Source organism: Streptomyces sp. Da 82-17 (assembly GCF_046098215.1).
In the GTDB taxonomy this organism is placed as follows: domain Bacteria; phylum Actinomycetota; class Actinomycetes; order Streptomycetales; family Streptomycetaceae; genus Streptomyces.
In genome coordinates this window covers 56,900-111,427 of the sequence record NZ_JBJURH010000022.1, presented here as the reverse complement: position 1 = coordinate 111,427, position 54,528 = coordinate 56,900, and the positions used below count along the sequence as shown (strand labels likewise).

Below are 54,528 nucleotides of genomic sequence, written 5' to 3'. Positions count from 1 at the left end.
TGCCGAGCACGAGGCGGTCGTACACGTCCATCCGCGAGCGGACCGAGGCAACCCCCTGGCGGGCACGCGACGTCCAACCGAGCGGAAGGTCCTCCTTGAGGCCGCCGACGCGGTTGAACATGTAGTGCATCCGGCCGCCGGAGACCTCCTCCATGACGTTCTGGAGCTCCTCCCGCTCCCGGAAGGCATGGAAGACGGGGGTGATTCCCCCCAGTTCGAGCGGGTACGAACCAAGGAACATCAGATGGTTGAGGACGCGGTTCAGCTCCGCGAGCAGCGTGCGCGTCCACACCGCGCGTTCGGGCACCTCCATGCCGAGCATCCGCTCGACGGCGAGGACCACGCCCAGCTCGTTGGAGAAGGCGGAGAGCCAGTCGTGGCGGTTGGCCAGCATCACGATCTGCCGGTAGTCCCGCGCCTCGAAGAGCTTCTCGGCGCCGCGGTGCATATAGCCGATGACCGGCTCCGCGTGCTGGATGCGCTCGCCGTCGAGCACCAGGCGCAGGCGCAGCACGCCGTGGGTGGAGGGGTGCTGGGGGCCGATGTTGAGCACCATGTCGGTGCTCTCCGCGGCTCCGCCGACACCGACCACGGTCTCCGTCTTGGGACTCATACGCACAGTCTGTCGTACGAGCGGGACCCCCATCGATACGGGGACCGGTGCGACCGGGAACGGGGACAAGGATGAGAGGGACGACGCCAGTGGTTTCAGGGACACCCGGGGACGGAGCGCAGGAGGGCGGATCCGCGGCCGACCGGGCCACGGACGGCAGGGACGGCCCGGTCGACGTGGCAGGCGCGGAGCCGGTCTGGCAGGGGCTGCCCCCGGCCGTGCTCACGCTGCGGCGACTGCTGCTCGTCCTGTCGATGGTGCCGCTGGCCGTGGCCGCCGGACTGCTCCTCGGACTGCTCGTCGGCCCGGCCTGGTCGGCCTTCGCGGCCCTGCCCGTGGGCCTGCTGCTGTGGGGCTGGCCGCTGCTCGGCCGCAACTGGCGGTCCTGGCGGTACGCGGAGCGCGCCGACGACCTGCTCATCCAGCGCGGGGTGCTGTGGCGCGAGGAGACGGTGGTCCCGTACGGGCGGATGCAGCTCGTCGAGGTCGAATCGGGGCCGCTGCAGCGGAAGTTCGGACTCGCGAGCCTGCAACTGCACACCGCGGCCGCCGCCACCGACGCGACCATCCCGGGCCTCGACCCACGCGAGGCGGAACGGCTACGAGACCGACTCACCGAGCTGGGCGAAGCACGATCGGCGGGCCTGTGAACCACACGGACGGTACGGGGCGGGAGGCGGAACGGCGGCGCGAGCCGGAACGGAAACCGCAGCCGGAGGCGGAGCCCGAGCGGGATCCGGAAGAGGATCCTCGGTCGGCGCCGGAGCGGGATGTCGGGGCGGATGCCGGCGTGGGGGAGCGGCGGCTGCATCCCGTCACGCCGCTGCGCCGCGCCTGGGCGCCGATCGCGGTCGGGGCGGGCTGGGCTGTGCACGATCCGGACGGCACGTACCGGCGGGTCACGGATCTGGCCGTGGAGACGCTGCTGCTCGGCGGCGCGGGGGTGGTCGTCGCGGCCGCCCTGTACGGCTTCCTCAGCTGGTGGTTCACGCACTTCGCGGTGACCGGGACCGAGCTGCGCATCCGTACCGGCCTGGTCTTCCGCCGCACCGCGCACATCCGCCTCGACCGGCTCCAGGCCGTCGACGTGAACCAGCCGCTGCTCGCCCGGATCGCCGGCGTCGCCAAGCTGAAGATGGACGTCATCGGCACGGACTCCAAGGACGAGCTGGCCTACCTCAGCGAGAGGGACGCCGCCGCCCTGCGTGCCGAACTCCTCGCGCGCGCCGCCGGGTTCGCGCCGGAGACGGCCCAGGAGGTCGGGGAGGCTCCGGTCGCGAACCTCGTGCACGTACCGCCGAAGCAGCTCGCCGTCTCGCTGCTCCTGACCGGCACGACCTGGGTGCTGGCCGTCGCCGCGCTGGCCGTGCCGCCGGTGCTGTGGCTGACGACGGAGAGCCTCGGCCTGGTGGTCGGCGTGGGCCTGCCGCTGCTCGGCGGTGCGGGCGCGAGCAGTGTGGGCAAGTTCGTGAAGGAGTACGACTGGCGGGTCGGCGAGTCCCCCGACGGGCTCCGGCTCGACCACGGTCTGCTCGACAAGGAGCACGAGACGGTGCCGCCGGGCCGCGTGCAGACCGTACGGATCGTGGAGCCGCTGCTGTGGCGGCGGCGCGGCTGGGTGCGGGTCGAGCTGGACGTGGCCGGGTCGTCGAACGGCGTGCTCGTGCCGGTCGCGCCGCGCGAGCTGGCGGTCGCGGTGATCGCCCGGGTGCTGCCGGGCGTCCGGGTGCCGGAGCCGGAGGAGCTGTCCCGGCCGCCCGCGCGCTCGAAGTGGTGCGTGCCGGTGTGGTGGCGCGGGCACGGACTGGCCGTGACGGACGCGGTGTTCGCGACCCGGCACGGGCTGCTGAGCCGCACGCTCACCCTCGTCCCGCACGCGAAGGTGCAGAGCGTACGGCTCACTCAGGGCCCCTGGGAGCGGCGCAACGGCGTGGCCGACGTCCATGTGGAGACCGGGGCGAACACGTCCGTCGCCGCCCGGCTGCGGGACACGGCCGAGGCCCGGCAACTGCTCCAGTCCCAGGCGGACCGCTCCCGCACGGGCCGCAGGACGGCCCGGCCGGATCGGTGGATGGCGGAGTAGGGCGGCAAAATGGGGCCACGGTCGTCCGACCGTGGCCCCACGTGCGTCAACTCCGGCTGTTTCAGCTCTGCTTGGCGCAACAGCCTTGGTGCGACCCCACGACCCGTTACGAGATCGCGCTCCGCAGGTCCGTCATGTCGAGCTGTTCCGTCTCGTCGTGCGCGGTGAGGTCGATGACCTCGCCGATGCCTCGCTCGTCCACCTCGGCTTCCGCTTCCGCTTCCGCTCCCGCGTCCGCGCCGGGTTCGGTGTCGGCTGCGGCGTTCGCTGCAGCTTCGGCTTCGGCTTCGGTATTCGCTGCGGCTTCGGCTGCGGCGTTCGCGTCGGCCTCGGCTGCGGCGTTCGCCTCGGCGCGGTGCAGGGCCATGGCCTCCTCGCCCACCACGTCCGCGAGGTCCTTGTTCTCGATCGCCCGGACCTGCTCCTGCACGCCCTTCGTACCGAAGAAGTCGAAGCCGCCGACGGTGCGTTCGGCCCGCCGTGCGCTCGGGGTGTACGGCACGACAGCGGCGGCGGCCGCGGCCGGGACGGGGTAGTGCCTCGGGGCCGGCGTCTGGGGCTCGGCGGCCGTACGCGGCTGCGCGTCGACCGCCCCGGGCTTCCCCTGGGCCGCCTCCGCCTCCTCCCGCACCGCGCCGTCGGCACCGGTGGCGTTACCGGTGCCGCGCTGCGCGGGCACGCCGGAGCCGTCGCCTGCCAGCCGGGCGAGCGCGGCGTTGGCCCGGCGGTACAGCGCGGGGCTCGGGGCGGGCGCGGCCGGGGCGGCACCGCCGACGGCTCCCGCGGGGCCCGCCGACTGCGCACTGCCGCTGCCGTTGCCGTTGCCGGCGGGCAGCGCCTTGGCCGGCGCGGACGCCTCGATCGCGAGCCGCCTGCGGCCTTCGAGCGCGCTGGCCCGCTCGGTCTCCGCGGTGGCGTACCGCCGCAGCAGCGCCGCGTGTTCGGAGCGCAGCGCGGCGAGTTCGGTGCGCTTGGAGCGGAGCTTGGCCTCCAGCTTGGCGCGCAGCTCGCGCGACTCCTCCAGGTCGGATTCCAGTTCGGCGGTGCGTTCCTCGTGCTTCCACTCGTCGCTCGCTCTGGCCCGGGTCAGTTCCGCGACGCGCTTGCCGGCGACCCGGTCCCAACGGCGCATGACGACCGAGCCGACGACGGCCGCCGCAGCGGCGACGCCGACCAGGCCGCGGAGCACCACGGGTTCCGCGACCAGCCAAGCTGCGGCGGCGCAGACCAGTGAGACACCGGCGACCGCCGAGGGGGGAAGCAGCCTGTGCAGGGGTGGGGAATGGCGGTGACGTCCACGTGGCATGGCCAGAAACTTACCGCGCGTGCACGACGGGCGAACCCCCGCCCGGGAATCTGTTCCCTTGTGGTTACTTACGCACCATTAGGTTCAAGCGACAACCAACTCCCGTCGTACGACAACAAGCCCGCGCGCCTTGCCACTTGAGTTCAAGATCATTTCTTGAGGAGGCCCTTCGACTCCAGGTACTCCTTCGCCGCGTCCGCCTCCTTCACGCGCTCCGCGTCGACCTTGCGGTTCAGTTCCACGAGGTCCTGTGTCGTGAGCGTCTCGGTGAGCTTCGCGAGCGCGTCGGCTATCGCCTTGTCGCCCGCCTCCTTGGCGTTCACCACGGGAAGGATGTTGTCGGCGTTCTGCAGCTTCTTGTCGTCCTCCAGCAGCACCAGGCCGAAGTTCTTCAGCGTGGCGTCCGTCGTCGTGGTGAGCACCAGCTGGTCCTCCCCGTCCTTGACGGCCTGCTTGGCCTGCGGCGTGCCGACGCCCTTCGGGTCGACGCCCGTCACGTCGATTCCGTACGTCTTCTTCAAACCGGGCGCGCAGAACGGCCGGACCTCGCATTCGTCACCCGCCGCGATCTTCACCTTCAACTTTGCGCGGCCCAGGTCGGAAAGCGACTTCAGCTTGTTCTTCTCCGCGTATTCCGCGCTGACCGCGAACGCGTTCTGGTCGACCGCCGCTCCGGCCGGAAGCACCTTGAGGCCGCGCGGTTCGGCGAGCTTCTCCAGTGCGGCCACGGTGTCTTCCACATCGCTCGACGCGACGGGCTTCGCCTTCGGGCCGTTCTTCTCGGTGTTGAGGAATTCCGCGAGCGTCGCCGCGTATTCGGGTACGACGTCGATGTCGCCCTTCTCCAGGGACGGTTCGTAAAGCTCGCGGTTCTCCACCGTCTTGATCGACGTGTTGTATCCGGCGTCCTTCAGGAGCTGTGCGTAGAGCTCGGCGAGGACCTTCGACTCGGTGAATCCGGCCGAACCCACCACCAGCGAGCCCTTCTTGCCGGAGCCCTCGGCCGCGCCCTTGTCCTCCTCCAGGCTCTTGCCGCCGCAGGCGGTGAGGCCGACGGCCAGGCCGACGACGGCGACCGCCGCGGCCGCCCTGCGGAAGCCCTGGGGGAAGTGCTTCTGCTCGACGTGGTTCATGCGGAATCACCCATCACTGTCGTCGTCTTGTCCGTTGCCGTTGCCGTTGCCGTTGCTGTGCCTGATGCCGTGGCTGTTGCCGATGCCTTGGTCGTCGCCGTCGCCGTCGCCGTGCCTGTCGCCGTGCTCGTCGCCCCGCGCGCCGTGCGAGACCTGCCCCGCATCGGGTCGAGCAGTCTGCCCAGCGCCACCAGCACGCCCTCCACGAGCAGCGCGAGCGCCGCCACGAGGACGGCGCCGGCGACGACCTGCGCGGTGTCCTGGAGGTTGAACCCCGCCGTGATGATCCGGCCGAGCCCGCCCTCCCCGGCCATCGCGGCGAGCGTCGCCGTGGCGACCACCTGCACCGCGGCCGAGCGGAGCCCGGTGGTGATCAGCGGGTACGCCAGCGGGAGTTCGACTCTCAGGAACAGCTGGCGCCCGCTCATCCCCATCCCGCGCGCGGCCTCCACCACGGCCCGGTCGACCTCGCGCATCCCGATGTACGCGTTGGTGAGCAGCGGCGGCACCGCGAACAGCACCAGCGCGATCAGCGTCGGCAGATCGCCGTACCGCCCGAGGGGTGTGAGCGTGAGCAGGACGAGCACCGCCAGCGTCGGCACCGCGCGGCCCACGTTGGAGAGGTTGACCGCGAGCGCGCCGCCCTTGCCGATGTGGCCGAGCCACAGGGCGAGGGGCAGGGCGATCAGGCAGGCGACGGCCAGGCAGGTGCCGCTGAAGTAGAGGTGCTCGCCGAGGCGGTGCCAAATGCCCTTCTCGCCCTGCCAGTTGGCGGGCGTGCCGAGCCAGGCGAAGGCGTCCGTCAGCGCGTTCATGCGGGCTCGACCACCTTCGCCGTACGAGTGCCGGAAGCGCTCCCCGACCGTATGCGCGTCCAGGGTGTGAGCCATCGCTGCAGGGCGAGCAGCAGCAGGTCGGCGGCGACGGCGAGCAGCACGCAGAGTACCGAGGCGGTGAGCACCTGCGCCTTGAAGTCGCTGCGCAGGCCGGACATGATCAGGCCGCCCAGGCCGCCGTAGTCCACGATGGCGCCGACCGTGGTCAGCGCGACCGTCGCCACCGTGGCGATGCGGACGCCGCCGAGCAACGCCGGGAGCGCCAGCGGGAGTTCGACCTCCCACAGCTGTCTCACCGGTCCGTACCCCATCCCGCGCGCGGCCTCGCGGGCCTCCTCGGGGACGGCTTCGAGGCCCGCGAGGATGTTCCGCACGAGGACCGTCAGCGAGTACAGCACCAGGCCCGTCACGACCAGGGCCGCCGACAGCCCGAACAGCGGCAGCAGCAGCGAGAACATGGCCAGCGACGGCACCGAGTACAGCGCCGTGGTGAGGCCGAGCACCGGGCCCGCGAACGCCCTGCTGCGGCGCGCGAGCAGCGCGAGCGGCAGCGCGACGGCGAGCCCGATGAGGATCGCGGCGGCCGTGATGCCCACGTGCTGCAGCGTCGCGTCGATCAACTCCTCGCTGCGTGTGCGGACATACTCCGCGCACACCCAGTCGTTCTCGACCAGGCAGTTCTGCCCGTCCATCCGGCACCACCTCCCCCGCAACGCCGCCGGAACCCCGCCCGGACCCCCTGGCCCCGGGCGCGTGAAGCCACGTGTGAATCCCCGAACAACTGTCTGTCGGCGACCCTAAACCCCAGGACTGACAATCGCCGAGAGACGTCGTCCTGCAGCAACATGAGGTTCACAGAACGCCCACCACAATGGGGAGCCATGATCCGGTTCGAGCACGTCACCAAGCGGTACGCGGACGGCACCACGGCCGTGGACGACCTGTCGTTCGAGGTCGCCGGCGGTGAACTCGTCACGCTGGTCGGCCCGTCGGGCTGCGGCAAGACCACGACGATGAAGATGGTGAACCGGCTCATCGAGCCCACGTCCGGGCGGATCCTCCTGGACGGCGAGGACATATCCGGCGTCGACCCGGTCGAGCTGCGCCGCCGCATCGGCTATGTCATCCAGCAGGTCGGCCTGTTCCCGCACAAGACGGTCCTCGACAACACGGCGACCGTCCCGCACCTTCTCGGCGTCAAGCGCTCCACGGCCCGCGCCCGCGCCGCCGAACTCCTCGAACTCGTCGGCCTGGACCCGTCGGTGCACGGCCAGCGCTACCCGGAGCAGCTCTCCGGCGGCCAGCGCCAGCGCGTCGGCGTGGCCCGCGCGCTCGCCGCCGACCCGCCCGTGCTGCTGATGGACGAGCCGTTCGGCGCGGTCGACCCGGTGGTCCGCGAGCACCTGCAGAACGAGTTCCTGAAACTGCAGGCCGCGGTCCGCAAGACGGTCCTGTTCGTCACGCACGACATCGAGGAGGCCGTCCGCCTCGGCGACCGCATCGCCGTCTACGGCTCCGGCCGCATCGAGCAGTACGACGCCCCGGCCACCGTCCTCGGCGCCCCCGCCACCCCGTACGTGGCCGAATTCGTGGGCGCCGACCGGGGGTTGAAGCGGCTGTCGGTCACGCCCATCGAGGAGGGCGACCTCCAGCAGCCCCCGGTCGTCCGCCTCGACGACCCGCTGGGCCGGGCCGCCGAGCAGCTGCGCGCGGAGGGCGCCCGGTGGGCCGTCGTCCTCGACGCGGAGGGCGATCTGCACGGCTGGATCTCCGCCGAGCACACCGGCAGCGAGGGCACGGTGCGGGACCGGGCGCGGCGGATGGAGGCCTGGCTGCCCGTCGGCGCCTCCCTGAAGCAGGCGTTCGCGACGATGCTGCAGCACGACGCCGGCTGGATCGCGGTGATCGACGAGGACTCCGCGGGCCGCTTCCTCGGCGTCCTGACCCCGGCGACCCTGCACGAGGCGTTGCGCCGCTCCACGACCGCGGACGCCCGCGCCGTCACCCGCGCGGAGGTCGATCTGGAAACGGTCCCGACCGCCCGCTGAGGCAGCCGTCACCGGCACGACAGAACCGATCCGGTCGCAGGAGGGCTCACTTCACCGAGAGCCGCGCGCCCAGCCACACCATCGCGGGCGGGATCTCCCGGCGCCAGGTGTTGAAGTTGTGGCCGCCGCTGTCGAGGACGATGGAGAACATCCGCGTGGGCGCCCTGCCCTTGTCGAGGAAGCGCAGGGTGTCCGCGTAGTTCCCCTCCCCCTCCTTGCTGCTGGTGGCGAGCAGCGCGACCTTCGGGGGCGGCCGGTGGTCGAGCAGCCACATCAGGTCGGACTCCCGCCGCACCCGCTCGTCGCCCTGGAACAGGTCGCCGGTGGCGTCGTCGAGGGGCGCACGGTAGTCGGCGGAGAGACCGGCTCCGGCGGCGAAGCGGTCCGGGTGCTTGAGAGCGATCTTCAACGCGCAGTAGCCGCCCGTGGAGTTGCCGATCACGCCCCAGGCACCGGGCTCGGTGCCCGTCCGGTAGTGGCCGGCCACGGCGTCGGGCAGGTCCTTCGCGAAGAACGTCTCGGTCTGCGGCCCGTGCGGCACGTCCACGCACTCGGTGTCGCGCGGCGGCGCCACCGTCGGCCGCAGCATGACCAGGATCATCGGCTGCATCTTCCCCCGCCTGGCCTGCTCGTGGACGGTCGCCGGGTAGCGCAGCCCGTTGAGCAGGTTCTCGGCCGTGCCCGGATAGCCGGTGATCACGACGGCCGTGGGGAACGTCCGCCGCGGCTCCTCGAAGTACTCCGGCGGCAGATAGACGTACGCGGGTGTGCGTATGCCGGACTTCGCGCCGGTGACCTCGATGCGCTGGATCTGGCCGCCCACGGTCCGGATCGAGCCTCCGGCGACGCCGGCCACCGGCTGCGTGCCGAGCACCTTCAGCGACCGGTTCGCGGCGCCCGTGTCGTGCTCCTCGACCACGCCCATGTCCTGTTCCTGGCCGAAGAGGTCGGCCCAGGACGCGTAGAACTCGAAGGACCGGTTGGCGGCCAGGCCGACCGTCGCGAAGAGCGTCAACTGCGTTGCCGCGAGCAGCAGTACGCGCCCGGCGACCGCGCGCCAGTCGCGTCCCGCCAGCCTCGGCCAGAGCCAGACCGTGCCGAAGAACAGCAGCACGGCCAGCAGGGCGGCCAGGGCCAGGACGAGGTTGCTCTTGAGACCCATGGGGTTGTTCCTGCCTGCGCTTTCCGCCGGGCGCGCGCCCGGACTCCGATCCGCCGTGGGAAGAACCGGCTCCCTTACGGGACGGTCCGATCCGGCCTGAGGTGCCGGTTTTCCGGCCTCCTGCACCGGTTTTCCGGACGGAGAGTGAACCCGTCTCCCGGAAGCGCCGTCCTAGAGGGCGCAATTTGTCCGGCACCACCGCAGACGCCGGACTCCAGCTCTCTCGCAGAACCACGGGATGCGATGTCAGTCAGGATAGATGGGGAAATGTCGGGTGGGGTTGCAACGGCGTCCGGGGTCGCAGCGGCGGCCCGCCGGGTACGGCGCGCGCTGCGCGGCCCGCGCCCCGAGCGGGTGCCGTCCCTGGTCGCCACCGCCTGCACGCTCGTCGGCCTCCTGGACATCGCGGCCGGCGTCTTCCCGCGCTTCCGGCACAGCCGCTTCCACGCCCTGGCCGAGGTCCTGCCCGGCGCGCTCGGCCCCTTCGCCGCCGCGCTCGCCCTCAGCGCGGGCGTGCTCCTGCTGCTCCTCGCGCACGGCCTGCGGCGCCGCAAGCGGCGGGCCTGGCGGGCGGCCGTGCTGCTGCTCCCGGCGGGCGCCGTCGCCCAGTTCGCGTACCGGCACTCGGTCGTCGGCGTGCTCATCGCCGGTCTGCTGCTCGCCCTGCTGCTGCGCCACCGCCGCGAGTTCTCCGCACTGCCCGACCCGCGCAGCCGCTGGCTGGCCCTGGCCAACTTCTTCCTGATGGGCACGTTCTCGCTGGGCCTCGGCACGGTGATCGTCGCCACCCACCCCCGCAAGGTCATCGGCGACCCGAGCCTCGCGGACTACCTCACGCACGTCGTGTACGGCCTGTTCGGCGTCGAGGGCCCGCTCGCGTACACCGGGCGCACCGGCTGGACCGTCGGCTACTCGCTCGGCGCCCTCGGCATGCTGACCGCCCTCACCACCGTCTACCTGGCCTTCCGCCCCGAGCACCCCGCCGCCCGGCTCACCGAGGACGACGAGCGCCGCCTTCGCGCCCTCCTGGAACGGCACGGCGCCCGCGACTCCCTCGGCCACTTCGCGCTCCGCCGCGACAAGGGCGTGGTCTTCTCGCCCAGCGGCAAGGCGGCCGTCACGTACCGCGTCGTCTCCGGTGTGATGCTCGCCAGCGGCGACCCGATCGGCGACGTGGAGGCCTGGCCCGGCGCCATCGAGCGGTTCATGGACGAGGCGAGCAAGCACTCCTGGACCCCGGCCGTCATGGGCTGCTCCGAGACCGGCGGCGAGGTCTGGACCCGCGAGACCGGCCTCGACGCCCTGGAACTCGGCGACGAGGCGGTGGTGGACGTCGTGGATTTCTCCCTCACCGGGCGCGCGATGCGGAACGTGCGCCAGATGGTCAAGCGCATCGAGCGGGGTGGCTACGAGACCCGGGTGCGGCGCGTACGTGACCTGAGCGAGGGCGAGTTGGAGCGGGTGCGCCGGGCCGCGGCGGACTGGCGCGGCACCGAGACCGAGCGCGGCTTCTCCATGGCCCTCGGCCGCATCGGGGACCCCACCGACGGCGACTGCCTCATAGCCACCGCCCACAGACCGGACCAAGAGCCGGGCCCCTACGGCGACTTGAAGGCGATCCTGCACTTCGTGCCCTGGGGCACGGACGGTGTCTCCCTCGACCTGATGCGCCGCGACCGCAGCGCCGACCCCGGCATGAACGAACTCCTCATCGTGGCCGCCCTGCAGGCCGCGCCGAAACTCGGCATCGCGCGTGTGTCGCTGAACTTCGCGATGTTCCGCTCCGCCCTGGCGCGCGGCGAGCGGCTCGGCGCGGGCCCGGTCCTGCGCACCTGGCGCGGGCTGCTCGTGTTCCTGTCCCGCTGGTTCCAGATCGAGTCCCTGTACAAGTTCAACGCCAAGTTCCGGCCACGTTGGGAGCCCCGGTTCGTGGTCTTCCGCAACAACCGGGACCTGCCGCGCATCGGCGTCGCCGCCATGCAGGCCGAGGGCTTCGTCACGCTGTCCCTGCCCCGCTTCCTGCGCCCGGCCCCGCGCCCGCCCCGCCCCTGCCCGCACACCGCCGCCCAGCCGCAGGAGCGCGACGCCCGCGCCGCCTGAGCCGCCCGGGACCGCTCCGTACAGGCCACTGCCCGTACGGGCCTACGCTGGAGGCATGAGTACGTTGCGCGGCCGAGGCTCGGTCGAAGGCCTTCCGGAGTGGGACCGCTGTGCGGTGATGGGAGTCGTCAACGTGACGCCCGACTCCTTCTCCGACGGTGGCCGCTGGTTCGACACGACGGCCGCCGTGAAGCACGGCCTCGACCTGGTCGCCCAGGGCGCCGACCTGGTCGACGTCGGCGGCGAGTCCACCCGCCCCGGCGCCACCCGGGTCGACGAGGACGAGGAGCTGCGCCGGGTCGTGCCCGTCGTGCGCGGCCTGGTCTCCGAGGGCGTCACCGTCTCCGTGGACACGATGCGCGCCACCGTCGCCGAGCAGGCCCTCGCCGCGGGCGCCGCGCTGGTCAACGACGTCAGCGGCGGCCTCGCCGACCCGGCGATGATCCCGGCCGTCGCCGCCGCCGGCGCCCCCTTCGTCGTCATGCACTGGCGCGGCTTCAGCGAGGACATGAACAGCCGCGCGGTCTACGACGACGTGGTCGCCGAGGTCGTCGGCGAGCTGCACGCACGCGTGGAGGCGGTCGTCGCGGGCGGTGTCGCCCCCGAGCGGATCGTCGTCGACCCCGGCCTCGGCTTCGCCAAGGGCGCCGAGCACGACCTCGCCCTGGTCGCCCACATGCAGGAGCTGCGCGCCCTCGGCCGGCCGGTCCTGGTCGCCGCCAGCCGGAAACGTTTCCTCGGCAGGGTCCTGGCCGCCGGCCCGGACTCCGCCCCTCCGCCCGCCCGTGAACGCGACGCCGCGACCGCCGCGGTCTCCGCCATCGCCGCCCACGAGGGCGCCTGGGCGGTCCGCGTCCACGAGGTCCGCGCCACCGCCGACGCCGTCCGCGTAGCCCGCGCCGTAGAAGGAGCCAAGTGACGCCCCGTACCGACATCGAAGCCGTCGAGACCGCCAACACGACCTTCTACGAGGCTCTGGAGCGCGGCGACTTCGAGGCGGTCTCGGACCTGTGGCTGCCCGACGACGGCGACGGCGAGGCGCCCGCGGTGTCCTGCGTCCACCCCGGCTGGCCCGCCCTCTCGGGCCGCGGCGAGGTCCTCAGGTCGTACGCCCTGATCATGGCGAACACCGACTACATCCAGTTCTTCCTGACCGACGTGAAGGTCTCGGTGCACGCCGACACCGCCCTCGTCAGCTGTACGGAGAACATCCTCAGCGGCGGGCCCGCCGAGGAGGGCGCCGACCTCGGGCCGCTCGTGGGCCAGCTGGTCGTCGCGACCAATGTGTTCCGGCGCACACCCGACGGCTGGAAGCTGTGGTCGCACCACGCCTCACCGGTGCTCGCGGAGACCGACGACGAAGAGGGCGGCGCGGGGCCCGAGGGCGGCGAGACACCCGCCTGAGTGGGTAGGGGCCCGGCAGGGATTGGATGCCCCGCGCCCGGGGTATGGGCGGCTACCAGCCGAGCGAGGGCCTGTCCGGAACCCCCGTGGGCAAGGACTGTCAGCACCCGCAGGTAGATTCGAATGGGTCTCGCGAGCCGACCGCACTCGGCGGGGACCACCGAACCGACGATTGCAGGAGTGATTCGCGTGGATCGTGTCGCGCTGCGCGGCCTCAAGGCCCGCGGGCACCACGGTGTCTTCGCCCATGAACGGGAAGAGGGCCAGACCTTCGTCGTGGACCTGGTGCTCGGCCTGGACACCAGGGCGGCCGCGGCCGACGACGACCTGGCGAAGACCGTGCACTACGGCATCGTCGCCGAGGAGGTCGTGGCCGTCGTGCAGGGCGAGCCCGTCGACCTCATCGAGACCCTGGCGGAGCGCATCGCCCAGCAGTGCCTCAAGCACGAGGCGGTCCAGGAGGTCGAGGTGGTGGTGCACAAGCCGAACGCCCCCATCACGGTCCCCTTCGACGACGTGACCATCACCATCACCCGGAGCCGCGCATGAACACGCAGCAGAGCGACCCGACCGTACAGCCGGTGCCCGCCTCCGTGGTGGAACAGGTCGACGCCGCGGACACCACCCTCAGCAACCCGAAGTTCGCCGTCATCAGCCTCGGCAGCAACCTCGGCAACCGCCTGGAGACCCTCCAGGGCGCCGTGGACGCCCTGGAGGACACCCCGGGCCTGCGCGTGAAAGCCGTCTCGCCGGTGTACGAGACGGAGCCCTGGGGCGTCGAGCCCGGCAGCCAGCCGTCGTACTTCAACGCGGTCGTCGTCATCAAGACCACGCTCCCCCCGTCCTCGCTCCTGGAGCGGGCGCACGCCGTGGAGGAGGCCTTCCACCGCGTACGGGACGAGCACTGGGGCCCGCGCACCATCGACGTCGACATCGTGACGTACCAGGACGTCGTCTCGGACGACCCGGTGCTCACGCTCCCGCACCCGCGGGCGCACGAGCGGGCCTTCGTCCTGGCGCCCTGGCACGACGTCGACGCGGAGGCGCAGATTCCGGGCCGTGGGCCGGTCTCCGAGCTGCTCGCCGGGGTCACCCGCGCGGGCGTCACGCCGCGTGCGGACCTGGAACTCCGGCTGCCCGAGTAGTCGTTAGGGTCAGGACGGGCCCCGCGCCGGGGCCCGCCGCCCGGCCCTGCCGGGCCCGACCGGCACGAGCACGAGCACGACGAAAGAGGCGACCGCCACCGTGAAGCAGCTGCGCATCCGGACGCTGATCGGCCTGTTCCTGGTGGCCGGGGTGCTGTCGTGGGCCGGCGCCCGGCTCTGGGACTCGCTCGCCGAGCTGCCGAGCGTGCCTCTGGCGGCGCCGATCGTGCTCGGCGTGATCGCCGCCGTACTGCTCGCGACGGCGCTCTCCATCCGCTCCCGGCTCCGCGCCCAGCGGGAGCGCCGCCCCGGCGCGAAGGGCGTCGACCCGATGATGGCCGCCCGCGCCCTGGTCTTCGGCCAGGCCAGCGCGCTCGTCGCGGCGCTCGTCACGGGCATGTACGGCGGGGCGGCCGTGTTCCTGCTCAGCCTCCTGGAGATCCCGGCCCGCCGCGACCAGGCCATCTACGCCGGCTTCGCCGTCCTCGCCGGGGCGGGCGTCATCGCGGCGGCCCTGTTCCTGGAGCGGGTCTGCAAGCTCCCGGAGAACGGCGACGAGGACGAGCCGGGCGCGGCAGCAGCGTGACGGCCTGACGAACCCCTCCGGGCTTCAGCCCTACGCCTTGGCAGGGTCCCGCCTTCCCCTGCGGGGCGGCTCCTTCCCCCTCCCCGCCCCTTCCCGAACCTGGGGCTCCGCCCCAGACCCCGCTCCTCAATCGCCGGAGGGGCTGGTTTTTCAGGGGCGGGAGCGGGCAGGCGGGGGGCTGGTTTTTCAGGGGCGCGGGGAACTGCGCGAGCAACCACGACGGCGGGCCGACCGAACGACGAGCGAACCACACCAGGGGCGCGGGGAACTGCGCAAAAGCCTCAGCCCCACGGCACGGGCAGCCGAACGACGAACCCGAGGGCCATGGGGGCCACGGGGGCCGAGCCCCGAGCCCCAACCCAAGCCCCGCCTACAACAACGTCCCGCCCACCACACTCACCGCCCCCAAAATCCCATCCAACCGCCCCAACACCTCATCCGGCAGAGCCACCCGCGCCGCCGCGAGGTTCTCCGCGATGTGGGCCGGCGTGCGGCTGCCCGGGATGGGGACCACGTGGGGATCCTGGTGCAGCAACCAGGCGAGAGCCAGCTGCGCGGGCGTCAGGCCGAGCTCCCCGGCGATCCCCCGCACCGGCGCGAACCGGTCGTGGTTCGCCTTCTGGTTGGCGGCGTCGAACCGCGGCATGTTCTGCCGGAAGTCGCCGTCCTTCACCTCGCCGACCTGCCCGGTCAGAAACCCCGCGCCGAGCGGCGACCAGGCCGCCACACCGACGCCCAACTCCCGCGCGGCAGCGATCAGTTCGGCGTCTATCGGCCGCCACATCGACCACTCCGCCTGCACGACGGCCACCGGATGCACCGCATGCGCTTCCCGCAGCTGCGCGGCCGTGACGTTGGACAGCCCGAGGTGCCGGACCAGCCCCGCCTCGATCAGCTCGGCGACCGCCCCCACCGTGTCCGCCAACGGAACCTGCGGGTCCGGGAAGTGCGGGTAGTACAGGTCGATCCGGTCCGTCCCCAGCTCCCGAAGGCTCGCCTCGGCATACCCGCGTACGTACTTGGGGTCCGCGTTGACCGCCAGCTCGCCGAACGCGAAGCCGACCGGGAAGGGGTGCGGCTCGGCGCCCTCGGGCAGCCGGAAGCCGAACTTGGTCGCGAGGACGACCTCGTCCCGGCGGGCGCGCAGGGCCCGGCCGACGAGGCGTTCGTTGTGGCCGTCGGCCCCGTAGCCGTCGGAGGTGTCGAAGAAGGTGGCGCCCGCGTCGGCCGCCGCGAGCAGCGCCCGCTCGGCACGCTCGTCGTCGATCTCGCCGTACACACCGGGAGAGAGCACCATCGCGCCGAAGCCGATCGCGGAGACCTCCAGGTCCCCGAGACGGCGGGCGGGCAGGGTGCCGTCGGTCGTGGTGTCGTCAGTCACGACCGGAAGATTTGCACAACTCCCCCTGCCCGCACAGGAGTTGTCCGGGGGAACGGACCCGGAACAACACGCTCCGGACCCGCCCCTCAACGCCTCACTCGGCGCGGCTCACTTCGCCATGATCAGGCTCATCGCCTCGGCCCGGGTCGCCGGGTCGCGCAGCTGCCCGCGCACGGCGGACGTCAGCGTCTTCGCGCCGGGCTTGCGCACCCCACGCATCGTCATGCACATGTGCTCGCACTCGACGACCACGATCACGCCCCGCGGCTCCAGGATCTGCATCAGGGAGTCCGCGATCTGCGTGGTGAGCCGCTCCTGCACCTGCGGCCGGCGCGCGTACACGTCGACGAGCCGGGCCAGCTTCGACAGACCGGTGATCTTGCCGTCCGTGGACGGGATGTACCCGACGTGGGCGACGCCGACGAACGGCACCAGGTGGTGCTCGCAGGAGCTCATCACCTCGATGTCCTTCACCAGGACCATCTCGTCGTGACCCAGGTCGAACGTCGTGGTGAGCACGTCCTCCGGCTGCTGCCAGAGCCCGGCGAATATCTCCCTGTACGCCCGCGCCACACGGCCCGGGGTCTCCCGCAGCCCCTCGCGGTCCGGGTCCTCGCCGACCGCGATGAGCAGTTCCCGTACGGCGTTCTCTGCCCGCTTCTCGTCGAACTCGCCGATCGAGCTCTCGCCGTCCAGCGTCACCGGGTCGGTCATCTGTGCCTCGTTCCTGTTACGACGGGCAGCGTTCCTCCACGACTGCCGTGTGCGCACACAAAAATGCCGCGCCCCCCAAGGCTAGAACCAGGGGGGCGCGGCATCCATTCCGGGCCTGCTGAGCGGCCGGGAGCCGGGATCAGCTCTCCGGTCGGTCCTCCGGGGCGGGCGACTTCGTCAGGTCCGCCGGAGTGGCCGTCTCCGAGGCCGCCGTCACCGCGGGGGTGCCGTTGGCTCCGTTGGTGAGCGACAGCTCCTTCGGCGAGAGCACTGGCGGCCGCGTCGACGGCGTACGCCGCGAGGAGCCGGTCCACGCCGGGCGGGCCGGGCGCTTCACGATCGGCGCGAAGATCTCGGCGATCTCCTCCTTGCCCAGCGTCTCCTTCTCCAGGAGCTGCAGGACCAGGTTGTCGAGGACGTCACGGTTCTCGACGAGGATCTCCCACGCCTCGTTGTGCGCGGTCTCGATGAGCTTCTTGACCTCTTCGTCGACCAGCGCGGCGACCTCTTCCGAGTAGTCCCGCTGGTGCGCCATCTCGCGGCCGAGGAACGGCTCGGTGTTGTCGCCGCCGAACTTGATGGCGCCGAGCCGCTCGGTCATGCCGTACTGCGTGACCATGGCGCGGGCCGTGGCGGTGGCCTTCTCGATGTCGTTCGCGGCGCCCGTGGTCGGGTCGTGGAAGACGAGCTCCTCGGCCGCGCGCCCGCCCAGCATGTACGCCAGCTGGTCGAGCATCTCGTTGCGCGTGGTCGAGTACTTGTCCTCGTCCGGGAGCACCATCGTGTACCCGAGGGCGCGGCCGCGGGACAGGATCGTGATCTTGTGGACCGGGTCGGAGTTCGGCGAGGCCGCCGCGACCAGGGCGTGACCGCCCTCGTGGTACGCGGTGATCTTCTTCTCCTTGTCCGACATGATCCGGGTCCGCTTCTGCGGGCCCGCGACCACACGGTCGATCGCCTCGTCCAGGAAGTGGTTGTCGATCAGCTTCTTGTCGCTGCGGGCCGTCAGGAGGGCGGCCTCGTTCAGGACGTTGGAGAGATCGGCACCGGTGAAGCCGGGGGTGCGGCGGGCGACGGCCGAGAGGTCGACGTCCGGGGCGACCGGCTTGCCCTTCTGGTGGACCTTGAGGATCTCCAGGCGGCCCTGCATGTCCGGGCGGTCGACGGCGATCTGCCGGTCGAAGCGGCCCGGGCGCAGGAGCGCCGGGTCGAGGATGTCGGGCCGGTTGGTGGCGGCGATCAGGATGACGCCGCCCTTCACGTCGAAGCCGTCCATCTCGACGAGCAGCTGGTTCAGGGTCTGCTCGCGCTCGTCGTGACCACCGCCGAGGCCGGCGCCGCGGTGGCGGCCGACCGCGTCGATCTCGTCGACGAAGACGATCGCCGGGGCGTTCGCCTTGGCCTGCTCGAAGAGGTCACGCACTCGGGAGGCGCCGACACCGACGAACATCTCGACGAAGTCGGAACCGGAGATCGAGTAGAACGGGACGCCCGCCTCGCCCGCGACGGCACGCGCGAGCAGGGTCTTGCCCGTACCGGGCGGGCCGTAGAGGAGCACGCCCTTGGGGATCTTGGCGCCGACGGCCTGGAACTTCGCCGGCTCCTGCAGGAACTCCTTGATCTCGTGGAGCTCCTCGACGGCCTCGTCCGAACCCGCGACGTCGGAGAACGTCGTCTTGGGGGTGTCCTTGGTGATCAGCTTGGCCTTGGACTTCCCGAAGTTCATGACTCGGGAGCCGCCGCCCTGCATCTGGTTCATCAGGAACAGGAAGACGACGACGATGAGGACGAAGGGAAGCAGCGAGAGCAGGATCCCGACGAACGGGTTCTGCTTGGACGGCGAGACGGTGTACCCGTCCTTGATGTCGCCGTTCTCGTAGTTCTGCTGCAGCTTGGTGGCCAGCTGGGCGCCCTGGTCGCCGATGTAGCTCGCCTGGATCTTGGCGCTGCCGCCGTACTTGCCCTTGTCGGCGCCTTCCTTCAGTTCGACCTTGATGGTCTGTTCGTCACCGGTGGTGAGCTTGGCGGTCTGCGCCTGCTTGTCGTCGATGGCCTTGATGACCTGCGCGGTGTCCACCGTCTTGAAGCCGCCGGACGAGCCGACGACCTGCATCAACACGACCACGGCGAGGACGGCCAGCACGATCCACATGACCGGCCCACGGAAGTATCGCTTCACGTCCATCCATACGGAGCGGAGTCGCCCCGTCCCTCCTGCCATAGTGAGTTTGATAAGGCGTTGAAAAGACTGTTCTTCGGACGGTACCCCAGCATTGTCACCCGAAGACGCAGGGGACGGCGGGCAAACCCGTCTTCCCCTGCTCCAACGGCGGGAACGCCCCGAGGGTTCCCGTGGGGGTCCGCGCCCTGCTCAGCCGCCGTAGACGTGCGGGGCGAGCGTGCCGACGAACGGCAGGTTGCGGTACTTCTCGGCGTAGTCCAGGCCGTACCCCACGACGAACTCGTTGGGGATGTCGAAGCCGACCCACTTCACGTCGATCGCGACCTTCGCGGCGTCCGGCTTGCGCAGCAGCGTGCAGACCTCGAGGGAGGCGGGCTCGCGGGAGCCGAGGTTGGAGAGCAGCCAGGACAGCGTCAGGCCGGAGTCGATGATGTCCTCGACGATCAGGACGTGCTTGCCCTTGATGTCGGTGTCGAGGTCCTTGAGGATCCGCACCACGCCGGAGGACTGGGTCCCGGCGCCGTACGAGGACACCGCCATCCAGTCCATCGTGACCGGGGTGGACAGCGCGCGCGCCAGGTCCGCCATCACCATCACGGCGCCCTTCAGGACACCGACGATGAGCAGGTCCTTGCCCGCGTACTCCGCGTCGACCTTGGCGGCCAGCTCGGCCAGCTTCGCGTCGATCTCTTCCTTGGTGATGAGCACCGACTCGAGGTCGGTGCCCATGTCTTTCGCGTCCACCCGCACATCACTTTCGGTTCGCCGTGTGTCAGCCCTGCCGGATGACAAGTCTGCCACCCTGCCGCCTGGCCTCCACTCGGCCGGGGAGGTTGATGGCTCCCTGGCCGCGCCAACCGGTGATCAGCCGGTCGACCTCCTCGATGTGCCGGGCGAACAGCGAACCGGCGGGTGAGCCCGCCGCGACGGCGGTGCGGCGCAGGACGCGGCGGCGCACGGCGGGCGGCAGGGCGTAGAGCTTCGCGCAGTCGAGCAGCCCGGACTCGTCGCGTACGGCGGCCTCGGCCTCGGCGGCCCAGGAGTCCAGGGCGTCGGCGTCGTCGCGGGAGAGCTGGGCCGTGCGGGCGAGGGCCTCGACGACTCCTTTGCCGAGCGCCTTCTCCAGGGCGGGCAGCCCCTCGTGGCGGAGCCGGGAGCGGGTGTACGCCGGGTCGGCGTTGTGCGGGTCGTCCCACACGGGCAGCGACTGGACCATGCAGGCCTTGCGGGCGGTCTGCCGGTCGAGCTGCAGGAAGGGGCGGCGGTAGCGGCCGCCGGCGCCGGGTCCGCCGGAGACGGCGGCCATGCCGGACAGGGAGCGGATGCCGGAGCCGCGGGCGAGGCCGAGGAGGACGGTCTCCGCCTGGTCGTCGCGGGTGTGGCCGAGGAGGATCGCGTCGGCGCCGCGGCGTTCGGCGACGGCGTCCAGGGCTGCGTACCGGGCGTCGCGGGCGGCTGCTTCGGGTCCGCCCTCGCGGCCGACGGAGACGGCGACGGACTCGACGGGTTCGAGGCCTAGGGCGGTCATCCGGGCGATGACCTCGGCGGCGCGCAGATCGGAGCCGGGCTGCAGACCGTGGTCGACGGTGACGCCGCCGGCGCGGATGCCGAGCTTCGGGGCCTCGAAGGCGAGGGCGGAGGCGAGGGCCATGGAGTCGGCGCCGCCGGAGCAGGCGACGAGGACGAGCGGCGAGCGGCCGGGCGCGACGGCAGCGGCGGAGGCGGCGGGTGCGGGGGCGCCGCTCGGGGCGGAGGCGTGCGCGACGCGGTCGCGGGCGGCGAGGTCGGTGAGTACGTCGTGGAGTACGCGGCGGACCGCCAGGCGTATCGCCGCGACCGCAGGATGGGGACCCATGGTCCGGTTCCCTTCGTGAAGTTCGGGGGGTGTGTCTCGGATCGAGTCACTTGGACCGTTCGCTCCGAGTTTCGGACTGCTTGCCGTCACTCAGAGTGTGTCGATGGTGACAGAGCCGAGCGGCTACCCGAGCATTGCACGCCTACCCATGACTCACGGTCCCTCGGAAGGGTGATTACGGGGGCCCGAATCTGCCACGGACGGCGCGGCAGTCACGACTCTGCCTTACGGTGCACCCTCGCCACCCAGTCGGCGGGGCTCGCGATCTCCGCCTTGGTGGGCAGGGTGTTCGGGGAGGTCCAGACGCGGTTGAAGCCGTCCATCCCGACCTGTTCGACCACGGCGCGCACGAACCGTTCGCCGTCCCGGTACTGCCGCAGCTTGGCGTCCAGGCCGAGCAGCTTGCGCAGGGCGAGATCCAGCCGCGAGGCGCCCTTGGCCCGGCGCTCCTTGAACTTCTCCCTGATCTCCGCGACGGACGGGACGACGGCGGGCCCGACGCCGTCCATCACGTAGTCCGCGTGCCCCTCCAACAGGGACATCACCGCGGTCAGACGGCCGAGGACCTCGCGCTGGGCGGGGGTCTGCACCAGCTCGACGATGGAGCGGCCGCCCTCGTCCTCCTCCGGCCGGCCGTTGCCCGCGAGGGAGGAGGCGGCCTCGCGCAGCCGCTCCAGGACGGTCATCGGGTCGACGTCGGTCTCGTCGAGGAACGACTGGATCTCGCCCTCCAGGTGGTCCCGCAGCCAGGGCACGGCGGTGAACTGCGTGCGGTGCGTCTCCTCGTGCAGGCAGACCCAGAGCCTGAAGTCGTGCGGGTCGACGTCGAGTTCGCGCTCCACGTGCACGATGTTCGGCGCGACGAGGAGGAGCCGGCCGCCGCCCTCGGCCGCGCCGGGGAGCTCACGGCTGGGCGGGGCGAACGTCTCGTACTGGCCGAGGACGCGGGAGGCGAGGAAGGAGAGGAGCATGCCGAGCTCGACTCCGGTGACCTTGCCGCCGACGGCGCCGAGCATCGCGTTGCCCGGTCCCGAGCCGCGGCGGTCCTGCATCTTGTCCAGGAGCGGCTTGAGGAGTTCCCGGAACCCGGCGACGTTGGCCCGCACCCAGCCGGCCCGGTCCACGACCAGGACGGGGGTGTCGTGCGCCGCGTCCGTCGCCATCCGCGTGAAGGAACGGACGTGTTCCTCCGACGACTTGGCGTGTCCGCGCAGCTCGGTGACGACGGCCCGCGCCTCGTCCCGGCTGACCTCGGGGCCCGGCCGTACGAGCCGGGTCGCGGTCGCCACCGCGAGATTCCAGTCGACCATCCCTGCAGATGCGGCACCACCGATGCTCGTCATGCGTCAACCGTACGTGCTCGAACCGGCGGATGAAGGGCCTCGGAACGTCACGGAAGGGGCGGCGTCAGCGGCAGCCGCAGTTGGCGACGGCCGAGGCGAGGCGGTCGAGGCCGGACTGGGCGGCATTGGGGTCGCCGGTGCCGGAGGCCGTGAAGGCGAACACGAGGAGCCGGCCGTCGGCGTCGACGACGCTGCCGGCGAGCGTGTTCACCCCCGTCAGCGTGCCGGTCTTGGCGCGGACCAGACCGACGCCGGGCGCGCTCGCTCCGCCGGAGTAACGATTGCGCAGGGTGCCGGTGAAGCCGGCGACGGGCAGCCCGGTGAGGACCGGGCGCAGCTCGGGGCGGTCGGGGTCGGCGGCGCGGGCGAGGAGGGCGGTGAGCAGTCCGGCGCTCACCCGGTCCTCCCGGTAGAGGCCGCTGCCGTCGGCGAACTTCGCCTTGCCCAGCGGGAGTTCGAGCTTCTTCAGCTCGCTCTTGACGGCCTTGGCGGCGCCGTCGAAGCTCGCCGGTTCGTCGGCGGCGATGGCGGTCTGGCGGGCGAGGTGCTCGGCGATGTCGTTGTCGCTGTGGGTCAGCATCCGCTCGACCAGCGCGGCCAGCGGCGCGGACCGCACCGTTCCGACCTCCTCCGCGTCCTTGCCCGCCGTCCGTGACTTCGGCTCGCCCTTGACCTTGACGTCCCGGTCCCGCAGCAGGTCGGCGAAGGTGCGGGCGGCGTCCCGCGCGGGTTCGGCGGTGCGTGGGGCCGGGCCGCTGGTGGAGTCGTCGAGGCGGCCCTCGTCGGCCATGAGGGCGCTGATGGGCGCGATGTTCTCGTTGGGCCCGATGGGGTGCTGCCCGGGCCCCGAGTACGCCGAGGTGTCGTACGACAGCTTCACCTCGGCCACGTCCCGGGTGCGCAGGGCGCGGGCGGTGGCGTCGGCGAGGGTGTGCAGGCTGGCGTTGCCCTGGTTTCCCTTGCGTGCGGTGAGCGTGGGGTCGCCGCCGCCGACCAGCGTGACGCGGTCCTTCTCCAGGACGGCGCGGGTCGCGATGCGGTGGTCGGGGCCGAGGGCGGAGAGGGCCGCGGCGGCGGTGGCGATCTTGATGGTCGAGGCGGGCGTGACGGGGTCGCCCGCCTTCGCCCCGTACACCTCCTTGCCCGTGGCGGCGTCGACGACGGAGGCGGTGCGGGCGGTGCCGAGGGCGGGGTCCTTGAGGAGGGGGTCGAGCACGTCGGCGAGGGCGCTCCCGGTGGGGGCGGGGGCGCCGCCCGCGGGGGCGCCGAGCCCGGTGAGCACGCCGGGGGCGCTCGGGGCGACGTTCGGCTCGCCGCCGCTGCCGTGATCTGCGCCACCGTCCCGGCCCGCGGAGTTGCTCAGGGCCCGCTCGGCCGTACGCTGACCGGAGTCCCAAGGGCCGGCCGCGGTCACCGCCACGGCCGAGATCGCGAGGCCGACCGTGGCCGCGCACGCCGTGAGCTGCCAGGTCGTGAGCTTCCGGAGCCGCGGGGCGCCGGACGGGCGGGCCGGCGGAGGGAGCTTCAGGGGAAGCTCCGGCCGTCGCAGCGCGGAAAGCCGGCGCACCTTGAGCTCGGGCACCACGACCAGCCCCTTTCGCGATCACACACCTGCGTGAGGGACACTTAATCACTGCGTCTTGCCGCGGGATCGCACCGCGGTGGGTCCGGCCACATAAAACGGTCGGAGTTGGTGCCCGCGGAGTAGCCGCTGTCCGCAGCGGCGTCCCACGGGAGGACGCAGCATCGTCCGTTGTTTGTGTTGATCATGGAGGAGCATCCGGTGGAGTTCGACGTCACGATCGAGATCCCGAAGGGTTCGCGGAACAAGTACGAGGTGGACCACGAGACCGGTCGTATCCGTCTGGACCGTCGCCTGTTCACCTCGACCAGCTACCCGGCCGACTACGGCTTCGTCGAGAACACCCTCGGCGAGGACGGCGACCCGCTGGACGCCCTGGTCATCCTGGACGAGCCGACCTTCCCCGGCTGCCTCATCAAGTGCCGCGCCATCGGCATGTTCCGGATGACGGACGAGGCCGGCGGCGACGACAAGCTGCTGTGCGTCCCCGCCTCGGACCCGCGCGTGGAGCACCTGCGGGACATCCACCACGTCTCCGAGTTCGACCGCCTGGAGATCCAGCACTTCTTCGAGGTCTACAAGGATCTGGAGCCCGGCAAGTCCGTCGAGGGCGCCAACTGGGTCGGCCGCACCGACGCCGAGGCCGAGATCGAGCGTTCGTACAAGCGCTTCGAGGAGCAGGGCGGTCACTGACCTTCCGCGCCCCGCGTCCACCGGAGAGGCCGCGCGTACCCCTTGAGGGGGTGCGCGCGGCCTCTTCGCGTGTCCATGCTCATACTGGCCATATCGGAGGTGCGTACGAGGGCCGCAAGGGCTGCCAGCACTCGTCGGCCCAGTCAATTCAGAAGGTGAGGAAGGTGGCTGACACAGCGGAGGAGGAAGACCGCAAACCGCAGTCGGACGAGGCGCACAGCGCGTTCGCACCTGTCGGTGGTGTGGAGACTCCCCCCGTGCCGGAGGACGAACATCCGACCTCCGAGTTCACCATCCCCGAGGGGCTGCGGATCCCGCCCGCCCCGGAGGACACGGAGACGTCGGCGTTCAAGCCGCCGCCCAACTACGAGGCGCGGAACCTGGTCGCGTTCACGCCTCCCTCGGGCGTCCCCATGGTCAAGCTGACCAAGGAGGCGCCCTGGCAGGACCGGATGCGCACGATGCTGCGCACCCCGGTGGCCGAGCGGCCGGCTCCCGAGGCGACGCAGCGGCACGACGAGGAGGCCGGCCCGCCGGTGCCGCGCGTGCTCGACCTGACCCTGCGTATCGGCGAACTGCTGCTCGCCGGCGGTGAGGGCGCCGAGGACGTGGAGGCGGCGATGTTCGCGGTGACCCGGGCGTACGGCCTGGACCGCTGCGAGCCGACCGTCACGTTCACGCTGCTGTCCATCTCGCACCAGCCGTCCCTGGTCGACGACCCGGTGACGGCCTCGCGCACGGTGCGCCGGCGCGGCACCGACTACACACGTCTGGCGGCGGTGTACCGGCTCGTCGACGACATCGGCTCCGAGGACATCGAGGTGTCCCTGGAGGAGGCCTACCGGCGCCTCGCGGAGATCCGCAGGAACCGGCACCCGTACCCCACGTGGGCGCTCACCGCGGCGGCCGGGCTGCTCGCGGGCTCGGCGGCGACGCTGGTGGGCGGCACGGTCGTGGTGTTCATCGCCGCGGCCGTCGGCGCGATGCTCGGCGACCGGCTCGCCTGGCTGTGCGCGGGCCGCGGGCTGCCGGAGTTCTACCAGTTCATCGCGGCCGCGATGCCGCCCGCCGCGATGGGCACCGCGATCAGCCTCCTGGACCTGCCGGACGTACGGGCCTCCGCGGTGATCACCGGTGGCCTGTTCGCGCTGATCCCCGGGCGGGCCCTGGTCGCGGGCGTGCAGGACGGCCTGACCGGCTACTACATCACCGCGGCCGCCCGCCTCCTGGAGGTCGGCTATCTGGTCGTCGGCATCGTGATCGGTGTGCTGACGGTGCTCTATCTGGGCGTGCGCCTGAACGCCGGGCTCAACCCGGAGACGACCATCCACAGCGTGAACCGGCCGGTGATCCAGACCCTCGCGGCGATGGCGCTGTCCGCGGCGTTCGCGGTGCTGCTGCAGCAGGAGCGGTCGACGGTGCTGCTCGTGACGCTCAACGGCGGCGTGGCCTGGGTGGTGTACGGGGCGATGGCGAACGCGGGCGAGCTGTCGCCGGTGGCCGCCACCGCGGTCGCAGCCGGCCTGGTCGGCCTCTTCGGCCAGCTGCTCTCCCGCTACCGCTTCGCTTCGGCGCTGCCGTACGTGACGGCCGCGATCGGGCCGCTGCTGCCCGGTAGTTCGACGTACTTCGGGCTGCTGAACATCGCGCAGAACGAGCTCAACAACGGCCTCGCGCAGCTCTCGAAGGCCGCCGCGCTCGCCCTCGCCATCGCGATCGGCGTGAACCTGGGCGGCGAGCTGGCCCGGCTGTTCCTGAAGGTGCCGGGCACCGAGGGCCCGGGCGCCCGCAAGTCGGCGAAGCGCACACGCGGCTTCTGAGCTTCCGGCGCACGGCTCGGACACACGAGGAAGGGCGGTCGTACGCGACGTACGACCGCCCCTCCTTCGGCTGTCGGCGGCTAGCGCCGTGCGTGCCCGCCGTAGTAGGGCGGCTGGTTCGGGTCCTGCGGGTCGTACGCCTGGTTCTGGCTCTGGCCGTACTGCTGGTGCTGCTGCTGGTACGGCTGCTCGTACGCCTGCTGGTTCGGGTCGTACTGCTGGGGCTGCTGCTCGTACGGCTGCTGGTTCTGGCCGTACGGCTGCTGCTGGTACGGCTGCTCGTACTGCTGCTGGTACGGGTAGTAGGCCTGCTGGTGGCCGTACTGCTGCTGGTGCTGCATCGCCTGCGGGGGCTGGGGGCGCTGCGGGTGCTGGTGCGGCTGGTGGGCGTGCAGCTGCTGGGTGGGGTGGTCGACGCCGGGGGCCTGGGCGGCCGGGTTCGCCGGGGGCGCCTGGGCGGGGGCCTCGGCGGCGGCCTTCTTGCTCTTCGAGCGGGCGCGCAGGAACTCGACGATGATCGGCAGGACCGAGATCAGGACGATCAGGATCAGGATCGCCTCGATGTTCTTGTGCACGAAGTCGATCTGGCCGAGCCAGGCCCCGAGGAGCGTGACACCCGCGCCCCACAGGATGCCGCCGAGGACGTTGTACGTGATGAAGGAGCGGTAGTTCATCCGGGAGACGCCGGCGATGATCGGCGTGAACGTCCGCACGATCGGCACGAAGCGGGCCAGGACCAGGGACTTCGGGCCGTGCTTCTCGAAGAACTCGTGCGCCTTCGTCACGTTCTCCTGCTTGAAGAAGCGGGAGTCCGGCCGGTTGAACAGCGCGGGGCCGACCTTGCGGCCGAAGAGGTAACCCGCCTGGTCGCCGAGGATCGCGGCGATGCACACCAGCGTGCACACCAGCCACAGCGGGGTGTCCAGCTTGTCGGTGGTCACCAGGAGGCCCGTGGTGAACAGCAGGGAGTCGCCCGGCAGAAAGAAGCCGATGAGGAGGCCGGACTCGGCGAACACGATGATCAGCAGGCCGACGAGTCCGAACTTGTTCAGCAGAAAGTCCGGATCGAGCCAGCTTGGTCCGAGCGCAAGCGTCGTCATCACGGGTCCGGGCTCCTGGGGGTGTCGGTGGAGAGGGAACAGCCGATGCGGCCGCCCAAAGCTATCAACGCAAGGAACCAGGGCCAGGTTCCACCGTGCTCCCCCAGGATGCACCCCTTCCGCACAGGGGCAAAGCTGGCAGCAGTCGAGCGGAAGCGACCCCACGGAGGTGGACGGAGATGGGCATCGAGGACTTCGGCGGCGGTCAGACGCCAGAGGCGGACGTGCTGGTCGTGACGACCAATGACGTGCCCGGGTTCCAGGTGCAGAAGGTGGTCGGCGAGGTCTTCGGGCTCACCGTCAGGTCCCGGCACATCGGCAGCCAGATCGGCGCGGGCCTGAAGTCGATGATCGGCGGCGAGCTCAAGGGGCTCACGAAGACCCTCGTCGAGACCCGCAACCAGGCCATGGAGCGCCTCGTCGACCAGGCACGCGCGCGTGGCGCCAACGCGGTCCTCATGTTCCGCTTCGACGTCACGGAGGCGATGGAGGGGGCGGCGGAGGTCTGCGCGTACGGCACGGCCGTGGTGATCACGCCGCACTCCTGAAAACCGCCGCCCCTCCCCCTCACGCGTGCCGGATCGCGTTGGCGAGGATCGCCTCGCGCTCGTACGCGGCGAGCCCCGGCTTGGCCTTGTCGATGTTGACGGTGAAGCGCTGGTCGGCGACGTACATCTCGCCGAGGCCGGTGTGGATCTCGTACGAGCAGTCGTAGTGGTTGCGGGAGATCCACTGGCGGTGGGCCTCGGCGGCGTCCATCGCCTCCTCGGACTCCGGGGCGGCGCCCGCCTCCATCAGGGCGACGAAGCGCTGCGTGATCTCGTCGCCCTCGCGCTGGATCCGCAGCCAGTCCTCCTTGGTGTACGAGGCCGCGCGGCGCTTCGACTGGGCGTAGGCGTCCGTGCCGCCCCAGCGCTGCTCGGCCTCCTCCTCGTACTGGTCGGGGTCGAAGTCGCCGAAGACCTCGAACTTCTCCTCGGGCGTGAGGTTGATGCCCATCTTCTTCGCCTCCATGGCGGTCTCGACGGCGGCGGCCATCTCCTGCAGCCGGCCGATCCGGTCGGTGAGCAGCCGGTGCTGCCGGCGCAGATGCTCCTGCGGGTCCGCGTCCGGGTCGTCCAGGAGTGCCGCCACCTCGTCGAGCGGGAAGCCCAGCTCCCGGTAGAACAGGATCTGCTGCAGCCGGTCCAGGTCCGTGTCGCCGTAGCGCCGGTGGCCGGCACGGCTGCGTTCGCCGGGGACCAGCAGGCCGATCTCGTCGTAGTGGTGCAGCGTGCGCACCGTGACGCCCGCGAACTCCGCGACCTGCCCCACGGAATAGCTCATCGCCGCCCGCTCCTTCCGGTGTCTTCTCGGTACGCCCCTCACCTTGAGGCCTCACGTCACGTGAGGTGCAAGCCCGGCCCGCTCGACAGGCTGATGCCCCATTTGCCCGGTTATCGTGACCGCGTACGGACCCCCGCGGGCCCCACCACCCCGCACGCGTACGAGAGAAGGGCGCCGCCATGCCCCTGCACAAGGGTGAGAGCCGGGAGCCGGAGGCGGACCCCGAGCTGCGCAGGCTCGCGCTCAACCCGTTCCTCGGGGAGGCCGATCCGGTCGGCGGCATGACCGAGGCCCCGCCCCGGCACCGGCTGCCGGACGGGCCGCTGCCGCCCTCGACCGCGTACCAGCTGGTGCACGACGAGCTGATGCTGGACGGGAACGCCCGCCTCAACCTCGCCACCTTCGTCACGACGTGGATGGAACCGCAGGCCGGTGTCCTGATGGCGGAGTGCCGGGACAAGAACATGATCGACAAGGACGAGTACCCGCGCACCGCCGAGCTGGAGCGCCGCTGCGTGGCGATGCTCGCCGACCTGTGGCACGCGCCCGGCCGGGGCGGGGCGGTGGGCTGCTCGACGACCGGGTCGAGCGAGGCGTGCATGCTCGCCGGGATGGCCCTCAAGCGGCGCTGGGCGCGGCGCAACGCCGACCGCTACCCCTCGCGGGAGGCCCGGCCGAACCTGGTGATGGGCGTCAACGTGCAGGTCTGCTGGGAGAAGTTCTGCAATTTCTGGGAGGTGGAGGCCCGGCAGGTGCCGATGGAGGGCGACCGCTTCCACCTCGACCCCGAGGCGGCGGCCGCGCTCTGCGACGAGAACACGATCGGCGTCGTCGCGGTCCTCGGCTCCACGTACGACGGCTCGTACGAGCCCGTGCCCCAACTGTGCGCCGCCCTGGACGAGTTGCAGGAGCGGACGGGGCTCGACGTGCCGGTGCACGTGGACGGGGCCTCGGGCGGGATGGTGGCGCCGTTCCTCGACCCGGACCTGGAGTGGGACTTCCGGCAGCCGCGGGTGGCCTCGATCAACACGTCCGGGCACAAGTACGGGCTCGTCTACCCGGGCGTCGGCTGGGCGCTGTGGCGGTCGGCCGCGGAACTCCCCGAGGAGCTGGTGTTCCGGGTGAACTACCTGGGCGGCGAGATGCCGACGTTCGCCCTGAACTTCTCCCGGCCCGGCGCCCAGGTCGTCGCGCAGTACTACACGTTCCTGCGGCTCGGCCGGGAGGGGTTCCGGGCCGTCCAGCAGGCCTCGCGGGACGTCGCGCGCGGGCTCGCGGAACGGATCGAGGCGCGCGGCGACTTCCACCTCCTCACCCGTGGCGACCAGTTGCCGGTCTTCGCCTGCACGACGGCGCCGGACGTGCGGGCGTACGACGTGTTCGACGTGTCGCGGCGGCTGCGGGAGCGGGGCTGGCTCGTCCCGGCGTACACGTTCCCGGCGAACCGGCAGGACCTCTCCGTGCTGCGGGTGGTGTGCCGCAACGGGTTCTCGGCGGATCTGGCGGGACTGCTCCTCGACGACCTGGACCGCCTGCTGCCGGAGCTGCGGCGGCAGTCGGGCCCTGCGGGCCGGGCGGCGCGGGAGGACACGGGGTTCCACCACTGAGAGTCGGCCGTTCTTGCGGACCGGAGCTGTCCGCAAGCCTCCGTACCTTCGTACTCAGGAAGTACCGGTGTCGATCCCGATCGAGAGGTGGCCGTCATGGTCATGCACGTTCCTGCGGAAGCTCACGGCGACGAGCGCGGCGCCCTGCTCGGCTTTCTCGACGAGGCCCGCGGCGGGCTCCGGCGGACAGTGCTCGGGCTGACCGACGAGCAGGCCTCGTCCCGGCCGAGCGCGAGCGAGCTGTCCCTTGCGGGCCTGGTCAAGCATGTGGCCGAGGTCGAGCAGGGCTGGGTGGCGCGGGCCAAGGGCGAGGAGCCGGAGGTGAAGCGGGACGAGTCCAACTGGCACGAGTGCTTCGTGCTCGTACGCGACGAGACCGTGGCCTCGCAGCTCGCGTACTGGGACGAAGTGGCCGCGCGGACCGAGGAGTTCATCCGCAGCGCGCCCGATCTGAACGCGACCTTCGCGCTGCCGGACCAGCCCTGGTTCCCGAAGGAGCGGGTGTCGCTGCGCTGGCTGCTGCTTCGCCTGATCAGCGAGGTCGACCGGCACGCCGGGCACGCCGACATCATCCGCGAGTCCCTGGACGGGAAGACCGCCTTCGAGCTCATCGAGGAAGCCGGCGCGGCATCCGCCTGACCGGAGGGGCGGGCGTGGTCCGGACGGCGCGCTCCAGGTAGCCTAGTCAAAGTTGATTAGGAAGGGAGGGCTGCCCATGTCCGTGATCCGACTCCTGGTTCTCGGCGCCGTCCGCATGCACGGCCGCGCCCACGGCTACCAGGTGCGGAACGACCTGGAGTACTGGGGCGCGCACGAGTGGTCGAATGCCAAGCCCGGCTCGATTTACCACGCCCTGAAGCAGATGGCGAAGCAGGGACTGCTCAAGGCCCACGAGATCGCCCCGTCCACCGCGGGCGGCCCGCCGCGCACCGAGTACGAGATCACCGAGCAGGGCAGCGAGGAGTATCTGAGGCTGCTGCGCGAGGCCCTCACGTCGTACGACCAGAAGCTGGACGTGCTCTCGGCCGGGATCGGGTTCATCGTGGACCTGCCGCGCGCGGAAGCCGTGGAGCTGCTGAAGAAGCGGGTCGAGGGCCTGAAGGAGTGGCGCAGGTCGGTCACCGAGTACTACACGCCCGAGGGCGGGCCCGAACAGCTGGGCCACATCGGGGAGATCATGAACTTCTGGGTGCACTCGGCGGACGCCGACGCCGCGTGGACGCGGGGCCTGATCGAGCGCATCGAGCAGGGGGCGTACGTCTTCTCCGGCGAGGGCGAGCCGTTCGTGGGCGTGCTCGCCGAGGGCGAGGACAACCCGTACGCGACCGGGGAGCGCCACCCGGGCGACGCGGACTGAACTCCCGCTCCCACAGCGGCCGTTACAGCGGGAAGCGGCTCCGGCCGTGCTGCACCGAGATCCACTTCTGGGTGGTGAACGCGTCCATCGTCGAGTCGCCGTTCAGCCGCCCGAGCCCGGACTGCTTCTCGCCGCCGAACGCCACGTACGGCTCGTCGTGCACCGTGCCGTCGTTGACGTGGATCATGCCGGTCTCGATCCGCCGGGCGAAGTTCACGCCCCGCTCCACGTCCGAGGTGTGCACGGCGCCGCTGAGGCCGTACGGGGTGTCGTTGGCGAGGCGGACCGCGTGGTCCTCGCCGTCGAACGGGACGAGCAGCGCGACCGGGCCGAAGATCTCCTGGCGCAGGATCGGGGAGTCGTCGGGCAGGCCGGTGAGGACGGTCGGCTCGACCAGGTTGCCGATCGTGCGCCCCCGCACCAGGGCCGTGGCGCCCTCGGCGAGGGCCTGGTCGACGAGCGTGGTGAGCGCGTCGGCCTGGAAGGCGTTGATGACGGGGCCGATCTGGGTGTCCGGGTCGCGCGGGTCGCCGGCCTTGAGCGCCTTGACCCGGGCCACGAACTTGGCGGTGAACTCGTCGAGCACGGCCCGGTCCACGAGGATCCGGTTGGCGGCCATGCAGACCTGGCCCTGGTAGACGTACCGGCTGAAGACGGCCGCGTCCACCGCGTAGTCCACGTCCGCGTCCTCCAGGACGACGAGCGCGCTGTTCCCGCTCAACTCCAGTACGGCGCGCTTGAAGTGACTGGCCGTCACCGCTCCGACGTGCCGGCCCACGCGGTCCGAGCCGGCGAACGAGATCACCTTCGGCACCGGGTGCTCTATGAGCGCGTCACCGATCTCGGCGATGTCCGTCACCACGACGTTCAGCAGGCCGGGCGGCAGTCCCGCGTCCTCGAAGATCTTCGCGATCAGGCCGCCGCCGACCACCGGGGTGTTCTGGTTCGGCTTGATCACGACGCCGTTGCCGAGCGCGAGGGCGGGCGCGACCGACTTGAGCGTCACGAGGAACGGGAAGTTGAAGGGGCTGATCACGCCGACGACGCCGACCGGCAGGCGGTAGACCCGGTTCTCCTTGCCGTCCGTGGTGGACGGGAAGATCCGGCCCTCGGGGCGCAGCGCCAACTCGCTCGCCTCGCGCAGGAATTCCTTGCCGAGGTGCACCTCGTACTCCGCCTTGAGGCGGGTGCCGCCGAGCTCGTCGATGATCGCCTCGACGATCTCGCCCTCCAGCTCCTCGGTGATCCGCAGCGCCCGCTCGATCACGGCCCGCCGGGCGTACGGGCTCTGCGCGGCCCAGGCCTTCTGCTCGCGCTCGGCGGCGCGGTAGGCCTCGTCGACCTCGAAGCGGGTGGCGACGGTCACGGCGGCCAGCTTCTCGCCGTTATACGGATTGAAGTCGATGATGTCCCACGAGCCGCTGCCGGTCCGCCACGCGCCGTCGATGTACTGCCGGCCAAGGTCGGTGAAGAAGGACATGCGACCCCTTACCGCGGGTTCGGGAACGTCATCGGCGCGCTCGGCGCCGCCTGATGACACGTCATCGTACTTGTGTTTTACGAGAGTTGGAGCAGACCACGGAGCAGATCCCGGGTCTCGTCCGGACTCGGGCTGTCCTCCTGGAGCCGCTCCATGACCTTTTCGTACTGACTGACCTCTTCGCGCTTGTCGAGGTACAGCGCGCTGGTGAGCTGCTCCAGATACGCGATGTCCGACAGGTCGGACTCGGGGAAGCGGAGCAGGGCGAAGGATCCGGACTCGCCCGCGTGGCCTCCAAAGCTGAACGGCATGACCTGGAGGGTGACGTTCGGCCGCTGCGAGACCTCGATCAGATGCTCCAACTGCCCCCGCATCACGGCCCGGTCGCCGTACGGGCGGCGCAGCGCGGCCTCGTCGAGGACGCAGTGGAAGCGGGTGGCGCGCTCGGAGACGAGGACCTTCTGCCGCTCCAGGCGCAGCGCGACCCGGCGCTCGGTCTCCGCCCTGCCGAGGCCGGGGGCGCCGCGCTCTATCACCGCGCGCGCGTAGTCCTCGGTCTGCAACAGGCCGTGGACGAACTGGACTTCGTAGACGCGGATGAGCGAAGCGGCGCCTTCCAACCCGACATAGGTCTGGAACCAACCGGGTAGGACGTCGGAGTAACTGTGCCACCAGCCCGCGACGTTGGCCTCTTTGGCGAGGTCGAGGAGCGGGCCGCGTTCGGCCTCGGCCGAGACGCCGTAGAGCGTGAGGAGATCCTCGACGTCCCTGGCCTTGAAGCTCACCCGTCCCAACTCCATGCGGCTGATCTTCGATTCGGACGCCCGGATCGAGTAGCCGGCCTGCTCGCGCGTTATGCCGCGGGCCTCACGCAGCCGCCGCAGCTGCGAGCCCAGCAGGATGCGTCGTACGACAGAGCCGCCACCGGGCCCGCCCGCCTGGGGGGACCCCCATGACTCTCCAGCGGTCACGTGGACAACCCTCCCCACTCTCCCCGTCTATTGAGAACGTCTGGCCAGAGGCCGAAGTCTGCCATTAAAACGCTCCGCCCCGTACTCGATCGATTACAGAAACAGGCCTCTCACAGAACAGCTACGAAACAAGTCACAGGAAGAAATGAGCAAGAACCGGTACGGGAACGTCCAACTCCGGCGCGTGCACGTGCATCTGCCCTTGCATCCGCCCTGCGCATTCGGAACGATGGGCCGCGCGCACCACCGCAACATCGCTACTGGCTGACTGGCCGCGAAACCGGGGAGTGCCTCGCATGGGGACGAATGGATCGACCATGCTCGAGCCGTTACGGCAGGGGCTTCCCCCCATCGACCCCTCAGCGGTGTCGAACGCGGCGACCTGCGCCCTGCCGGCCCGCTACGAAGCGGTGCGCGCGGCCCGGCAGTTCACCCGCCGTACGCTCGGCGACTGGCATCTGGACGACCGCTTCGACGACGTCGCGCTGATCGTCTCGGAGCTGGTCACCAACGCGCTGCGGCACGGCCTGCCGTCGGACACCCCGCGGGACGAGGACTCGCCGGTCCGGCTGCAGCTGATGCGCTGGACCTCGCGGCTCGTGTGCGCGGTGCGCGACCCCAGCCCCGAGTCGCCGGTGGCCCGGGACGACTCCGAACTGGCCGATTTCTCCGCCGAGTCGGGGCGCGGGCTGTTCCTGGTCGAGTCGTTCGCGGACGGCTGGGGCTGGCACCCGCTGTCCGGCGCGCTCGGCGGCAAGGTGGTGTGGGCGCTGTTCCGGCTGGCGCCGGAGGGGGCCTGAGGAGTCCGAGGGACCCGAGGGCCGCGGCTCCGCGGGCCCCGGACGCGTCGATCCGTCCGGCCCCGGGTGCGTCAACCCGTCAGGTCAACTCGCCCTGCGTGCGGTTCAGCCCGCTATCAGGTGGTCGAACTCCCCGTCCTTGACGCCGAGCAGCATCGCCTCTATCTCGGCGCGCGTGTAGACGAGCGCCGGACCGTCCGGATGGCGGGAGTTGCGCACCGCCACGCTGCCGTCGGCCAGCTTCGCGAACTCCACGCAGGAGCCCTGCGAATTGCTGTGCATGCTCTTCTGCCAGGCCACACCGTCAAGCTCCGTGGCCGCCATGCCGTTGTACACGTGGTGCACAGGTCGCTCCCCGGTGGTGCCGTGACTCGTGTTAGTCAAGCCGTCAACTGCCCCGGATCATAACCCTGTTCACATGCGGATGCATGGGCAGATGCACGTGCACGCGGGGTACTTGCCTGGTTACAGCGCTTCCCAGGCCGACACCCCCGTTCATTCACTGCGATACGCGTGCCCACTCACGCGGGATTCAGTGCACGTTCCCCGCTCGCTCGGAGCGAAGCGCCCGGAACCGGCCGACGCTGGCCGGAATGAGCGCTCAGAGCGAGGCGAGTACGCGCTCCAGGCCCTGCAGGACGACCGAGCGCCAGCCCTGACCCATGATCTTGTGCGCCATCAGCTGCGCCGGGTCGTCCGGGTCGAACCCCTCGTGCACGAGGAAGAGACGTGTGCCGCGCCCTTCCGGCTCCAGGGTCCAAGTGATCGTCCAGTCCGCGGAGTTGCCCGGCTCGGCGTCCCGCCAGCGCACGCGGAGCATCCGCCCGGTCTCGTACGCGAGGACCTCGGCGAGGACGGTGCCGGAGAAGCCGGTGTTGGGACGGGGCAGGGCGGCCAGCGTGTACCGGTGGCCGACCTCCAGGCGGAAGTCGCCCGGCATCAGCCACTGCGCGATCAGCTCGGGTTCGGTGAGGGCACGCCAGACCTTGGCGGGCGGGTGGGGGAGGAACTGGTCGACGCGCAGGGCGGTGAGGTCGTCCGCCCCGCCGCCGGGGTGGTGGTGGGGCTCGTCGCCGGGGTGGTCGTCGGACGCGTCGCCGGGGTGGGGCGTGGTCATGCCTCATCGTCCGGCATGCGGTCGAGGAGATCGCCGAGCCCCTTGAGCTTCTCCCGCCAGAACCGCTCGTACGGATGGAGCCAGTCCTGCACCTCGGCGAGCGGGGCGGCCTCCAGGCGGTAGATGCGCTGCCGGCCGTGGCGTTCCTCGGAGACGAGTCCGGCCTCCCGGAGCACCTTGAGGTGTTCCGAGAGGCTGGGGCGGCGCATGTCGAAGTGGTCGGCGAGCGCCTGCACGGGCTGTGGTCCCTGCTCGCGCAGCAGCGCCAGGACCTCGCGCCGGGTGCCGTTGGCGAGGGCGGCGAACAGGCGGTCCTGGACGGGGACTTCGGTCCGGGCCAAGGGGTCAGTCGCCTTCCTTCTCCGTGAGCAGCATGAAGCGGTTGCCGTCGGGGTCGGCGAACTGGGCCATCCTCCCCCACGGCAGCTCGTCCGGGCCCTCGACGTCGACGCCCGCGGCGCGCAGCCGCTCGCAGTCGGCGTCGACGTCGCCGGTCGCGAACATGATTCCCTGCGCGCTGCCGGGCGTGAAGCCGCCCATTCCGGGGCCGGAGAGCGTGAGCACGGTCTGCGCGCCCGCGGGCGCGACCTGCAGCCAGCGGCCGGGCGGCATCTGCCGGTCGGCGGTGACCTGGAAGCCGAGGGTGCGCGTCCAGAAGTCGAGCGCCGCGTCCTGGTCGGCGACGGGCACGGTGACGAAGGAGGCGTGGGTGATGTTCATGCACCCACGATAGGTAGGAAATTTCCTACGCGTCAAACGTAGGAAATTTCCTACCTATGGTCGGGCCGGTGACCGGCGGCGTCATCGCGAGGAGTACGGAAGGAGCCCCATCTCGCGGGCGTTCTTGATCGCGCGCGCGATCTGCCGCTGCTGCTGGGCGGTCACCCGCGTGACCCGGCGCGAGCGGATCTTGCCCCGGTCGGAGATGAACTTCCGCAGCAGATCGGTGTCCTTGTAGTCGACGTACGTGATGCCCGCCTGGTCCAGGGGGTTGGGGCGGGACTTGACCGGCTTGCCGCGGGCGGGCTTGCGGGACGGCGAGGGGGACATGGGGTTCAGACCTCCAGGAGGTGTTCGAAGGCGGGCGGCAGCCGCTTCCAGGCCTCACGGCCAGCGGCGTACTCGGCATCGGTCAACAGGCAGGATTCGAGGACCTGTCGGAGGCCCTCCCGGTCGAGGCCGGGCGAGGTGAAGACCAGGTGCTGGCAGCAGTCCCCGTGCTCGGGGTGCCAGTCGAGGGCGGCGGCGGCCCGGCGCACCGGCGGCACCAACTCCCAGGCGGCGTCCGGCAGCGAGGCCAGCCAGGGCCCCGCGTTCTCGACGCACAGGGCGCCCCCGGCCGCGTCCCAGGCGAGCAGCGAGTCCGGCCGGTCGGCGAGCCAGAACCGCCCGCGGCTGCGCGCCGCCGCACAGGTCAGATCCTCCAGGGCCTGGTACAGCCGCTCCGGGTGGAAGGGCCTGCGGGCGTGCCAGACGTACGTGCCGACGCCGGCCTCGTCCGCCTCCTGCGGGAGCAGCGCGCACGCCGGGTGCTGGGCCGCGGCGGCCGCCTCGACGTCGAACCCGGCGAGCGCCGCCTCGGCCAAGTCGCCCTGTTCGACGGAGACTTGGCGGGCGGTCGGGTGCAGCTGGGCGAGCAGGGCACGGTCCTCGTCGTCGGCCTCCGCGCTGTCGACGAGGGCGAGGACGGGGGCGTACTCCAGCTGGCGGGCCCAGGTGTCGGCGACGGTGCGCTGGTCGGTCGTGGCGGCCGCGAGGCCGGCCTCCATCAGGTCGTCGCCGTTGCCGAGGTAGGGCAGGAGCAGCGCGGGGTCGACGGCGGTGAGGACGCTGGTGACCTTCAGGCCGGCCGACGCGACGACCTCCGCCATCGCCTTGGGCTCGACCGAGTCCCACAGCTCGACCACGGCGAGCCGGGTGAGCCCGGCCTCCGCGAGCCGCTCCAGCTCGGGCACGAGGTCCTCGCGCAGGGCGCAGCAGGCGCAGTCGTTGACGAGCGGCGTCTCCCCGGTGGCGAACACGCCCCCGGCGTCCCGGACCGTGCGGACCACCGTGCCCTGCACGGCGGTCGACAGGTCGTGGTGCAGCGCGACGCTGTCCGGCACGGTGGTGAGCAGCCGCTCCACGGCGGCCCTGCGGGCGTCGGCATGCAGCCCCGCGACGAGGGCCACCGCGAAGTCCGCAGCCATCAGCGGGACTCCCGCTTCCCGTACCTGCGCTCGAAGCGCTCGACGCGGCCGGCGGTGTCCAGGACGCGGGCGGTGCCGGTGTAGAAGGGGTGGCTGCGGTCCGAGATCTCCACGTCGATCACGGGGTACGTGTTGCCGTCCTCCCACTCGATCGTCTTGTCACTGGTGATCGTGGAGCGGGTCAGGAAGGCGTAGTCGGCGGCGCGGTCGCGGAAGACGACGGGGCCGTACTCGGGGTGGATACCGGGCTTCATCTCAGCGCTCCTCCTTGAAGTCGACGTGCCGGCCGACGACCGGGTCGTACTTGCGGAGCACCAGCCGGTCGGGGTTGTTGCGGCGGTTCTTGCGGGTGACGTACGTGAAGCCGGTGCCGGCGGTGGACCTCAGCTTGATCACGGGTCGTAGTTCGTTGCGGGCCATGTGGGCTAGAGTAAATGGAAATGGTTTCCATTACCAAGCTCGTGTGGAGACGAGCCCACAGAGAGGTGCATCACCTTGTCCGCGCACTGCATGCTGACCGGCCGCGAGCCGAAGTTCGGCAAGACGATCTCCCATTCCCACCGGCGTAGTTCGCGCCGCTTCGACCCGAACATCCAGCGCAAGCGGTACTGGCTGGAGAGCGAGGGGCGGCACGTCCGGCTGACGCTCAGCGCCAAGGGCATCAAGACCGTCGACACCATCGGGATCGAGGCGGCCGTCGCCCGCATCCGCGCTCGCGGGGTGAAGGTCTGATGGCGAAGAAGAGCAAGATCGCCCGCAACGAGCACCGCCGCGAGGTCGTCGCCCGGTACGCCGAGCGCCGCCGCGAGCTGAAGGAACTCATCCGCAAACCGGACACCCCGGAGGCCGAACGCCTCGCTGCCCAGCGGGAGTTGCGGAACCAGCCCAGGGACGCGAGCGCCACCCGCGTACGCAACCGGGACAGCGTGGACGGCCGCCCGCGCGGCTATCTGCGCACCTTCGGACTCTCCCGGGTGAACCTGCGTGAGCAAGCGCACGCCGGATATCTCCCCGGGGTCCGCAAGTCGTCCTGGTAGCTTGGCCCGGCTTCGTCGACCCGATTCGAACCGCGAGCCGTCCAGGGGGACTTCACATGATCAAGCACGTACGCGTCTGTGCCGCCGCCGCTGCGGTCGTCGCCGCCCTCGCCCTGACCGGGTGCAGCAGCGACGACGGCGGGGGCAAGCGCAAGGGCGGATCGTCCGCCGCCGAGGACGGCGCCCAGGACACCACGGGCGGCGGCTCGGACGGCGTCGACAACTCCGGCTCCGGCGCCAAGGGCGGCATCGAGGGCCTGTGGGTCGCGGTGAACAACGGCAAGTCGGTGGCGCTCTCCGTGCAGCAGGGCGGCAAGGTCGCCGTGCTCGCCGAGATGGGCGTCGGCGAGAAGACCGGCACCACCTGCGTCGGCAAGGCCACCACCGCCACGATCGACCTGAAGTGCCAGGGCGGCGGCGAGCGCGAGGCCGGCAAGATCGAGTCCGTGGACGCCACGTCGATGACGGTCGCCTGGGACGGCGCCGGCACCGACTCGTTCAAGAAGACCGACGAGAGCAAGCTCCCGCAGGGCCTGCCGACGGGCATGCCCACGGACATGCCCACGGACATGCCGCAGGGCTGATTCTCCGGCTCGACCGGTTTCGACGGCGGGCCTCAACCGCCGTTCATCGGGCCGCAGTTCCCTCCGGGGGCTGCGGCCCGTCGTCGTGCTTGCTCTTCCCGGCCGGGGTGTTCGTGTCCAGGGCCTCGGAGAGTTCGTCGAGGGATTCGAGGAGCAGTCGGCCGCCGCGGCGCACGACCCGGTCGGGCAGCCCCTCGCCGTCCCAGTCGTCGAGGACCTTCCGCACCGGATCCCAGTCCGGGACGCGCTTCTCCCGTACGTCCTTCGCGGCCCGCTCGGTCGTCTCGCGCAGCGCGTCGGCGAGCAGGGCGGCGGGCGGTACGGGGGTGGTGCCGCGGTCCGGGAGGTGGGCCTCCATCAGCATGGCGACGCGGGCCATCTCGGCCAGCGCGTGCCCGGCGTCCTCGGTCGCCGCCCGGGAGAGCCCGCGATGCCGTACGGGTTCGTCCTCGGCCCGCTGCACCGCGTCCTGCCAGGCGATCCGCGCGTCCCGCATGGTCAGCAGGGTCTCGCGCACATCGGTGGAGTGCCGGCCCACGGGCTCGGCGTAGTGGTGCACGACCGTCGCCGCGTAGACCCCGCCCGCGACCAGCCAGTCCGCGAGCCGGGTGCGGAGCCGCGGCGTCTCCCAGGCCGGGTAGACGGCGTACGACAGCATCGCCAGAACCCCGCCCACCAGGGTCAGCACGACCCGCTCGGGCACGGTCTGGGTCCACTCGGTGCCGCCCATGCCGAGCAGGAACACGACGTACGCGGAGATCGTCACCTGCGAGACCGCGTAGCCGGTGCTCATCAGGAGGTACGTGAGGGCCGCGCAGATCACGGCCAGGGCGCCGGAGAGCAGCGGGCCCGGGTCGGTGAGCTGGACGACCCCGGTGGCCACGGCCACGCCGACGAGGGTGCCGCCGAAACGGGCGACGGCCCGGCCGTACGTCTGCGAGAAGTCCGGGCGCATCACCATGACCGAGGCCATCGGCGCCCAGTAGCCGTGGCCGAGGGGCAGGGCCTGGCCGATCAGGTAGCCGACGACGGCCACGACCGTGACCCGGAAGGCGTGCCGCTTGACCGCCGACTCCCGTGTGGACTCGGCCAGTTCGTCCCGCATCTTGCGCGCGGCGACCGGCGCCAGCTCGGGGACGGTGGGGCGGGACAGGGTGATGGGCTGTGTGTCGGAGGAGGTGAGGGTCGCGGGGAGGGCCGTGGTGCCGGTGACGGCAGGGCCGGTGTCTCCCTGCCGGTCGGCGTCCTGCTGGTCGGTGGGGTGCTGGTCGGCGTCCTGCTGGGCGGTGGGCTGCTGGTCGGCGGGCTGCTCGGTGGGCTGCTCGGTGGGTTGCTCGGTGGGTTGCTCGGTGGGCTTCGGCTCCGGCTTGCCGGTCTGCTGCCGGGTGCGGGTGACCGCGGGTGGGAGGTGGTTGGTGACGGCAGGCGGGAGGTGGCCCGCCATCGTCGACAGGGACGAGAGCAGGGAGCGGCGCCCGGCGATCGAGCTGGGCGGGTCCGCCGTCTCGACCACGTCGTCGAGCAGCGCCGCGAGCCGCGTGGCCGCCCGGCGCGGCGGGCCGCTCAGGATCGCGCCGGTGTCGGGCGTACGCAGAGCCGCCAGCGCCGACGCCGGGAGCACCGCGGGCCGACCGTGCCGGATCGCGCGGGCCGCCGCGTCGAGCACCTCGCCCGCCGCCGCGAGGAGTTCCCGCACCCGGTCCCGCTCGACGCCCTCCGCGGGCACGCCGACGGCCGGGTCGGCGAGCGAGGCGAGGACCGGGCGGATGCGCTCGGCCAGGCCCCGGGCGCCGTGCAGTTCGGCGGGGCGGCGGCGGGCCTGGCGCGGGGTGACCGTGGCCGCGTCCCTGGCCGCCATCAGCGGGGCCGGGTCGAACGGCGCCTCCGGATCGTGGCGCAGGCGGCGGGCGTAGTCGGCCTCGGCGGCGAGGGCGTCGGCGAGCGCGTCACGCTGGGCGCCCCATCTGCGTACCGGGAAGCAGACGATCAGCAGCGCCTGCACCAGGCCGCCCGCGGCGATCACCGCGGCGTGCCCGGCGGCTTCCAGGAGCGTCGACGGCAGTGTGATCGTGACCAGCATCATCGCCACGTTCGACGCCGCGATGATGCCGACCGTCGGGCCGACCGCCCAGCTCAGGCCCGACAGAAACGTCCACAGGGCGAGCAGCGCGAGGAACAGCACCACGTGGGCGCCGGTGAGATAGCCGAGGAACGTGCTGATGCCGAGGCTGACACCGGAGGCGAGGGCCAGCACCGGGCGGGGCCGCCAACTGCGCTGGAACGTCGCGATCGCCGCCTGGAACGCGCCGAACGCCGAACTCGCCGCCACCGCCGGGCCGAACAACCAGAGGCTGACTCCGACGACAATCGCCAGACCCGCGCCCGCCCGCACGGTGATCAGCGGCTCAAGGCGCCGCCGCTCGACCTTGAGGCCCGACCGTGCGGTCTCCTTCAGCGCTCGCAGCCAGCTCACGTCGCGAGGATACGTCGACCGGCGGAGGTTGGGAGGGGGCGGGAGTGATCTCCGTGTACGGCTGTGTCCGGGCGGTACGCGGACATGTGCTGCCTCACGTACCGCCTGCATGCCCGCCCGGTCCGCCTACATGCCCGCCCGGTCCGCCGCTGCCGTGCCCTCGTGCCAGCCGGCCGCGTCCTGGGCCGAGCGGACCCGGGTGCTGGTGGTCTCCGGGAACATCTCGTCGGCCCGGTTCGCCACCGCCACGTCGCGGGCCGCGAGGACCGGGAGCAGGTCGGCCGCCGCCTCGCCCGCCTCGTCCCGCGCCGCCGCCGTGCCGTGGACGGCGGCCTCGTCGAGGCGGGCGGCGATGCGGTGGGCGTAGGCGAGCAGGAACGACTGACGGAACGTCTTCGTACGCTTCCGGCCGCCCTTGCGCTGGGCCGCCTCCGCCTTGGTCATCGCGGCCGTGGCCTGCACGAGCAGCGAGGTGTGCAGCAACTCGACCGCGTCCAGGTCGGTTTCGAAGCCGACCACCGTCGAGAACCCGAAGGCCTCGTTCCACACCGCGCGGCAGCGGTTCGCCCCGGCCACCGCGTCGAGCAGGATCGCCTTGGCCGCCTCGTACGGGGCGTCGACGCCGATCCGGCGGGCCGCCGGGGTGTCCGGCGCGTGCGTGCGGTGGGCGAGCAGCGCCTCGTCCACGCCCTGCCGGGCCATCAGCTCCTGCGCCTTGGCGGTGAGCGCCTCCGCCTCCTCCGGGTAGCCGGTCGCCTCGGCCTTGGCGAGCAGCGCCCTGATCCGGGCCAGCATCCGCGGCTCGGCATGCGCCACGCGCGCGTGCACGGGAGTTCCGGGCACCGGACCGACCGCCTCCAGGGAGGGCAGGCGGAGCAGCAGCCGGTACAGCTCCAACAGGGCGCCCGCGTACAGAAATCGGTCACCGCGCGGTGCCGGATCGGGCAGCTCGTCCAGCTGGTCCTGCCAGCGCGGCGGCAGATCCTGCTCCTTGTAGCGCCCGTTTTCGCGGCGGATCAGTTCGGCGGCGACCGTCGCGTGCTGCTCGGTCAGCTCCCGGCGTACGACGCGGATCACGTCGGCGGGCTGCCAGCCGCGCTGCCAGGCGCCGCGCACGAACTCCTCGCCGCGGCGCAGCGCTTCGGCCACGTGGGCCGGGTCCGCGGTGAGCAGGGCGGCGCCGGTGTCCACGCCGTCGTCGCCGTCCGCGTACAGGGCGGCGGCGAAGGCGCGGGAGACGGGGTCCTGGGCGGACGTCGTACGGCCCGAGTCGTGGGGCGCGCCGCCCCGCCCGTTGCCGCGGCTCATGCGGGATGCGTCTCGTCGTACGCCCTGCGGGCCTCGGCGATGGCCGGGCGGTGGGCTATGGACCAGTCGGAGAGCGCCTTCACCAGGTGGGTCATGCTGTGGCCCATCGCGGTCAGCTCGTACTCGACCTGCGGCGGGACCGTCGGGTGGACGGTGCGCGAGACCAGCCCGTCGCGCTCCAGGCGGCGCACGGTCAGGGTCAGCATGCGCTGCGACACGGGGCCGGGGATACGGCGCTGCAGCTCCTTGAACCGCAGGACGCCTCCGGCCAGTTCGACCAGGACGTAGACCGACCACTTGTCGCCGAGCCGGTCGAGCAGGTCCCGCACCCCGCACTCGTCCTGCGGGGTCTCGCAGCGGATCACGGGCTCGGCGGCGGGAGCAGTGGAAACGGCGGGAGCGGTGGGGACGCCTGGGGCGAGCGGGGTGGTTACCGCGGTGTGCCCTGCTGACATGAAAGTGCCTCCTTACGCGAGCGCGCACCGCCGATCACGATAGTTCCCATGCTTCTGATCACCGGCGCCACGGGCGCCCTCGGCCGTCTCGTCACCGAGCGGCTCTCCGGCCGCGAGGACGTCCTCGTCGGCACCCGCTCCCCCGCCCCCGGGCAGCGCCGCGTCGACTTCGACGACCCGGCGTCCCTGGACTTCTCCGGCGTCGACACCCTCCTGATGATCTCGGCGGGCGCCGCCGAGGACGACACCGTCATCGCCCGGCACGCGCGCGTGATCGAGGCCGCCGAGCACGCGCGCGTGCGCCAGGTCGTCTACACCAGCCTCAGCGGCGACGGCGACCACCTCACGTACGCCCTCGCCCACCGCTGGACCGAGCGCAGACTGCGGGAATCCGCACTGGAGTGGACGATCCTGCGCAACGGCCTGTACGCGGAGTTCCTCGCCGCCGTCGCGGCACCCGGCCCCGACGGCACGATCACGGCCCCGCTCGGCACGGGCCGGCTCGCCGCCGTGGCCCGCGCCGACCTGGCGGAGGTCGCGGCCCGCGTGGCGAGCGACAGCCGGGCGCACTCCGGGAAGGTGTACGAGCTGGTGGGCGAAGTCCCCCTCGGCGGCGCGGAGTTGGCGGCCGCCACCGGTTCCTCGTACGCCCCCGCCGACCTCCTCTCGACCCGCGCCCACATCACCGCGGCCGGTCAGGCCCTGCCGTTCCAGGTGCCGATGCTGATGAGCACGTACTCCGCGATCAGCGGCGGTTTCCTCGACGGCACGACGATCCGCGACAGCAACGCCTTGCGAGCCCTCCTGGGGCGCGATCCGGAACCGGCACTTGGGGTGTACGCCCGGACGGTGCGCGGGGGTTAAGTCCGGGGGCTTTCGGGTGGGCTTGCGGGGGGGGCGGGGCGGGCTCGGCGGGTGGCTTGCGGTCACGCGGGCTCAGCTGGGCGGCCCGGGGGCACCTCGGGCTCGGCGGATGGCTTGCGGTGACGCGGGCTCGGCCGGGCGGGCTGCGATGGTGCGGGCTCGGCGGGCCCGGCGGGCATACGGCGGCCGGGACTCCGCGGACGTACGTGCGCGGGCCTGGCCGAGCGTGCCTTGGCCGAGGCTCAGCCGGGCGGCTTGCGGTGGGCCGGGCTCAGCGGACGTGCCATGCCTGGGCCTGGTCGAGCGCGCCTTGGCCGAAGGTCGGCCCGGCGGGCGGCACGCGGACTCAGCCGGGCAGCTTGGGGGCGCGCCGGGCTCGGCGGGCCTGCGGCAACCGGCACTCGGCGGACGGGCGCGAGGCCAGCCCGACGGGCGTTGGTTGAGGCTCAACCCGACGTGCAGTGGCACGAGGCACAGCCGGACGGCTTGCGGTGACGCGGGCTCAGCCGGGCAGCTTGGGGGGGCGCGTCGGGCTCGGCGCGGGTGGGCGGCGAGCGGGCTCGGCTGGGTGGCGGAGGGGCCGGGCCGGTGGGGTGAGTCGGGCGTGGGGCGTTGTCAGTGGTGGCTGCAAGACTCGCACCTGTGAGCGAACGCTGGGTCCTGGCCCTGGCCGACGACGGCCGCGGAGCGCTGCTCGTCCCCGTCGACGGGGCCGGGCGGCCGCTTGCCGACGCCGTGCGGGAGCCGGACCTCGCCGAGGCCGTCCGCAGCCGCCCGGAGGTCTACCGCTGGGTGTGGCGCTCCACCGCAGAGGTGTATCCACGACTGCTCGCGGCGGGCGTGCGCGTGCAGCGGTGCTACGACATCGAGGACGCCGAGCAGCTCCTCCTCGCCCACGAGGGCCGTCTCGGCGAGCCCCGCTCCGCGGCCGCCGCCTGGGCCCGCCTCCACGACCGCGCGGTGCCGCCCGACCCGCCGCAGCGCGCGGCCGTGCCCGGCGCGCAGTCCTCCCTCTTCGAGCCCGGCCCGGTGCACGTACCGCTGGAGGGCCTGTTGGAGGTGTACGCGGACCAGCTGCGGCGGCACGAACTGGCGCTGCACCCCGGCCGGATGCGGCTGCTGACCGCGGCCGAGTCGGCGGGCATGCTGGTCGCCGCCGAGATGAACGCGGCGGGCCTGCCGTGGCGGGCGGACGTCCACAAGGAGGTGCTGCACGAACTCCTCGGCGAGCGGTACGCGGGCGGCGGTGAGCCGCGCCGTCTGGCCGAGCTGGCGGACGAGGTGTCGGCGGCGTTCGGGCGGCGGGTGCGGCCGGACCTCCCGGCGGACGTGCTCAAGGCCTTCGCGCAGGCCGGCGTCCGGGTCAGGTCGACCCGCAGGTGGGAGATCGAGTCCCTGGACCACCCGGCCGTGGCCCCGCTCCTGGAGTACAAGAGGCTGTACCGCATCTGGGTCGCCCACGGCTGGTCCTGGTTGCAGGACTGGGTGCGCGACGGCCGCTTCCGCCCCGAGTACCTGCCGGGCGGCACGGTCACCGGCCGCTGGGTCACCAACGGCGGGGGCGCCCTGCAGATCCCGAAGGTCATCCGCCGCGCGGTGGTCGCCGACCCGGGCTGGCGCCTCGTCGTCGCCGACGCCGACCAACTGGAGCCACGCGTGCTCGCGGCGATCTCCGGGGACCCGGGCCTGGCCGAGGTCGCCTCCCGCCCGGACGACCTCTACCAGGCGGTCTCCGACCGCGCCTTCTCCGGCGACCGGGACATGGCCAAGATCGCCGTCCTCGGCGCGGTCTACGGGCAGACCTCCGGGGACGGCCTGAAGAACCTCGCCCTGCTGCGCCGCCGCTTCCCCCGCGCGGTGGCGTACGTGGACGACGCGGCCCGTGACGGCGAGGAGGGCCGCCTCGTCCGCACCTGGCTGGGCCGGACGTGCCCACCCGCGGCCGGCGCCGAGGAGCAGGGGGAGGCGGGGATTCCGATGCTGCCGGAGGAGTGGGGGGCGGCGGGCGCCGCGCTCCCGGAAGGAATGGCTCCGGGAGGCACGGCTACGGGAGGCATGGCTCCGGGAAGCATGGCTACGGCTTCGGAGGGCGGCGAGGGCGCGGACGCCTGGGTTCCGGGGTACGCGTCGACCAACTCCCGTGCCCGCGGCCGCTTCACGCGGAACTTCGTCGTCCAGGGCAGCGCGTCCGACTGGGCCCTGGTCCTGCTCGCCGCGCTCCGCCGGGCCACCGCCGAGATGGCGGCCGAGCTGGTCTTCTTCCAGCACGACGAGGTGATGGTGCACTGCCCGGAGGACGAGGCGGAGGCCGTCGTCGAGGCCATCCGCCTGGCCTCGCTCGAAGCGGCCCGCATCGTGTTCGGCGAGACACCGGTCCGGTTCCCGTTCAGCACGGCGGTGGTGGAGTGCTACGCGGACGCGAAGTGAGCAGAGGCCCCGCCGGGAGGCTAGGAGGCGGGGACGTACGGGCCTGCGGGGGCGTACGGGGGCGTACGGGCGGGGTCGTGCCAGGACCCGCTCAGCCCCGGGCGAAGTGCCGCTCGACCTCCGCCCTGGTGACGTCCCCCAGCGTCCCCGGCGACCAGCGCGGCTCGCCGTCCTTGTCGACGAGCTTGGCGCGGACGCCCTCGACGAAGTCGGGCCCGGTGAGCGCCGCGCAGGACACGCGGTACTCCTGGTCGAGCACCGCGTCGAGCGTGCCGAGCGCGCGAGCCCTGCGTACGGCGCGCAGCGTGACCTTCACGGCGGTGGGCGAGTGGCCGAGGATGCGGACGGCGGCCTCCTTCGCGGCGCCCTCCCCGCAGTCGGCGAGCCGGTCGACGATCTCCTCGACGGAGTCGGCGGAGTAGCAGGCGTCGATCCAGGACTGCTCCCGCGCGAGCGGCGAAGCCGGAACAACCGCTTCCGTAGCGCCGGCCGCCCCCGCAGCCGCCACCGCTCCCGCAGCCGCAGCCGCCGACCCAGACGCCTCCGGCAACGCGAACTCCGCCAGTACGGCGTCCAGTTGACGCCCGTCGAGCGCGGCGCGCAGCGCGGGCAGTCGCTCGGAGGGCACGTAGTGGTCGGCGAAGCCGCAGTGCAGCGCGTCCGGCCCGGTCATCGCGTCGGCGGTCAGCGCGAGATGCGTGCCGAGCTCGCCGGGCGCCCGCCCGAGCAGCAGGGTGCCGCCCACGTCCGGCACGAACCCGATGCCCACCTCCGGCATCGCGACCCGCGACCGCTCGCTGACGATCCGCACGCTGCCGTGCGCGGAGAGCCCGACGCCGCCGCCCATGACGATCCCGTCCATGAGCGCGACGTACGGCTTGGGGAAGCGGGCGATGCGCGCGTTGAGGCGGTACTCGTCCCGCCAGAACGCACGGGCCGCCTCGCCGTCGTCGGTCAGCGCGGACTCCCGGATGGCGCGGATGTCGCCGCCCGCGCAGAGCCCGCGCTCCCCCGCGCCGTCGAGCACGACGTACGCGATCCGCTCGTCCCGCTCCCAGCGCGCGAGGGTCTCGTCGAGGACGCGGACCATGTCGTGCGTGAGGGCGTTGAGGGCGCGCGGGCGGTTCAGCGTGAGCCACCCGGCGCTGCCGCGCACCTCGACCAGCACATCGGCGCCGCGCCCCTCGGCCCCGCCCCGGACGTCCTCCACCTCAGACACCTCAACCCTCGAATCGGCACCCGGCCCTGCCCTCGAACCGGCCCTCGGACCGGCCCTCAGGTCGGCCCTCGAAAACGCTCAAGTACGCGTGCCCCACGTGATCTGCGGCCGAGCGTAACCGACGCCCCTCACGCGCCCTCGGCCCCCTCGGACACCTCGGGCGCCGCCAACGGCACCCAGGAGTGGCCCCCGTTCCGGCTGTCCCGCTCGGCCCGGCCGAAGACGACGTCGGCGAAGTGGACGCCGTAGCCGAGGGTTCCGGGTTCGGCGAGCTCGGCGACGAGGCGGCGCCGGTGCGCGGCCGACTGCACGGTGTCGACGTCCGGCGCGGCCGACCACTCCGGGTGCCGGATCTGCAGCGGCGAGTGCAGCGCGTCCCCGAACGCGATCAGCCGCTGCCCGCCGGACTCGATCACGTACGCCGTGTGCCCGACGGTGTGCCCAGGCGTCGCGAGCACCCGCACCCCGGGAAAGATCTCCTCGCCCTCGGCGACCGTACGGGCCCTGGGTTCGAGGCCCGCGAGCACCTCCCCGGTGATGCCGTGCAGCTCGGCGATGCGGTGCCGCCCGTTCCACTCGTCCTCGCCGAAGAGGTACGCGGCCTCGGTGAACGCCGGCCTGTCGCTGCCCGGCGCGGGTCGCCAGGCCCAGCCGATGTGGTCGGTGTGCAGATGCGTCACGGCGACGGCCTCGATGTCGGCCGGGGTACGGCCCAATCGGGCGAGCCCGTCGAGGAGTTCGCCGCCGCGGATGGCGCCGATCCAGTCGTTGCCCGGGTCGTCGTCGGCGGCGGCCGGCCCGAACCCGGCATCGATGAGCAGGGCCCGGTCCCCGTGCTCCACGAGCAGCCCGCCGATCCCGGCGACGAGCGCGCCGTCGGCGTCGAGATGGTCCGCGTACCGCACCCAGTCCTCGTCCGTCGACGCAGGGAACCAGCCACGGGGCTTCAACTGCACACCGCCATCGGCGACATGACTGACCCTCAGCTCACCGAGCCGAAGGGTGCGCGTACGGGAGGGGCGACGGAGCCTGGCCTCGTTCACAGTGGTGATCGTCATGGAAAAAGGTTAGAGCTCGAATGATTCGAGCTGCAAGCTTCGAGCTAGAACTTTTTCAGCTCAACCTTTCCGAGCTCGTCCCGTTCCAACTGCATGCTTCTGCCCCGTCCCTGCGTACGATGGGCGCATGGCAACGGATCGGCAGCTGTGCGGACTGGTCACCGGCCTGGCCCGGCAGATCGAGACGCATGTGCGCGAGCGCGCGTCCTCCCTCGGCCTGACCGCGCCCCAGGCGATCGCGCTGCGCGAGCTGACCGGCCCGCTGACCCTGCGCGAACTCTCCGGCCGCATGGGCTGCGAGCCGTCCAACGCGACGTTCGTCTCGGACCGCCTGGAGGACCAGGGCCTCGTCGAACGCCGCCCCCACCCCCAGGACCGCCGCGCCAAGCAACTCGTCCTCACCCCCAAGGGCACAGAACTCCGCGACCGCCTCCTCGCCCTCTTCGCCGAGGACTCCCCCCTGGCCCCCCTCACCCCCGAGGAACAGGACAACCTCCACGCGTTGCTGCTCCGCGCGGTCAGTTCCTGAGGGGGCTGTTCGCGCAGGGGCAGAAGCTCGACTCCCGCACTCGGGAGCTCGTCTCTCAGCGGTCGAAGGTGTCGATGTGCCGCTGGAACAACGCAGCGAGCTCGTCGACCGAGCAGCGGGCAGGAACCTGCCATGGGGTGTCCTCACCGACGTCCATGGCGAATTCGGTCGTGAACTCGACCAGGTCAGGTGCCGGCGCATACGAATCACGCAGCCAGACTGCGAACTCGGCAGCCTCGGACGCGGACACCTTGCCCACCATGATCGCGCCCATCTCCGGGCAGGGGTTGGTGACCAGCCCTTCGACCCATGTCCCGTCCTTGAGCTGCACCTCGAAGGAGAGCGCATCCGCAGGTCGCGGGCCCAGCTGGGGTTCCACTCGCGTGAACGAGTCAGTGAAGCCATCCACGACCCGGGTGGCGAAGTCGTCGAGCCGCAGGCGCAGGGCCGCCGCGTCGTCGATCGGTGCGGCAAAGCTGAAGGTCGTCCTGCGCGGGCCGGGCTGCGTCATGGTTTCTCACTCCTGCGGCACGTAGCGTGCGGTGCCCTTGACCCTGCTCATGGCCATGAGCGCTGAACGAAAAACCCCAGGTCGCGTCCGACGCGACCTGGGGTTCCAAGTGGAGCCGCCTTCGGGATTCGAACCCGAGACCTACGCATTACGAGTGCGTTGCTCTGGCCATCTGAGCTAAGGCGGCACGCTGGTGAGATGAGGACTTCTCCCGTGGGAGAGGTTCGCATCAGCAGCGGCGCCAAGTCTACAGGGTTAAAAGGGGTGCCCTTGACCACCCCTGTTCGAGACCCTGCCGAGCGCCTGTCGGGCACCCGCCGAGGCCCTGCCCCGGCCGCCTCACCTCAGCATCTCAGCACTTCTTCCCCTCCCCCGGCGCCTTCCCCTCCAGCAGGTAGCGGTTGATCGTCGTGTCGACGCAGTCGCTGCCGCGGCCGTACGCCGTGTGGCCGTCGCCGTCGTAGGTGAGGAGGCGGCCGGTGTCGAGCTGGTCGGCGAGGGCCTCGGCCCACTTGTACGGGGTGGCCGGGTCGCGGGTCGTGCCGACCACGACCATCGGGGCGGCGCCCTCGGCGTGGATCTCGTGCGGCTCGCCGGACGCCTCGACCGGCCAGTACGCGCAGTTCAGGGACGCCCAGGCGAGTCCCTCGCCGAAGACCGGGGAGGCCTTCTCGAACTCCGGCACCGCCTTCTCGACCTCCTCCGGCGACTTGAACGCGGGCGGCAGGTCGAGGCAGTTCACGGCGGCGTTGGCGAACATCAGGTTCGTGTACTTGCCGTCGCCGTCCCGCTCGTAATAGCTGTCCGCGAGGTAGAGCAGGGCCGCGCCGTCCTTGTCCTCGATGGCCGTCGCGAGGCCGTCGCGCAGCTGGGGCCAGGCGGCCTCGTCGTACATCGCGGCGATCACGCCGGTCGTGGCGAGGGACTCGCCGAGCTCGCGGTCGGTGTTCGTCGGGATCGGCTGCTCGTCCAAGGAGCGGAAGAACTCCTTCAGGCGCTTGCCGGCGGCGTCGGGGCTGTCGGTGCCGAGCGGGCAGTCCTTGCGGCGCACGCAGTCCTCGGCGAAGGACCGGAACGCCGTCTCGAAGCCCTCCGTCTGCTGCAGGTTCAGCTGCCGCGCGGGCAGCGACGGGTCCATCGCACCGTCGAGCACGAGCCGCCCGGTCCGCGTCGGGTACAGGCCCGCGTACGTCGCGCCCAGGAACGTGCCGTACGACGCCCCCACGTACTGGAGCTTCTTGTCGCCGAGGACCTCGCGCAGCACGTCCATGTCGCGGGCCGCGGCGACCGTGGACACGTGCGGCAGCACCTTGCCGGACTTCTGCTCGCAGCCCTGCGAGAACTTCTTGAACGCGGCGACGAGCCCGTCTCTCTCCGCCCGGTCGTCGGGCGTCATGTCCGTCTCGGTGTACGCGTCCATCGCCTTGCCGTCGAGGCATTCGACGGGCTCGCTGCGGGCGACGCCGCGCGGGTCGACGGCCACCATGTCGTACTGCGCACGCACCGGTTCCGGGTAGCCGATCGCCGCGTACGACTGGAGGTACTCGATCGCGGAGCCGCCGGGGCCGCCCGGGTTGACCAGGAGCGAGCCGAGGCGCTTGCCGGGGCCGGTGGCCTTCTTGCGGGCAACGGCCAGCTCGATGTCGCCGTCGCCCGGCTTCTCGTAGTCGAGCGGGGCCTTCATCGACGCGCACTGGAAGCCGGGCACGCCGCAGTCGCGCCAGCGCAGCTTCTGGTCGTAGTACGGCTGGAGTTCCTTCGGGGTCTGCGTCGGAAGCGCGGACTCCGTGTCGTCGTCGGACGGCGAACTCCCGGACGTACAGCCCGAGATCAGCAGCGCGGCCGCCAGGAAGAGCGAGCCGCCGGTGCGGATGTTGCGGAGCCTGGTTCCCATCCGGGGAGCGTATCCGGAGGGTGGTCGGACACGCACATTCCGTGGTCAGACACCGTCCTGCCTGCGCGGAGCGCGCCTCAGCCGCGCCTCAGCCGCGTCTCAGCGACACCGCCATCGCCTCCACCGCGAGCAGCGGGGCCACGTTCCGGTCGAGTGCCGTGCGGCAGGCGGCGATCGACTCGATGCGGCGCAGCGTCGTCTCCGGCGACGTGCCGCGCGCGATGCGGTCGAGGGCGTCCCGCACCTCCGTGTTGGCGAGGGCGACCTGGGAGCCGAGCTGGAGCGCGAGCACGTCGCGGTAGAACGCCGTGAGGTCGACCAGGGCGAGGTCGAGGCTGTCGCGCTGCGTGCGTGTTCTGCGGCGCTTCTGCTTGTCCTCCAGCTCCTTCATCACGCCCGCCGTGCCGCGCGGCATCCGGCCGCCCTGCGCCGCGCCGAGCGCCGCCTTCAGCTCCTCGGTCTCCTTGGCGTCGATCTCCTCGGCGACCTGCTTGGCGTCCTCCGCCGCCGCGTCGATGAGCTCCTGCGCCGCCTTCAGGCAGCCGCCGATCTCCTCCACGCGCAGCGGCAGCTTCAGGACGGCGGCTCTGCGCGCACGCGCCCGCTCGTCCGTGGCGAGGCGGCGGGCGCGGTCGATGTGGCCCTGGGTGGCGCGCGCGGCGGCGGTCGCGGCCTCGGGCTCGATGCCGTCCCGCCGGACCAGCAGGTCGGCGACGGCCTCCACCGAGGGCGTACGCAGCGTCAGGTGGCGGCAGCGGGAGCGGATCGTCGGCAGCACGTCCTCCAGGGAGGGCGCGCAGAGCAGCCAGACCGTGCGGGCGGCGGGCTCCTCGACGGCCTTCAGGAGCACGTTCCCCGCGCCCTCGGTGAGGCGGTCGGCGTCCTCCAGGACGATGACCTGCCAGCGCCCGCCCGCGGGCGAGAGCTGCGCTCTGCGGACCAGCTCGCGGGTCTCCTTCACGCCGATGCTGAGCATGTCCGTACGCACGAACTCCACGTCCGCGTGCGTGCCGACCAGTGACGTGTGGCAGCCGTCGCAGAAGCCGCAGCCCGGGGCCCCGCCGAGGGCGCGGTCGGGGCTGACGCACTGGAGGGCGGCGGCGAAGGCCCGCGCGGCGGTGGCACGGCCCGAGCCGGGCGGGCCGGTGAACAGCCAGGCGTGCGTCATCTTGGAGGCCTCGGGCACGGGCTCGCCCGCGGCCTCCGCGGTCACCAGGGCGTCGGCGTCCCGGGCGGCGGCGTCGAGCTGCGCCGCGACGCGCTCCTGTCCGACCAGGTCGTCCCAAACGGGCATGCGCCCCGCCTTTCCGTACGTGATTGCGCTGCGACGTCCATTGTGGAGCAGGGGTCTGACAACCGGCCCCGAGGCCGACTCCTTCCGGCCCGGAACGGGAACGCGAACAGGAACGGGAACGCGAACAGGAACGTGATCGGGATCGGGAACGCGAGCGGGGCGGCGGTCGCGTTCCCACGCGTCCGCCGCCCCGGACCGAAGCCGATCGGCAGTCGACCGTCAGCCGACCCGACCCGCAGTCGACCGACAGCCGAAGAGCCCCTACCCGCGCCCGCGGCGCTTCCCGCCGCGGGCCTCGCCGTCGTCGTCCCGCGGGCCGAGGAGTTCGTCGGCCAGCGTCGGCAGGTCGTCGAGCGGGGTCTCCTCCGCCCAGTCCGGGCGGGGCCGGGCGGCACGCGGCGGGAGCGCGTTCGGGTCGACCTGCGGGAGCTCGGCGGTGCGCTCGTTGTCCGAGCCGGCGTACGCCGCGTCGGACGCGCCCCCGGAAGCCGCACCCGAAGCCGCGCCCGAAGCCGCACCGGAACTGCCCGGCCGCTCGTCGCGGAAATAGCCGTGCGGCACGCGGTCCGCCGGGTCGTCCGCCGGGCGGGCGTCCCGTACCGGAGGCAGGACCGCCGTCTCGTCGGCCGCGCCCTGCTGGGCGGGCGGCTGCGGCAGGACGGCCGTCTCCTCGGAGTCGGCGCCGCCGGCCACCGGGAGCACCGTCGTCGCGTCGGAGTCACCGGCCACCGGCAGGACCGTGGTCGCGTCGGAGTCGCCGGACGGCTGCGGGCGGACGATCGGCGTCTGCAGCGTCGTCTCGTTGTCGGAGTCGATGCCGCCGGACTGAGTGCCACCGGACTGAGCGCCTTCGGACTGAGCGCCGCCGGACTGGGCGGGCCCCTGCGGACCGGCCGCCGTGGCCCTGCGGGCCTCCTCCGCGCGGAGCAGCGCCTCCTCGGC

General features: G+C 72.0%; 56 protein-coding genes and 1 tRNA gene (2 of these 57 only partly in view). 22 read left to right on the top strand and 35 right to left on the bottom strand.

Annotation, left to right across the window (positions count from 1 at the left end):
- Nucleotides 1–613, bottom strand: partial view of an NADH-quinone oxidoreductase subunit D gene (locus ACIDOF_RS30265; protein ID WP_409009339.1) — the 5' portion only. The gene continues 539 nt to the left of window position 1, outside the view; the window shows 613 of its 1,152 coding nt (coding positions 1–613); its start codon is at nt 611–613; its stop codon lies beyond the left edge, outside the window.
- A 71-nt stretch (nt 614–684) separates the two neighbouring features.
- Between ACIDOF_RS30265 and ACIDOF_RS30260 the strand changes: the two genes are divergently transcribed.
- A complete protein-coding gene (locus ACIDOF_RS30260; RefSeq protein WP_409009338.1) occupies nt 685–1,263 on the top strand; it encodes a PH domain-containing protein in 579 nt (192 codons plus the stop codon).
- A gap of 140 nt (nt 1,264–1,403) precedes the next feature.
- A complete protein-coding gene (locus ACIDOF_RS30255) occupies nt 1,404–2,696 on the top strand; it encodes a PH domain-containing protein (protein WP_409009389.1) in 1,293 nt (430 codons plus the stop codon).
- 106 nt (nt 2,697–2,802) lie between these two features.
- Here the strand turns inward: ACIDOF_RS30255 and ACIDOF_RS30250 are convergent, their stop codons facing one another.
- The 4 genes from ACIDOF_RS30250 to ACIDOF_RS30235 form a co-directional block, all read right to left on the bottom strand.
- Complete coding sequence (locus ACIDOF_RS30250) at nt 2,803–4,002, bottom strand: hypothetical protein (protein ID WP_409009337.1); 1,200 nt, start codon at nt 4,000–4,002, stop codon at nt 2,803–2,805.
- 149 nt (nt 4,003–4,151) lie between these two features.
- A complete protein-coding gene (locus tag ACIDOF_RS30245; RefSeq protein WP_409009336.1) occupies nt 4,152–5,135 on the bottom strand; it encodes an ABC transporter substrate-binding protein in 984 nt (327 codons plus the stop codon).
- Nucleotides 5,132–5,950, bottom strand: coding sequence for an ABC transporter permease (locus ACIDOF_RS30240; protein ID WP_409009335.1), 819 nt, complete (start codon nt 5,948–5,950; stop codon nt 5,132–5,134). Before ACIDOF_RS30240 ends, ACIDOF_RS30245 begins: the two co-directional genes overlap by 4 nt.
- Nucleotides 5,947–6,663: an ABC transporter permease gene (locus ACIDOF_RS30235; protein ID WP_409009334.1), complete on the bottom strand. Its 717-nt coding sequence runs from the start codon at nt 6,661–6,663 to the stop codon at nt 5,947–5,949. The genes ACIDOF_RS30240 and ACIDOF_RS30235 overlap by 4 nt, the downstream gene beginning before the upstream one ends.
- A gap of 189 nt (nt 6,664–6,852) precedes the next feature.
- On the opposite strand from ACIDOF_RS30235, the gene ACIDOF_RS30230 reads away from it, so the two are divergent.
- Nucleotides 6,853–8,019: an ABC transporter ATP-binding protein gene (locus ACIDOF_RS30230; RefSeq protein ID WP_409009333.1), complete on the top strand. Its 1,167-nt coding sequence runs from the start codon at nt 6,853–6,855 to the stop codon at nt 8,017–8,019.
- Between the two features lie 46 nt (nt 8,020–8,065).
- On the opposite strand, the gene ACIDOF_RS30225 is transcribed toward ACIDOF_RS30230, so the two are convergent.
- Nucleotides 8,066–9,181, bottom strand: coding sequence for an alpha/beta hydrolase (locus tag ACIDOF_RS30225; protein WP_409009332.1), 1,116 nt, complete (start codon nt 9,179–9,181; stop codon nt 8,066–8,068).
- Between the two features lie 267 nt (nt 9,182–9,448).
- Here ACIDOF_RS30225 and ACIDOF_RS30220 point away from each other — a divergent pair, with 267 nt between their 5' ends.
- From ACIDOF_RS30220 to ACIDOF_RS30195, 6 genes are all read left to right on the top strand, one after another.
- Nucleotides 9,449–11,281, top strand: a complete 1,833-nt coding sequence (locus tag ACIDOF_RS30220; RefSeq protein ID WP_409009331.1) for a phosphatidylglycerol lysyltransferase domain-containing protein — start codon at nt 9,449–9,451, stop codon at nt 11,279–11,281.
- A 55-nt stretch (nt 11,282–11,336) separates the two neighbouring features.
- The gene (gene folP, locus ACIDOF_RS30215) at nt 11,337–12,200 is read left to right on the top strand and encodes a dihydropteroate synthase (protein WP_409009330.1); all 864 of its coding nucleotides are present in this window, start codon (nt 11,337–11,339) and stop codon (nt 12,198–12,200) included.
- A complete protein-coding gene (locus ACIDOF_RS30210; protein ID WP_409009329.1) occupies nt 12,197–12,685 on the top strand; it encodes a nuclear transport factor 2 family protein in 489 nt (162 codons plus the stop codon). Before folP ends, ACIDOF_RS30210 begins: the two co-directional genes overlap by 4 nt.
- 189 nt (nt 12,686–12,874) lie before the next feature.
- Nucleotides 12,875–13,234 carry a dihydroneopterin aldolase gene (folB, locus tag ACIDOF_RS30205; RefSeq protein ID WP_409009328.1) on the top strand — a complete coding sequence of 120 codons (360 nt, stop codon included), beginning with the start codon at nt 12,875–12,877 and terminating at the stop codon, nt 13,232–13,234.
- A complete protein-coding gene (gene folK / locus ACIDOF_RS30200; protein ID WP_409009327.1) occupies nt 13,231–13,830 on the top strand; it encodes a 2-amino-4-hydroxy-6-hydroxymethyldihydropteridine diphosphokinase in 600 nt (199 codons plus the stop codon). The genes folB and folK overlap by 4 nt, the downstream gene beginning before the upstream one ends.
- A 100-nt stretch (nt 13,831–13,930) precedes the next feature.
- Complete coding sequence (locus ACIDOF_RS30195; protein ID WP_409009326.1) at nt 13,931–14,416, top strand: DUF3180 domain-containing protein; 486 nt, start codon at nt 13,931–13,933, stop codon at nt 14,414–14,416.
- A 370-nt stretch (nt 14,417–14,786) separates the two neighbouring features.
- On the opposite strand, the gene ACIDOF_RS30190 is transcribed toward ACIDOF_RS30195, so the two are convergent.
- The 7 genes from ACIDOF_RS30190 to dacB form a co-directional block, all read right to left on the bottom strand.
- Nucleotides 14,787–15,797, bottom strand: a complete 1,011-nt coding sequence (locus tag ACIDOF_RS30190; protein WP_409009325.1) for an aldo/keto reductase — start codon at nt 15,795–15,797, stop codon at nt 14,787–14,789.
- Between the two features lie 108 nt (nt 15,798–15,905).
- Entirely contained in the window at nt 15,906–16,511 is a 606-nt protein-coding gene (folE, locus tag ACIDOF_RS30185) for a GTP cyclohydrolase I FolE (RefSeq protein ID WP_409009324.1), read from the bottom strand.
- Between the two features lie 139 nt (nt 16,512–16,650).
- Nucleotides 16,651–18,696 carry an ATP-dependent zinc metalloprotease FtsH gene (gene ftsH / locus ACIDOF_RS30180; protein WP_409009323.1) on the bottom strand — a complete coding sequence of 682 codons (2,046 nt, stop codon included), beginning with the start codon at nt 18,694–18,696 and terminating at the stop codon, nt 16,651–16,653.
- A 186-nt stretch (nt 18,697–18,882) separates the two neighbouring features.
- Nucleotides 18,883–19,422, bottom strand: a complete 540-nt coding sequence (gene hpt / locus ACIDOF_RS30175) for a hypoxanthine phosphoribosyltransferase (protein WP_282515425.1) — start codon at nt 19,420–19,422, stop codon at nt 18,883–18,885.
- A gap of 43 nt (nt 19,423–19,465) precedes the next feature.
- Complete coding sequence (tilS, locus tag ACIDOF_RS30170; RefSeq protein WP_409009322.1) at nt 19,466–20,548, bottom strand: tRNA lysidine(34) synthetase TilS; 1,083 nt, start codon at nt 20,546–20,548, stop codon at nt 19,466–19,468.
- 212 nt (nt 20,549–20,760) lie between these two features.
- Complete coding sequence (locus ACIDOF_RS30165) at nt 20,761–21,891, bottom strand: zinc-dependent metalloprotease (protein ID WP_409009321.1); 1,131 nt, start codon at nt 21,889–21,891, stop codon at nt 20,761–20,763.
- A gap of 64 nt (nt 21,892–21,955) precedes the next feature.
- Entirely contained in the window at nt 21,956–23,476 is a 1,521-nt protein-coding gene (gene dacB / locus ACIDOF_RS30160) for a D-alanyl-D-alanine carboxypeptidase/D-alanyl-D-alanine-endopeptidase (RefSeq protein ID WP_409009320.1), read from the bottom strand.
- Between the two features lie 198 nt (nt 23,477–23,674).
- Between dacB and ACIDOF_RS30155 the strand changes: the two genes are divergently transcribed.
- A complete protein-coding gene (locus ACIDOF_RS30155; protein WP_409009388.1) occupies nt 23,675–24,166 on the top strand; it encodes an inorganic diphosphatase in 492 nt (163 codons plus the stop codon).
- A 164-nt stretch (nt 24,167–24,330) separates the two neighbouring features.
- Nucleotides 24,331–25,986: a threonine/serine exporter ThrE family protein gene (locus ACIDOF_RS30150; protein ID WP_409009319.1), complete on the top strand. Its 1,656-nt coding sequence runs from the start codon at nt 24,331–24,333 to the stop codon at nt 25,984–25,986.
- An 80-nt stretch (nt 25,987–26,066) separates the two neighbouring features.
- Here ACIDOF_RS30150 and ACIDOF_RS30145 read toward each other — a convergent pair whose 3' ends face one another.
- On the bottom strand, nt 26,067–27,086 hold the full coding sequence (locus tag ACIDOF_RS30145; RefSeq protein WP_409009387.1) for a DedA family protein: 1,020 nt from the start codon (nt 27,084–27,086) through the stop codon (nt 26,067–26,069).
- A 179-nt stretch (nt 27,087–27,265) separates the two neighbouring features.
- On the opposite strand from ACIDOF_RS30145, the gene ACIDOF_RS30140 reads away from it, so the two are divergent.
- Nucleotides 27,266–27,634 (top strand): YbjQ family protein, encoded by a 369-nt coding sequence (locus ACIDOF_RS30140; protein ID WP_409009318.1) that lies wholly within the window; start codon nt 27,266–27,268, stop codon nt 27,632–27,634.
- Between the two features lie 19 nt (nt 27,635–27,653).
- On the opposite strand, the gene ACIDOF_RS30135 is transcribed toward ACIDOF_RS30140, so the two are convergent.
- Nucleotides 27,654–28,412, bottom strand: a complete 759-nt coding sequence (locus ACIDOF_RS30135; RefSeq protein WP_409009317.1) for a MerR family transcriptional regulator — start codon at nt 28,410–28,412, stop codon at nt 27,654–27,656.
- Nucleotides 28,413–28,591: 179 nt separating this feature from the next.
- Between ACIDOF_RS30135 and ACIDOF_RS30130 the strand changes: the two genes are divergently transcribed.
- The 3 genes from ACIDOF_RS30130 to ACIDOF_RS30120 all read left to right on the top strand — a co-directional run bounded on the left by ACIDOF_RS30130 (nt 28,592) and on the right by ACIDOF_RS30120 (nt 31,376).
- Complete coding sequence (locus tag ACIDOF_RS30130) at nt 28,592–30,019, top strand: glutamate decarboxylase (protein ID WP_409009316.1); 1,428 nt, start codon at nt 28,592–28,594, stop codon at nt 30,017–30,019.
- Nucleotides 30,020–30,115: 96 nt separating this feature from the next.
- Nucleotides 30,116–30,658: a DinB family protein gene (locus ACIDOF_RS30125; protein WP_409009315.1), complete on the top strand. Its 543-nt coding sequence runs from the start codon at nt 30,116–30,118 to the stop codon at nt 30,656–30,658.
- A 76-nt stretch (nt 30,659–30,734) separates the two neighbouring features.
- The gene (locus ACIDOF_RS30120; RefSeq protein ID WP_409009314.1) at nt 30,735–31,376 is read left to right on the top strand and encodes a PadR family transcriptional regulator; all 642 of its coding nucleotides are present in this window, start codon (nt 30,735–30,737) and stop codon (nt 31,374–31,376) included.
- A 22-nt stretch (nt 31,377–31,398) separates the two neighbouring features.
- Here the strand turns inward: ACIDOF_RS30120 and ACIDOF_RS30115 are convergent, their stop codons facing one another.
- A complete protein-coding gene (locus ACIDOF_RS30115) occupies nt 31,399–32,856 on the bottom strand; it encodes an aldehyde dehydrogenase family protein (protein WP_409009313.1) in 1,458 nt (485 codons plus the stop codon).
- A gap of 77 nt (nt 32,857–32,933) precedes the next feature.
- Nucleotides 32,934–33,827 carry a helix-turn-helix domain-containing protein gene (locus ACIDOF_RS30110; RefSeq protein ID WP_409009312.1) on the bottom strand — a complete coding sequence of 298 codons (894 nt, stop codon included), beginning with the start codon at nt 33,825–33,827 and terminating at the stop codon, nt 32,934–32,936.
- 296 nt (nt 33,828–34,123) lie between these two features.
- Between ACIDOF_RS30110 and ACIDOF_RS30105 the strand changes: the two genes are divergently transcribed.
- A complete protein-coding gene (locus ACIDOF_RS30105; RefSeq protein WP_409009311.1) occupies nt 34,124–34,627 on the top strand; it encodes an ATP-binding protein in 504 nt (167 codons plus the stop codon).
- A 105-nt stretch (nt 34,628–34,732) separates the two neighbouring features.
- Here ACIDOF_RS30105 and ACIDOF_RS30100 read toward each other — a convergent pair whose 3' ends face one another.
- The 8 genes from ACIDOF_RS30100 to rpmG all read right to left on the bottom strand — a co-directional run bounded on the left by ACIDOF_RS30100 (nt 34,733) and on the right by rpmG (nt 38,353).
- Nucleotides 34,733–34,972 (bottom strand): DUF397 domain-containing protein, encoded by a 240-nt coding sequence (locus ACIDOF_RS30100; protein ID WP_409009310.1) that lies wholly within the window; start codon nt 34,970–34,972, stop codon nt 34,733–34,735.
- A gap of 256 nt (nt 34,973–35,228) precedes the next feature.
- Complete coding sequence (locus tag ACIDOF_RS30095) at nt 35,229–35,744, bottom strand: SRPBCC family protein (protein ID WP_409009309.1); 516 nt, start codon at nt 35,742–35,744, stop codon at nt 35,229–35,231.
- Nucleotides 35,741–36,085: an ArsR/SmtB family transcription factor gene (locus ACIDOF_RS30090; protein WP_409009308.1), complete on the bottom strand. Its 345-nt coding sequence runs from the start codon at nt 36,083–36,085 to the stop codon at nt 35,741–35,743. The genes ACIDOF_RS30095 and ACIDOF_RS30090 overlap by 4 nt, the downstream gene beginning before the upstream one ends.
- 4 nt (nt 36,086–36,089) lie before the next feature.
- Nucleotides 36,090–36,464, bottom strand: a complete 375-nt coding sequence (locus ACIDOF_RS30085; protein WP_409009307.1) for a VOC family protein — start codon at nt 36,462–36,464, stop codon at nt 36,090–36,092.
- Nucleotides 36,465–36,545: 81 nt separating this feature from the next.
- Nucleotides 36,546–36,794 carry a 30S ribosomal protein S18 gene (gene rpsR / locus ACIDOF_RS30080; RefSeq protein WP_409009306.1) on the bottom strand — a complete coding sequence of 83 codons (249 nt, stop codon included), beginning with the start codon at nt 36,792–36,794 and terminating at the stop codon, nt 36,546–36,548.
- A 5-nt stretch (nt 36,795–36,799) separates the two neighbouring features.
- Nucleotides 36,800–37,933, bottom strand: coding sequence for a CobW family GTP-binding protein (locus tag ACIDOF_RS30075; protein WP_409009305.1), 1,134 nt, complete (start codon nt 37,931–37,933; stop codon nt 36,800–36,802).
- Nucleotides 37,933–38,187 carry a type B 50S ribosomal protein L31 gene (locus ACIDOF_RS30070; RefSeq protein WP_409009304.1) on the bottom strand — a complete coding sequence of 85 codons (255 nt, stop codon included), beginning with the start codon at nt 38,185–38,187 and terminating at the stop codon, nt 37,933–37,935. Before ACIDOF_RS30070 ends, ACIDOF_RS30075 begins: the two co-directional genes overlap by 1 nt.
- 1 nt (nt 38,188) lies before the next feature.
- Nucleotides 38,189–38,353, bottom strand: a complete 165-nt coding sequence (gene rpmG, locus ACIDOF_RS30065; protein WP_409009303.1) for a 50S ribosomal protein L33 — start codon at nt 38,351–38,353, stop codon at nt 38,189–38,191.
- A 75-nt stretch (nt 38,354–38,428) separates the two neighbouring features.
- On the opposite strand from rpmG, the gene rpmB reads away from it, so the two are divergent.
- From rpmB to ACIDOF_RS30050, 3 genes are read left to right on the top strand one after another with little or no spacing between them, the layout of a single operon-like run.
- On the top strand, nt 38,429–38,665 hold the full coding sequence (gene rpmB, locus ACIDOF_RS30060; protein ID WP_409009302.1) for a 50S ribosomal protein L28: 237 nt from the start codon (nt 38,429–38,431) through the stop codon (nt 38,663–38,665).
- Entirely contained in the window at nt 38,665–38,970 is a 306-nt protein-coding gene (gene rpsN / locus ACIDOF_RS30055; RefSeq protein ID WP_409009301.1) for a 30S ribosomal protein S14, read from the top strand. The genes rpmB and rpsN overlap by 1 nt, the downstream gene beginning before the upstream one ends.
- Before the next feature lie 56 nt (nt 38,971–39,026).
- Nucleotides 39,027–39,554: a hypothetical protein gene (locus tag ACIDOF_RS30050; protein WP_409009300.1), complete on the top strand. Its 528-nt coding sequence runs from the start codon at nt 39,027–39,029 to the stop codon at nt 39,552–39,554.
- 43 nt (nt 39,555–39,597) lie between these two features.
- Here the strand turns inward: ACIDOF_RS30050 and ACIDOF_RS30045 are convergent, their stop codons facing one another.
- From ACIDOF_RS30045 to ACIDOF_RS30035, 3 genes are all read right to left on the bottom strand, one after another.
- Nucleotides 39,598–42,027 (bottom strand): FUSC family protein, encoded by a 2,430-nt coding sequence (locus ACIDOF_RS30045; RefSeq protein WP_409009299.1) that lies wholly within the window; start codon nt 42,025–42,027, stop codon nt 39,598–39,600.
- Between the two features lie 126 nt (nt 42,028–42,153).
- Nucleotides 42,154–43,335 carry a DUF2786 domain-containing protein gene (locus ACIDOF_RS30040; protein ID WP_409009298.1) on the bottom strand — a complete coding sequence of 394 codons (1,182 nt, stop codon included), beginning with the start codon at nt 43,333–43,335 and terminating at the stop codon, nt 42,154–42,156.
- Nucleotides 43,332–43,790 carry a winged helix-turn-helix transcriptional regulator gene (locus tag ACIDOF_RS30035; protein WP_409009297.1) on the bottom strand — a complete coding sequence of 153 codons (459 nt, stop codon included), beginning with the start codon at nt 43,788–43,790 and terminating at the stop codon, nt 43,332–43,334. The genes ACIDOF_RS30040 and ACIDOF_RS30035 overlap by 4 nt, the downstream gene beginning before the upstream one ends.
- A 48-nt stretch (nt 43,791–43,838) precedes the next feature.
- Between ACIDOF_RS30035 and ACIDOF_RS30030 the strand changes: the two genes are divergently transcribed.
- Nucleotides 43,839–44,654: an NAD(P)H-binding protein gene (locus ACIDOF_RS30030; RefSeq protein ID WP_409009296.1), complete on the top strand. Its 816-nt coding sequence runs from the start codon at nt 43,839–43,841 to the stop codon at nt 44,652–44,654.
- A gap of 642 nt (nt 44,655–45,296) precedes the next feature.
- Nucleotides 45,297–47,081 carry a bifunctional 3'-5' exonuclease/DNA polymerase gene (locus tag ACIDOF_RS30025; protein ID WP_409009295.1) on the top strand — a complete coding sequence of 595 codons (1,785 nt, stop codon included), beginning with the start codon at nt 45,297–45,299 and terminating at the stop codon, nt 47,079–47,081.
- A 91-nt stretch (nt 47,082–47,172) separates the two neighbouring features.
- Here ACIDOF_RS30025 and ACIDOF_RS30020 read toward each other — a convergent pair whose 3' ends face one another.
- Nucleotides 47,173–48,249: an enoyl-CoA hydratase/isomerase family protein gene (locus tag ACIDOF_RS30020; RefSeq protein WP_409009386.1), complete on the bottom strand. Its 1,077-nt coding sequence runs from the start codon at nt 48,247–48,249 to the stop codon at nt 47,173–47,175.
- 179 nt (nt 48,250–48,428) lie between these two features.
- Nucleotides 48,429–49,358, bottom strand: a complete 930-nt coding sequence (locus ACIDOF_RS30015; RefSeq protein WP_409009294.1) for an MBL fold metallo-hydrolase — start codon at nt 49,356–49,358, stop codon at nt 48,429–48,431.
- 127 nt (nt 49,359–49,485) lie between these two features.
- Between ACIDOF_RS30015 and ACIDOF_RS30010 the strand changes: the two genes are divergently transcribed.
- Complete coding sequence (locus ACIDOF_RS30010; RefSeq protein WP_409009293.1) at nt 49,486–49,887, top strand: MarR family winged helix-turn-helix transcriptional regulator; 402 nt, start codon at nt 49,486–49,488, stop codon at nt 49,885–49,887.
- Nucleotides 49,888–49,942: 55 nt separating this feature from the next.
- Here ACIDOF_RS30010 and ACIDOF_RS30005 read toward each other — a convergent pair whose 3' ends face one another.
- The 5 genes from ACIDOF_RS30005 to tmk form a co-directional block, all read right to left on the bottom strand.
- Complete coding sequence (locus ACIDOF_RS30005) at nt 49,943–50,398, bottom strand: hypothetical protein (protein WP_409009292.1); 456 nt, start codon at nt 50,396–50,398, stop codon at nt 49,943–49,945.
- A gap of 110 nt (nt 50,399–50,508) precedes the next feature.
- Nucleotides 50,509–50,585, bottom strand: a tRNA-Thr gene (locus ACIDOF_RS30000).
- 165 nt (nt 50,586–50,750) lie between these two features.
- Nucleotides 50,751–52,292, bottom strand: coding sequence for an alpha/beta hydrolase (locus ACIDOF_RS29995; RefSeq protein WP_409009291.1), 1,542 nt, complete (start codon nt 52,290–52,292; stop codon nt 50,751–50,753).
- Nucleotides 52,293–52,380: 88 nt separating this feature from the next.
- Nucleotides 52,381–53,586, bottom strand: coding sequence for a DNA polymerase III subunit delta' (locus ACIDOF_RS29990; protein WP_409009290.1), 1,206 nt, complete (start codon nt 53,584–53,586; stop codon nt 52,381–52,383).
- A 261-nt stretch (nt 53,587–53,847) separates the two neighbouring features.
- Nucleotides 53,848–54,528: the 3' portion of a dTMP kinase gene (gene tmk, locus ACIDOF_RS29985; protein WP_409009289.1), read on the bottom strand. 2,520 nt of this gene lie beyond the right edge of the window; the window shows 681 of its 3,201 coding nt (coding positions 2,521–3,201); its start codon lies off the right edge, out of view; the stop codon is at nt 53,848–53,850.

Excerpts from the sequence above, each read along its gene's own strand:
- ACIDOF_RS30260 (WP_409009338.1), top strand. The coding sequence starts at position 685 with ATGAGAGGGACGACGCCAGTGGTTTCAGGGACACCCGGGGACGGAGCG.
- ACIDOF_RS30250 (WP_409009337.1), bottom strand. The coding sequence starts at position 4,002 with ATGCCACGTGGACGTCACCGCCATTCCCCACCCCTGCACAGGCTGCTT.
- ACIDOF_RS30245 (WP_409009336.1), bottom strand. The coding sequence starts at position 5,135 with ATGAACCACGTCGAGCAGAAGCACTTCCCCCAGGGCTTCCGCAGGGCG.
- ACIDOF_RS30240 (WP_409009335.1), bottom strand. The coding sequence starts at position 5,950 with ATGAACGCGCTGACGGACGCCTTCGCCTGGCTCGGCACGCCCGCCAAC.
- ACIDOF_RS30235 (WP_409009334.1), bottom strand. The coding sequence starts at position 6,663 with ATGGACGGGCAGAACTGCCTGGTCGAGAACGACTGGGTGTGCGCGGAG.
- ACIDOF_RS30230 (WP_409009333.1), top strand. The coding sequence starts at position 6,853 with ATGATCCGGTTCGAGCACGTCACCAAGCGGTACGCGGACGGCACCACG.
- ACIDOF_RS30225 (WP_409009332.1), bottom strand. The coding sequence starts at position 9,181 with ATGGGTCTCAAGAGCAACCTCGTCCTGGCCCTGGCCGCCCTGCTGGCC.
- ACIDOF_RS30220 (WP_409009331.1), top strand. The coding sequence starts at position 9,449 with ATGTCGGGTGGGGTTGCAACGGCGTCCGGGGTCGCAGCGGCGGCCCGC.
- folP (WP_409009330.1), top strand. The coding sequence starts at position 11,337 with ATGAGTACGTTGCGCGGCCGAGGCTCGGTCGAAGGCCTTCCGGAGTGG.
- folK (WP_409009327.1), top strand. The coding sequence starts at position 13,231 with ATGAACACGCAGCAGAGCGACCCGACCGTACAGCCGGTGCCCGCCTCC.
- folE (WP_409009324.1), bottom strand. The coding sequence starts at position 16,511 with ATGACCGACCCGGTGACGCTGGACGGCGAGAGCTCGATCGGCGAGTTC.
- ftsH (WP_409009323.1), bottom strand. The coding sequence starts at position 18,696 with ATGGACGTGAAGCGATACTTCCGTGGGCCGGTCATGTGGATCGTGCTG.
- hpt (WP_282515425.1), bottom strand. The coding sequence starts at position 19,422 with ATGGGCACCGACCTCGAGTCGGTGCTCATCACCAAGGAAGAGATCGAC.
- tilS (WP_409009322.1), bottom strand. The coding sequence starts at position 20,548 with ATGGGTCCCCATCCTGCGGTCGCGGCGATACGCCTGGCGGTCCGCCGC.
- ACIDOF_RS30165 (WP_409009321.1), bottom strand. The coding sequence starts at position 21,891 with ATGACGAGCATCGGTGGTGCCGCATCTGCAGGGATGGTCGACTGGAAT.
- ACIDOF_RS30145 (WP_409009387.1), bottom strand. The coding sequence starts at position 27,086 with ATGACGACGCTTGCGCTCGGACCAAGCTGGCTCGATCCGGACTTTCTG.
- ACIDOF_RS30140 (WP_409009318.1), top strand. The coding sequence starts at position 27,266 with ATGGGCATCGAGGACTTCGGCGGCGGTCAGACGCCAGAGGCGGACGTG.
- ACIDOF_RS30135 (WP_409009317.1), bottom strand. The coding sequence starts at position 28,412 with ATGAGCTATTCCGTGGGGCAGGTCGCGGAGTTCGCGGGCGTCACGGTG.
- ACIDOF_RS30130 (WP_409009316.1), top strand. The coding sequence starts at position 28,592 with ATGCCCCTGCACAAGGGTGAGAGCCGGGAGCCGGAGGCGGACCCCGAG.
- ACIDOF_RS30125 (WP_409009315.1), top strand. The coding sequence starts at position 30,116 with ATGGTCATGCACGTTCCTGCGGAAGCTCACGGCGACGAGCGCGGCGCC.
- ACIDOF_RS30120 (WP_409009314.1), top strand. The coding sequence starts at position 30,735 with ATGTCCGTGATCCGACTCCTGGTTCTCGGCGCCGTCCGCATGCACGGC.
- ACIDOF_RS30115 (WP_409009313.1), bottom strand. The coding sequence starts at position 32,856 with ATGTCCTTCTTCACCGACCTTGGCCGGCAGTACATCGACGGCGCGTGG.
- ACIDOF_RS30105 (WP_409009311.1), top strand. The coding sequence starts at position 34,124 with ATGGGGACGAATGGATCGACCATGCTCGAGCCGTTACGGCAGGGGCTT.
- ACIDOF_RS30095 (WP_409009309.1), bottom strand. The coding sequence starts at position 35,744 with ATGACCACGCCCCACCCCGGCGACGCGTCCGACGACCACCCCGGCGAC.
- ACIDOF_RS30085 (WP_409009307.1), bottom strand. The coding sequence starts at position 36,464 with ATGAACATCACCCACGCCTCCTTCGTCACCGTGCCCGTCGCCGACCAG.
- rpsR (WP_409009306.1), bottom strand. The coding sequence starts at position 36,794 with ATGTCCCCCTCGCCGTCCCGCAAGCCCGCCCGCGGCAAGCCGGTCAAG.
- ACIDOF_RS30075 (WP_409009305.1), bottom strand. The coding sequence starts at position 37,933 with ATGGCTGCGGACTTCGCGGTGGCCCTCGTCGCGGGGCTGCATGCCGAC.
- ACIDOF_RS30070 (WP_409009304.1), bottom strand. The coding sequence starts at position 38,187 with ATGAAGCCCGGTATCCACCCCGAGTACGGCCCCGTCGTCTTCCGCGAC.
- rpmG (WP_409009303.1), bottom strand. The coding sequence starts at position 38,353 with ATGGCCCGCAACGAACTACGACCCGTGATCAAGCTGAGGTCCACCGCC.
- rpsN (WP_409009301.1), top strand. The coding sequence starts at position 38,665 with ATGGCGAAGAAGAGCAAGATCGCCCGCAACGAGCACCGCCGCGAGGTC.
- ACIDOF_RS30050 (WP_409009300.1), top strand. The coding sequence starts at position 39,027 with ATGATCAAGCACGTACGCGTCTGTGCCGCCGCCGCTGCGGTCGTCGCC.
- ACIDOF_RS30040 (WP_409009298.1), bottom strand. The coding sequence starts at position 43,335 with ATGAGCCGCGGCAACGGGCGGGGCGGCGCGCCCCACGACTCGGGCCGT.
- ACIDOF_RS30035 (WP_409009297.1), bottom strand. The coding sequence starts at position 43,790 with ATGTCAGCAGGGCACACCGCGGTAACCACCCCGCTCGCCCCAGGCGTC.
- ACIDOF_RS30030 (WP_409009296.1), top strand. The coding sequence starts at position 43,839 with ATGCTTCTGATCACCGGCGCCACGGGCGCCCTCGGCCGTCTCGTCACC.
- ACIDOF_RS30015 (WP_409009294.1), bottom strand. The coding sequence starts at position 49,358 with ATGACGATCACCACTGTGAACGAGGCCAGGCTCCGTCGCCCCTCCCGT.
- ACIDOF_RS30010 (WP_409009293.1), top strand. The coding sequence starts at position 49,486 with ATGGCAACGGATCGGCAGCTGTGCGGACTGGTCACCGGCCTGGCCCGG.
- ACIDOF_RS30005 (WP_409009292.1), bottom strand. The coding sequence starts at position 50,398 with ATGACGCAGCCCGGCCCGCGCAGGACGACCTTCAGCTTTGCCGCACCG.
- ACIDOF_RS29995 (WP_409009291.1), bottom strand. The coding sequence starts at position 52,292 with ATGGGAACCAGGCTCCGCAACATCCGCACCGGCGGCTCGCTCTTCCTG.
- ACIDOF_RS29990 (WP_409009290.1), bottom strand. The coding sequence starts at position 53,586 with ATGCCCGTTTGGGACGACCTGGTCGGACAGGAGCGCGTCGCGGCGCAG.